Source organism: Sphingomonas sorbitolis, from assembly GCF_036663875.1.
Classification (GTDB): domain Bacteria; phylum Pseudomonadota; class Alphaproteobacteria; order Sphingomonadales; family Sphingomonadaceae; genus Sphingomonas.
Genome location: NZ_JAXOJS010000007.1, coordinates 1 through 57671, shown reverse-complemented (window position 1 = coordinate 57671; position 57671 = coordinate 1). Strand labels below are relative to the sequence as shown.

Sequence of the window (57671 nt, the reverse complement as noted above, 5' to 3'; positions counted from 1 at the left end):
CACCCAGGCCGAACGCCAAGGCAAAGGCCACTGCGATCGCACCGAGCAGCAACCCGAACGCCAGGTTGATGATGTCGTCGGCCAGCCCCATGAAGCGCAGGCCGATCGCCGTGCCGAGCACGATGATCGCGATCCGCACGACGGGGGCGGCAACGCGCGTGCCATGGTCGCCGTTACGCTCGATCGCGTGCGCCACGAAGCGGGCAATGACGACCGATGCGAAGATGATGATCGCCCCGAACACGACCTGCCCGAACAGCGTCAGCACCTCGGCCATGATCTGCGAGCCGTAGGCGAAGTTCAGCTGGCGGAACGCTTCCATCAGGCCGAAGATCAGGATCGCGACGAACGCGCCGGTGCCGACCGTCTTTGAGGGCACGAACGACGGGCTGGTGCTGCCGAGCTCGCGGTTTTCCGTGTTGCCGAAGATGCCGATCGAACCGATCGTCCGGTCGAATCCGGTCGTTGCCAGGAACTGCGTCAACAGACGCGACGCGAACTTGGCGATGACATAGGCAACGGCCAGGATCATGCCGGCGGCGATGACGTGCGGAATGGCGTCGAGGATGATGCGCAGCATGGCGGTTGCCGGCTGCGAGATCGCCGCGATGTTGAGCGTGTCGAGTGCCGCGATCGAGACCGGGATGATGATCAGCGCGAACACGATGCCACCGATGGTACGCGGCAGCATCGTCGGATCGGTCGGCGTGGTCGCGCCGACATGCGTCGAGAAGCGCTCGACATGGCTGGCTGTGATGACCGCCTCGACCGCCTTCTTGGCGACCTTGGCGAGCACGTAGCCGAGGAAGAATATCAGCGCAGCGCCGATGATCCGCGGAATGGCCGTGCCGAAGCCCTGCAGCATGTCGCCGAGCGGGCCGGTTGCGCCGGCCAGGCCGAGCGGCTGGGTCGCAAGGAACAGCGCGATGAGGAGGACCACCCAATAGGCGGCATCACCGACCTGTGCGCCGATCGTCGTCGGGTTGCGCGGGTTGGCATTCGGCTCGTTGGCATGGATCGCGAGCGGCGTCTTGTTGACGAGCTTGGCGACGCCCCATTTCACGGCGCGGGCGATCGCCCAGCCGATGACGAGGATGATCAGCGCCGCGACGATCCGTGGTGTCCAGATCTCGACATAGCTCCAGGCTTGCGCCCCGAAATCGCGAGTGTTCGATACCACCGTATCGCCCGCATAGGTTACGTCTTGCATGTGTGGAGTTCCTGAAAACGCCCATCCGGGACGTGTCTTGCATGACGCCGCCGCCCCGCCGTTTCGGGCGCGTGCAGCGGCGCGGTTGGCGTGATTAAAGTGGCGAGGCGGGGTCCCTCAGAATGCCGCACGCCGCAGCGGCCTTGCCGACTTCCAGCGGAACCTTCGGGTCCTTCACCTGCGCGGATACGCGAATGAAATCGCTGGCGGTCAGGCGCCCCGGTGTGGTGTCGCCCTGGCTCGATGCTTTGGCGGCGCGGCCGAGCTGCTGAAGCTGACCGAGCGATAGGTTAGCCTCGAGCCGATCGCCGACGCACTGCGACTGGGCAGGCTGGAAGCCATAGCCTTCGAGCGAGGTCGCGATCTTCGCCGACGGGTTGACGCACGCGGTGAGCGACATCGTCGTGATGCCGACGGCAACAAGCCCGACCCGTGAAAGACTACGATACTGTGTCATAAAAGCCCCTTTTGTTAGGGGTCACACAGTCAGGCCGGAGTGGCCGACAATCTGATGATCCCAAGCGCCAAACCAGCGAGGCGGGCCAAAGTTTCTAGTATAATCATCAACTTGTCCGGTGCAGAAGTACCAATAATATCAAAACTCGGACGACAACAAGGTGTTGGTATCGTCGGCCTCGATGCGCGCGATACAGTCGCGCAAATTTTTCGTGCAGGATGCTCGTCCTGCTATCAACCGTGACCGCGGCACGGTGGCTATGCCACTCGACCCGGGCAGCGTCGCAAGCACGGTAGCGCGGTCTGAACGACCGGTTGTGGGCCCCGTAACGTGTCCGAATGGCTGACCCGCTGCGGAGCTTGCGCATGACCCAGTCTACGCGAGCTAGTTTGATCGATCACGCGCCCGCGGAACGCCACTGGCCAACCGGGACTTCAGGGCACTGGGTACCGATCGACGCTGACCGTCGTGCGGGGCATGGTCAAGGAAGCAGCTTGCTATCCAAAAGAAATTGCGCAGGACTACGTGGCATGAAGCGCGTGCAACGTCTTGTAATCCTTGGCGGAGGAACCGCGGGGTGGATGACCGCCGCAGCCTTGAGCGCCACGTTCGGCGACCTAGTCACGATCAGCATCCTCGAATCCGACGCGATCGGTACCGTCGGTGTCGGCGAAGCGACTATCCCGACGATCCACTGGTTCAATCAGTTGATCGGACTGGACGAGGCGGCGTTCGTCGCGGCGACGAAAGCGAGTTTCAAGCTCGGCATCGAATTCGTCGATTGGGCGCGACCCGGCACGCGGTATTTCCACCCGTTCGGCCGCTACGGCGTCGATCTTGGACCAGTGCCGTTCCATCAGCACTGGCTGCGGGCCAGGGCGGATGGGCTCGATCGGCCGCTATCAGCCTATTCGCTGGCCGCGCAGCTTGCCGCTGCCGGCCGCTTCGCGAAGCCCGTGGACGACCCGCGGTCGATCCTGTCGACGCTCGGCTATGCCTATCATTTCGACGCCGGCCTTTATGCCCGCCACCTGCGCCAACTTGCCGAAAAACGCGGTGTCGTCCGGCACGAGGGCCTGTTGCGCGACATCGAGCGTGATCCCAACACGGGCTTCGTGACCGCTTTGACGAGCGACCGGGGTGAGCGATTGGAGGGCGATCTCTTCATCGACTGCTCAGGCTTCCGTGCCTTGCTTATCGGCGAGACGATGGGCGCGCAGTTCGAGGACTGGTCGCACTGGTTACCTTGCGACCGCGCAGTCGCGGTGCCGTGCGCGCGCATCGCCGCGACGACGCCGTTTACGCGGTCGACGCTGCGCCCCGCCGGCTGGCAGTGGCGGATCCCGCTCCAGCACCGCACCGGCAACGGCTATGTCTATGCGAGCAGCTTCGTGTCGGACGACGAGGCGGTGGCGACCCTGCTCTCCAACCTCGACGGCGAAGCGCTGGCGGATCCACGCATGCTTCGCTTCACCGCAGGGTTCCGGCGCGAGGCATGGCGCGGCAATGTCGTTGCGATCGGGTTGTCATCGGGGTTCCTCGAGCCGCTCGAATCAACCAGTATTCACTTGATCCAGAGCGGCATCGCCAAGCTTATCACACTGTTCCCGGATGCCGATTGCGACCTCGCGCTGGCGCGTCAGTTCAACACGCTGTTCGCACGTGACATGGACGGCATCCGCGACTTTCTGATCCTGCATTATCACGCCACGCAGGGCCATGACGCGCCGCTCTGGCGACACACGCGTCATATGACGCCGCCTCCCACGCTGGTCGACAAGATGGCGCAATATACGCGCGCCGGACGTCTGATGCTGAGTGCCGATGAACTGTTCCGCGAGGCAAGCTGGCTTGCGGTGCTGGAGGGGCAGGGGGTGGGCGCCTTGGGCCATGCGCCGTTGGCCGATACCCTCGATGCGGCGACAAACCGCCGCCAGCTCGACCAGATCGAGACGGTCATCGCGCGCGCGACGCCGACGCTGCCGTTGCATGACACGGCGATCGCAGCGCTCGTTGCCCCGCAGGTCGCCGCGCGATGACGGCACCCGACGTGCGGGCGCGCCGTATCGGTACGGAGGGGGAGCCGGTGGTCGTCATCGACCACTTCGTCCCCGATCCCCGCGCGCTGCGAGTTTTTGCCGCGACCCAGGATTATGGCCCGGCAGGACGACACTACCCCGGCATCGCCGCGTCGCTTCCCGATAGCTATATGCGCGATCAAGGGGCGCTCATCGCGACGATCGCGAAGCAGGTTTTTGGGATGTCGGCCGGGCTGTCGCTGCTGGAGGCGCGCTTCTCGATCGTGACGATGGCGCCGTCCGCGCTGTCGATCGAGCAACGCCTGCCGCACGTTGATGCGGTGGAGCCTGGACGGCTGGCGCTGATCCATTATCTCGTGCCCGACGAAACCGGCGGTACCGCGTTCTACCGGCATCGTTCGTCCGGGTTCGAGACGATCGATGCCAGTCGCCGCGATCCTTATTTCTCCGCGCTCAACCGGGATCTGGCGAAGCACGGCGCACCCGAGTCCTATATCGCCGGTGACACCCCGCTGTTCGAACGGATCGCGCGCATCGACGGCGTGTACAATCGGGCCCTGCTGTATCGCAGCAGCCTGCTGCATTCGGGTGAGATCGCGGACGGCGTGACGCTGGCGTCCGACCCGCAAACCGGACGCCTGACGATCACGGGCTTCTTCGCCGGTTAGCGAGTTCCGGGCGGCTGCACGGCCAGATAGACCGTGCTCCATAATTGCGCCGCGTTCGATTCGTCGACATCGGCCTTGCCTGCACCGAAGGCGACGATGCGGTAGCCGCCGTCCTTGTACGTCCACGACCAGAGTTCCGATCCGCGGATCGTTCTGCCTGCAGCGATCGCGCGCCACAAGGCCGCCTGTGCCGTCCTGAGACGAGTCCGGGTCGCCGCGGGCAGGTCAGTCCGGTGCAACTGGCGTTCAAGCCCCGCTGCCAGCAACGCCTGCTGCCACGACCAGACGACTGCGCCGTGATATGCCGCGGGCGTAAAGCCCGCCTGTGCCGCCCCATCGGCGAACGCTGGATTGGCTACCAGCAACCCGATGTCGGTCATCAGACCTGCCGGGAAGGGCCGCATGATCCCGCCGACAAAAGTGTCGAGATCAATAGAGGTCGGTCGCCCGAACAACAGCGTGAAGCCTTCGTCCGAATTGACGATCTTCACCGGCGCGCCATCGGCGCCCAAAGACAGCGCATGAAATACGACCGGGGCCTTGCCCAGTGCCGCCAGCGCCGGGGCTGCGGGCACGCCGAGGGTCGCTGCATAGCGCCGCACGTCCGCCGCGGCCGTTGCAGCAGGGATTTCGACACGGAACAGCGTGGGCGCCTTTGTCCGCCAGACGTCGGCCATCGTGCCGGCCCGCCCAAACGCCGCGCGATCGCGCGCCGACAGATATCTGTCGAGTAGTCCGGCGTGCATGAGGCGGTCTGCCGCTTCGATCGCCGCTGGGACTAGGGCAGCGTTCACGTCATAGGCATAGATGCCGCGTCCAAGACCTTCATTGCTGTCGCGCCACTCGCCGGTCATCCGGCCGGGCTTGATCGCGACCAGATTGCGGGCTGATGGCGCTGCCGCGAACGCGCTCGCCCGCGCCAGCACGAAGCGGAGATTGCGGACCAGTGCCGCACCGACCGGCTCCCGGCGCCCAGGCTGGCTCTCGCTCGCGAGGGGTGCGGCCAGATAGGCGGACGCACGTGCTTTGTCGGCCCCGAGCAGATAGTCAGCGGCGACCGGCCCGAGCATGTAATCGTCGTCGACCATGCCATAATCGAGATCGGCGGCGTCACCGCTGCGGCTCGTCTTGCGATTGGCGAGGATCGCGAATTCGCCAATCCCTTCTTCATGCGCGACTTCGCCACCAGCCGACAGTCGCGCGATGACGGCATTGAGGCCCGCTTCGATCGCGACGGGTTTTAGCGCGGGCATCAGCAGCCGCAACGACATCAGCGTGTCGCGCCCGAAATAGGTATCGAAGCGCCATGAACCCGCCAGGAACTTCTCCCGGTAGCTGAGAAACGCGAGTGCATTGCACGCGGTGGGATCGGCGGCCGCCGTCGCATTGAGCAACTCCACAGCCGGGATCGGGGTCAGCGGTGTGTCGCCGGTCAGCGCCGTGATCTCCAACCGAATTTGCCCGTTCGCGCCGGCAACGATCGCGCCCTGGTCGATCCGGCCCTCCATAACCCGTAGCGTCAGCTCATAGCCTGCCGCGCCGTCGAGGCGCTTGCGGCGCCACGTGATCGTGTCCCCGGCGATTACCGGCGTCGCGGTGAGCTCCTGGGGAAACGTACCGACCGCCTGATAGTCGCGCAGGAAGCGGATATTGGACAACACCGCCTGCTTTGGGATCAACCGCGGCGCATCGACGGTCGCGACCGCGACGATGCCGTGCAGGCTCCCGCGGTTCAGCGGTAGCGGCGCCTGATCCAGCCGCCAGGTCACGGGCTGCGCAGTGTTCGCGAACCACAGGCCGACACCGCTGTTACCCGCGGGAAACGCTACCAGGATGCGCGGATCGTCGCCGTTGCGCAGCAGGACGTGCGCGGCCACCGCCTTGTCGCGGACGAAGGCGTTGAGGTTCTTCCCCTCGGTCAACTGATACGCAAGTTCCGGTCGACCCGTGATCGGCGCCGCGGCGCAGGTGAGGAGTGCGAGGCCACCTGCCATCGCCATGCGCGCTATCGTCTTCATGATTGTCACTCCGCGAAAAGGGGCGGCAGAACAGTCGCCTGCTCGCCGCCCCGTTTGAACCCTCACATCGCCGGTCGATCAGAACTTCAGCGTCACCGATCCGCCATAGGTCGTACCGACAATGCCGCGGGCATAGAAATAGCCATCGGTTACCGCCTGAGTCTGGCCCTGGCGCGGATTGCCCTCGGTCAGGCCAACGACGTTGAAGATGTTGTCGGCGTTGAAATTCGCCTGGATCCGCTCGTTGACGTTGATCGTGATCCCCGCGCTGGTCACGCCGTAGCTGGGCAGCGCGACCCCGTTGCCGGCATCGGCGAAGATCCGCCCGACATATTTGTAGCGGCCGTACACTTCGCCCAACCCATTCGGCAGCTTGATCGCCGGCGTGATCGTGAACAGCTTGGCGGGCGTCCGTTCGGGGCGGTTGCCTTCGTACTGCGCACCTTGGCTGACGCCGTCGATCTCGAGGTTGAGCAGCTTGGGTTGCTGGAACACGCCCTGGAAATCGACCGAGAACCACGTGACCGGACGGACGTTCACATCCACTTCGACACCGCGCGTGCGCAGGTCGGCGTTGATGTTCTGCTGTTGCGACGGGTTGGTCGGGTTGGCGAAGTTGTAGTTCTGGTTCTTGAAGTTGGTCTGGAATACCGTCGCCGAGCCGCTGATGAAGCGCTGGTATTGATAGCGGACGCCAGCCTCGTACAGCTCGATCGTCGTGATCGGATCGGTGTTGTTGGTCTGGAAACCGTTCGCATAGCGCGCGTAGATCGCGAGGTTCGGCGTGAACTGATAGTTCGCGCCGGCGGTGTACGCTGCCTTCGACTGCGTCCGCTGCGTCCGTGCAAAGGTCCCGTCGAAGGTCGATCCGACCGTGCGGATGAGGCCGGGCACGTTCGGCTGCACCGGCTGGTTCACCGCTGCTGCCTGACCGTCCAGGAACGTCGCGGAGTCGCGCTCCCAGCGGATGCCGCCGTCGAGATGCAGGTCGCCGATCGACAGCTCGTCATTGGCATAAAACGAGACGGTGGAGTCCTTGCGCGTGCGGATGCCAGCGCCCCAGTCGCCATACGAAACTAGGCCGTTATCGGACAGCGTACCGACGACGCCATTAGCCGCGTTCAGCGCGACGATGTCGTAGATGTCGCTGTTCGACCGCACGTCGTTGACGACGCTTGCCGTCGCCGACTGGTCCTGCTCGCGTGTCACGTCGTAATACATCGCGCCGACGGTCAGCGAGTTCTTGAAGCCGCCGCTCTCATATTCCCACGTGCCGCCGCCGTTGAGACCGAAATCCTTGCCGTCGATGTAATCGTGGTTGAGTGTCGTGCGCTGGAGGAAGCCGTTGCCGTTCAGCGCATTGAGTTCCGCAGTCTGGTTGCTGCCCAGCACCGTGCCGGTCCGCAGGTTGCGGATGCCGAAGCGCGTCGCGGTCGGAAACGCCGTTCGCCCCGCGGTCAGCAGGTCGTTGATCGGCGAACCGGCGCCGGGCGTCAGATAGTTGACCGCGCTGGTCAGGCCGGCGTTCCCGGTGCCCGAGCCGGGGAACAGGCCGTTAAAGTCGTACGAATATTTCAGGTAGCGACTGTGCAGGAACAGGTTGACGCTGTCGCTGACCGGCGTCTCCATGTCGATGCGGAACTGCGCCGTCTTCGCCTTGATGCCATCCTGATAGCGGAATTCGCGGAAGCCGCTTGGATGCGCGAAGGTCGAGACCGGGACCTGGATGCTCTTGAACGCATCGCCGCCGACATTGCCGAACTGGGTGCTGAGGCTCGGGATACCGCTCGGCTCGCCATCAATGAAGCGGTACGGCTGATCCGCGTAAAAGGCATTCTCGATATCACCGCCCTTGGCCGAGATCCGGATATAGCCACCGGCCTCGGGGCGATATTCCAGCGCGCCCTTGATGCGCCAGCCGCGATAGTCGAACGGGTTGTCGCGCACGCCAGGGCTCGACTGGAAATAGCCGCCGATGTTGAACGCCAGCTTGTCGGTGATAGGCGACGACAGGTACATTTCGCCGCGCTTCTGGCCGTAATTATAGTAGCTGCCGCGCGCCATCGCTTCGGTACGCGTGAAGTTCGGCGACTTCGAGATGAAGTTGATCGTCGCGCCGGCACCGTTGACGGTCAGCACGCCCGACGAGCCGCCCTTCACCGCTTCGAGGCGATCGATGGTCAGGTCCTGGTCGAAGAAGAAATCGGCACCGCCGCCGCTGTACAGGATCGGCATGCCGTCCTCTTCCAGCTGGATGAAGCGCTGGCCGCCACCTTGCAGGCCGCGCACCGAATAATTGTTCGAGACGGCGCCCGCGGTCGACTCGACGAAGATGCCGGGGATCAGTTCGAGCATGTCCGCCGTCGACCGTGGAGCCTTGCGGTCGATATCGGCGCGCGAAGCGAGCGTGATGTCGGCGGAGGCGGTGATCAGCGGACGGTTGCGCGTGGTCTGGCCGGTGACGACGATATCGGGGGTGGTGGAGTCGTCGGCAGCGGTGGCAGCCTGGGCCGGGTCCTGCGGGATGGTCGCGGCCGTCGACGCGGTCGGTTCTGCGGTCTGCGCATAAGCCGGGAGCGACACGGTCGCGCAACCAGCCAAAAGGAACACGCGAAGCGCGCGTCGATCAGTCATCATAGCTCTCCCAACGGCCAGCTTTTCTAATGAAGCCAGTGGGATACCCTGTAATCCCCGCGCCGGTTCGCGCCAATCACCGAAGTGAGACTTGAGGTAGATTAAGTTGCAAGTGTGGCGAATCGGTCGCACTCGCCAGCGCATCGAGGCCAATCTGTAAACTCAGGAAGCATCTGCATCCGCTCCGGGCAGCGCTAGAACGGACCGTTCCTGGCAAAATACCGGTTGTGAATTGTGTAGTTCGTCTTTTTCGTCACGCGGTCGCTGCTTTGCACGCTACCGTTCATGCCGCTACCAAAGCGGCATCGGGAAAGGGGCATGCGGTGGCGAGCGTTGAAATCTGCGGACTTTCCAAGCGTTTCGGAGACACGACCGTGCTCCAGTCGACCGACCTGGCGATCGAGGAGGGCGAGTTCGTCGTGCTCGTCGGGCCATCTGGGTGTGGCAAGTCGACGCTGTTGCGGATGATCGCGGGCCTTGAGATCCCGAGCGCGGGGCAAGTCATGATCGGCGGACGCGACGTGACCGACGCAGCGCCGTCAGACCGCGGGCTGGCGATGGTGTTCCAGTCCTATGCGCTGTATCCGCATCTCACGGTTGCAGAGAACATCGCATTTCCGTTGAAGGTCGCAAAGGTCGCCAAGCGCGAGATTGCCGAGCGGGTTGCGGAGGTCGCGGCGATGCTCGATCTGTCGGAGTTGCTCGACCGGCGGCCGCGTGCCTTGTCGGGCGGACAGCGCCAGCGCGTCTCTATCGCCCGCGCGGTGGTACGGCGGCCGAAGGTGCTTTTGCTAGACGAGCCGTTGTCGAACCTCGACGCCAATCTGCGCGCGCGGATGCGTCACGAGTTTGCGCGGCTGCACCAGCAACTCGGCGCGACGATGATCTACGTCACGCACGACCAGCTCGAAGCAATGACGCTCGCCAACCGCATCGTCGTGATGAGCGAGGGGCGCGTCGAACAGGTCGGGCCGCCGATCGAGGTGTACCGGCGGCCGGCGAGCCTGGCCGTCGCGGCGGCGATCGGGTCGCCGGGCATGAACCTGCTCGCGGCGACGATCGCGTTGGTCGACGGGTCTGGCGGCACGGTGCGGTTGGCTGGGGGCGAGATAGTGAGGACCGGGGCGATCATGCCTCCGGCCTCGGTCGGCGCGGTGGTCACTCTCGGCGTCCGGCCCGAACATCTGCACGTCGATGATGCGGGGCCGTTCGTTGGCGCAGTCGAGCTGTTCGAGCGACTCGGGCCATTGTCGTTCGCGCATCTCGGCGCACGCGGCGCGGCGGATACGATCGTCGCGCAGTTGCCGGGGGATCGGTCGGTGACTCTCGGGGAAATTCTCCGCGTCGGGGTAGCCCCCGAGGACGCGCACGTGTTCGGCGCCGATGGTCGCGCCTATCCCTTCACGCTGCCGCCGAGCAGTCCGGTCAAATAGTAACGCTGCATCGCGAGGAAGAGCAGCAGCACCGGCATCGTTGTGACCACGGCCGCGGCCATCATCAGCTCGCCGTCCGCCGAATGCTCGCGCGCGATCGCGGCGACCGCGACCGGCAGCGTGTAGAGATGCTGGTCGGCCAGCACGATCAGCGGCCAGAGGAAGTCGTTCCACGAGCCGAGGAACATGAAGAGCGCCAGCGTGACCACGATCGGGGTGAGGAGGGGGAGGACGATGGTCACGAAGATCCGCGCCTCGCTCGCGCCGTCGATCCGCGCCGCGTCGATCATCTCGTCGGGAATCGCCAGCGTCGCCTGCCGCACGAACAGGATCGCGAAAATCCCCGCAAGGCTCGGCAGGATCACGCCGGCATAGGTGTTTACCAGCCCGAGTTGCTTGAAGATCAGGAACAGCGGCAGCATCGCGACCTGACCGGGCACGACCAGCGACGCGATCAGGATCTTCAACAGCCGCTCTCGCCCGCGGAACCGCAGCTTGGCGAACGCATACCCCGCCGGCACCGTCAGCAGCAGCCCGAGCAGCGTCGAGATCGCGGCGACCGCGATGCTGTTGAACAATGCGGGGACGATCCGGTAATCGAACCACGCCCCGTCGATCAGCCGCCGGACGAGCAGTTCGTGGTAATTCTCCAGCGACCAGTGCGACGGCCACACCGGCGTCGGCAGGTTGCTCGACTGGCCGCGCGGCATGAACGACACGATCACCATGTAGAGCAGAGGGGCGATCGTCAGCGCGGTCAGGGTCGCCACCGCGGCATTGGCGAGGATCGCCCGGGGTTTCAGAGCCATTCGTAGCGCCTCCCGATCCGCGTCTGGACCATCGTCAGCGCGAGGATCATCAGGAACAGCACGAACGCGACCGCGCTCGCCTGCCCCAGGTTCCACCATTTGAAGCCTTCGTCGAACATGAAATACAGGATCGTCGTGGTGCTCTGCGCCGGCCCGCCAAGCGTCATCACATAGGGTTCGGCGAAGATCTGGAGGAAGCCCGCGACGCTCATCACCGCGGCGAGCAACAGCGTCGGGCCGATCGCGGGGAGGGTGACGTGGCGGAAGCGGCCCCAGCGGCCGGCGCCGTCGAGCCGTGCGGCCTCCATCAGGTCCTGCGGCACCGCGGACAGCGCGGCGGTGAAGACGATCATGTTGTAGCCGAAGATCTTCCACGTCACGAAGATCAGGATTGCCGGGATCGAGGTGTGCGGGTTGCCCAGCCAGTCGACCGGCGCCGCCCCGATCGTCGCCAGCGCGCGGTTGATGAGCCCCGAGCGTTCGTTGAACAGGAACCTCCACACCACCGCGGTCGCGACGATGCTGGTGACGTAGGGCGCGAACAACAGCACGCGCCAGAGCGGCTTCCACCGGACCGTCGCGTCGTTGAGCAGCAGCGCGACGGCGAGCGATGTACCGATCGCCGTCGGTACGCCGAGCACCGCGAACAGCGCAGTATTGCCGACCGCGCGCCAGAACAGCGGTGTCGAGAACAGGTCGACGAAATTGCCGAGCCCGACGAAGCGCAGGTTCGCCCAGTCGGCGAGCGCGTAGATCGAGTAATCGGTGACCGACAACGCCATCGCCAGCGCGGTCGGCAGGACGAACACCAGCGCAATGATCGCGAGGACGGGGGCGGAGAATAGCCAGGCGGCACGTTCCTGACGGGTCATGCGAGCGTCCCCGCCTCTACCAGCGCGCGGCGCTTAGCGAGCAACTGGTCGACGCGCGTGTCGAGCCCGGTCAGCGCCTGCGGGATCGTCTGGACGCCCCGCACGGCGCGCTCGGCGGCGAACTGTATCTCGAGCTTGATCCGTTCCCACTCGATGACCTTCGGCGCGGCGGTGGGGAAGCGCATCTGCTCCTTGAACGGCGCGAGTATCGGTGCGCGCAGCTGCGGCGACGACCACGCGCTCAGGCGGGCCGGGAGATTGCCGATCAGGCGCTGGTAGCGGAGTTCGCTTGCCGGCGAACTGAGATGGCGGACCAGTGCCCACGCCTCGGCTGGGCGCGGCGTCGCCGCGGAAACGCAGAGGCTGGTACTCAGCCCAGACACCGCACCGACGCCGTGCGGACCCGCGAGCCGCGCCGTACCCCAACGCTCGGCGGGGATCTCCGCGGCACGCCGATGGAGGTCGAGCAACGTCGTCGGCCCGGTTGGCCAGATCGCGAAATAGCCTTGCGCAAAGGCCGCGACCGGGTCCTGAATCTCGGTGGAGAGCGCTTTTGGCGCGAGCCCTTCGGCGAAGAGCCGCACGTAGTAGGCGAACGCGGCCCGTGCTTCCGGGGTCTGGAAATTGCCGCGCGTATCGTGGTCGCGGAGCATCGTCGCGCCGGTCTGGCCAAGCATCGTGATGAGCGTGTCTGGCCAGTTGAGCAGCAGCATGAACACGAAGTCGTCGGGTCGCTGTCGCTTGATTGCATGGCCCATGCGGAGCCAGCCGTCCCAGTCTTCAGCAGGCGCGGAATAGCCTGCCCTCGTGAGAATATCCCGGCGGTAGAACTGCGCTTGAGGCGCGACCGACCAAGGCACCGCGAAGTCGCGTCCCTGCACACGCGTTGCATCGAGCACGCCGGGAAACATGTCGGCGACCAGAGCGGGCGACGGGACTGGCGCGATCGCGCCGATCGTCGCGAACTCCTGCACCCAGCCGTTATACAGCATCAGCACGTCGGGCATCGCGCCGCCGGCCTGCGCGGTCAGTAGCTTCTCGTGGCTGGCGGTCGCCGGCAAGGATTGAACGTCGACCGCGATCCCCGTCGCGGCGGTGAAGGCGGGCATCAGCATCGGCGAATAGTCGCCCTCGTAGCTCATCGCCCAGAACTTCAACGGTTCGGCGCCGCGCGTGCCGGCACAGGCCACCAGGCCGAGCGTCGGCAGGAGTCCCAATACGTCCCTCCGCGTCCAGTCCTGCGCCTGCTCCCCCATCGTCGGATCGTGGCGCATCGCAGCGTTCCGCGCCACCCCCTGCATAAGGCGATAACCGCCGAAATATTGCGCCAGGTTAATGCCTTGGCAGCGTTTGCAAAGTCGATGACCTTGCTCCGCAGCCGACGATGCGCCTAAGCCGAGTGCAACGAACGCCGGCGGGGGCCAACGCCGGCGAACAGGGAGAGAAGTCATGCGTATCCTTCGCCGCCGTCATCTGCTGTCTGGCGTCGCCCTGCTTGCCGCGACTTCTGCTCAAGCGCAGGTCATCCCTCAGACTACCAGTACGCCGACCTCCGATACGCCCGCGCCCGCCGCCGTCGATCCGGCCCCGGATCCGGCAAGTGAGATCGTCGTCACCGGGTCACGCATTGCGCGCCCGGACTACGAGGCGCCCAACCCGATCGTCTCCTTCAGCGCCGCCGACCTCCAGAAGTCGGGCAACACCAACGTCACCACCTTCCTCCAGCGCGTGCCGGCGCTCACCAACTCGCGCGACAGCACGCGGACAGCCGGCAATTCCCAGGCCGACGGCAGCTTCGGGCAGGTCGGGCTCAACCTGCTCGACCTGCGCGGTCTGGGGCCCAACCGGACGCTGGTGCTCGTCAATGGCCGCCGCCATGTCGCCGGCCAGCCCGACACCGCTGCCGTGGACATCAACGCGATCCCGACCGACCTGATCGAGCGCGTCGACGTGCTCACCGGCGCGGCGTCCGCGGTGTATGGTGCGGACGGCGTCTCTGGCGTCGTCAATTTCGTCCTGAAGCGCGATTTCGACGGCGTCGCAGCGCGAAGCCAGTTCGGCATCTCCGAGCGAGGCGACGCCGCCAACCGCTTCGCCTCGCTGATCGCAGGCCGCAACTTCGCCGACGGTCGCGGCAACCTGACGCTTGCCTATGAGTATAATGCCGACCAGCCGCTCGCGAACGACGACCGCCGGTATCTCGCCCAGGGCGACCGCCAGTATTTCGTCAACCTCGACAATTACGACCCGACGCGCGCCGGCAGCTACAAGATCGGACCGGTCGGCGACCTGCGCTATCCGTACAGCTCGAACCAGGGCATCGTGTATATCGGCGACCAGACATTCCGCGGCGACGGCGCGCTCTACACGCCCGGCCGATTCCTGCAGAACGACGGCTACTCGGTCGGCGGCGACGACACGCCGGTCGCGGGCTATATCGGCGATATCTTCCCGCGCACCCGCCGCCATGCGGTCAACGCGCTGACGCACTACGACGCGTCGGACGCGTTCAAGATCAGCCTGGAGGGCAAGTTCGTCCAGTCGACCGTGACAAGCTTCGGCGGTTATGGCGGCAATTATCCGGCGACCATCGCGCTCGACAACCCCTACATCCCGACCAGCATCCTCGCCGCGGCGACCGCCGCCGGACTTGGCTCGGTCGACGTCAACCGCAACAATTTCGACATCCCGCGGCGTGGCGAAGAAGACCGTCGGCGCACCTATCGCGGCGTCGTCGACGTCACCGGTCGCATCTCGGAGCATGCCAGCTACGACGTGTCCTACACCTACGGCCAGACCGACGTCCGCGCGACCAAGCTCAACGACCGCCTCAACGACCGCTTCCTGAACGCGCTCGATGCGGTACGCGGGCCGGGGGGAACGATCGTCTGTCGCTCGGCCGATGCCCGCGCCGCCGGTTGCGTCCCGGTCAACACGTTCGGCGGCAACACCGTGGACCCGGCCTCGTTCGGCTATTTCCTGAGCAACCCGGCGAGCAATGCGCGTCTGACGCAACACGTCGCCAACGCCTCGCTCAACGGCGATTTCGGGCAGTTCTTCGCGCTTCCCGGCGGCCCGATCGCGTTCGCGGTCGGTGGCGAATATCGTCGCGAGTCGAGCAGCTTCCGTCCGGCGCAGGCGATCACCGACAATCTGTTCTACCAATATGACGAATACATCCTGCCGACCCCGTCGCGCGGCCATTTCGATGTCTGGGAAGCGTTCGGCGAGCTCAACGCGCCGATCCTGAAAGACGTACCATTCGCCAGCTTGCTCTCGGTCGGCGCCGCCGGACGCTATTCGGATTATTCGACGGTCGGATCGACCCGCGCCTACCAGTTCAACGGCATCTACGCGCCGATCCGCGAGATCAGCTTCCGCGGCTCGTACGGGCGTTCCGTCCGCGCTCCCAACATCGGCGAGATCTTTCGGCCGCAGACCGGCAGCAGCAACTTCTTCTCCGACCCCTGCTACCTTAGCAACCGCACGCTCGGCACGCAGTTCCGCACCGCGAACTGCCAGACGCTGATCACCGGGGCAGGGGGCAATCCCGCCAATTTCACCGCGCAGAACAACCCGAACGCGACGATCTTCATTCCTGGCACGCAGCAGGGCAATCCGGACCTGCGCGCCGAAGTTGCCCGCACCTGGACCGCGGGCGTCGTGGTGCGACCGATCTCAGGGCTGTCGATCGGGCTCGACTGGTACGACATCCGGCTGCGCGACGCGATCAACACGCCCGATGCGAACACGATCGCGTCGCTGTGCGTCGACCAGCCGACGCTCGACAACGCCTATTGCAACGCGATCAGTCGCGAGCGCGGCACCGGGTTCATCAATGGCTATGTCGTCCAGCCACAGAACGTCGCGGCGTTCCGCACCGCCGGCGCCGAACTCAACATCGCCTATCGCTTCCGGACGGCGCGTATGGGGGCGTTCGATATACGGTTGGTCGGCGGCTATCTCGACAAGTTGGAACAGGTCGCGACGCCGGGTGCTATCACCGAGGACAATGTCGACCAGCCCTTCCGTCCGAAATATACCTTCACCTTCTCGCCGAGCTGGACTGCGGGGGCGCTGACCCTGAGCTACAATCTGCGCTGGCAGGACGGTGTCCGCCGTTTCGCGAAGGCCGACACCGACGCGAACCCGACCCTCGTCGATCCGCGCTATTTCCGGTACAAGGAGCTGTGGCAGCACGACGTGCAGGCCGAGGTCGCGGTCGACGAGCGGTTCTCGTTCTATGGCGGTGTCAACAACCTCGCCGACCAGAAGCCCGACATCGGGTTCGAGACCAACGTGCCGATCTCGCCGGTCGGTCGGTACTTCTACGCGGGGGCGAAGGTCCGGTACTGAGACGCTTGGGAGTTGACCGCGGGGGACGTCTCGACGACGGACGGCGGATTGCAGAACTGAGAAAAGACGCCCGTGCTGACCGAAGACATGCTGCGCCTCATCACGATGGAAGAAGGCGCGTTTATCGATCCGAGCTGTACGGTCATCGATCCGCATCGTCTGACGCTGCGCAAGGGTGCGTTCGTCGGCCCGGAAGGACTGATCGACGCCGGCGGTGGCGTCGAGATCGGCGAAGCGGTGCGAATCAGCTACCGGTGCACGATCATCTCGCTGACCCACCACATCACGCGCTCAGTCTGGCGGCGAGGCGTCGACGGAGATCGACTCCGACCCGTTCTCATCGAACGTGGCTGCTGGATAGGCGCCAACGTCACGCTTTATCCGGGCGTCATTGTACGAGAGGGGTGCGTGATAAATGCAGGATCGGTAGTTGCAAAATCTACCGAGGCGCACGGGCTGTACTGTCCGCCCTATGCTGCTCGGACCAAGGACCTTGAGTTCGACTGATTGTTGAAATCTAAGCCGCCGATCTGCTTTCCAGCACGCTTCAAGCTGTGAAGACATGTGATCCGGACCGCCGAGAAATGGCGATCAGCCGAATGATTTGCTGCCTGGAGTTGGGAAGCGTGAGAAGGGGCGTGAATGGCCGACTATGGGTCGGAGCGATTGCCTGTCGTTTCTACAATTGGTTCGGCTATCGCATTGCCGATATCAATCGCTTGCAGATATCAGCGCACCGATCGATGTTTTCGAATACGGCTTGGTCGCGACCGGGACTTGACGGTGCTCAATGGGGAAATCGATCGCGTCGCCATAACCGGACGCAAAAATGAAGGGGATGTCGAGTTGACGCAAGCGTTCGGCAATCGGCCAACTCGTCTCGGTGCCAAGGTTGATGTCGAGAAGCGCGAAGCCCGGGGTTTCCGATTCCAACAGGCGCAAAGCCTCCTCCACGGTGCTCGCCACCAGCACGCTCTGGGCGCCCAAGTCGATCAATAGCTGTTCCGCCTCAAGGGCGATGATGATGTTGTCCTCAACCAGCAGCGCGACGCCCGTGATCCAGGACTGCGCGACCTTCTCTCGCACGCTGATGGGTAGGGCAGGTGGCGTATCGTCGCCCTCCCGGATGAGAGTCGCAGGGACGACGAAACGCGCGCGCAGTCCGGGCGTCGCGTAGTCGAGGCTCGCTTCCCCGCCAAGTTCGTGCGGGATCGACCGCTCGATAATCGTCGATCCAAAACCGCGCCTCGTTGGCGCCGCGACATCGTTGCCGCCATTTTCGGTCCAACGGAGGACGAGATCGCCCTCTGGCAGGAGATTCCAGGCGATCGTGACATTGCCCTTGGCACAGGCAAGTGCGCCGTGCTTGGCAGCGTTGGTCATGAGTTCGTGAATGACGAGCGCGACGGTCGAGAAGGCTTGCGGCTGCAGCAGCGTCGGAGGTCCGTCGAATGATATTCGTGCGGCGTCGTCGCCGAGGAACGCGCCTGCCTCGGTCGCGATCAGCGCCGCTAGCGAGCCTGGCCCCCAGTTCTTGGCGGTAATCTGGTCATGGGCACGCGCCAACGCATGAATGCGGTCGCCCAGTACCGAGGCGAAGGTATCGACGTCCTGCGCACTGAGCCGGCTTTGCGCCACCAGGCCACGGATCAGCCCAAGGATGTTGCGAACGCGGTGGTTGAGTTCTGCTATAAGCAATTCCTGCTTCTGGGTCGTCGCCCGACCTTCCGTTGCCGACATGCCCGCATTTTGCAGGACGATCTCGAGCAGGGTAACGCGCATCATCTCCGCAGCCGCAAGTTCGGCCGTCGTCCAGATCATCGACTTGCCGCGGACGATCTCGCGCCATGCGGTAAAGCTCTTGCGGGGCGATATGCGCGGTCCGTCCGGACCGACTTCGTGCAGTTTGTCGGGGCGGCCGGCCCAGGTGACGGCATGCGCGGTCTCGTGCCGGAAGAAGACCAGATAGTCCTGTGTTAGGCGCGAGATGGGAAGGACGAGGAGCCCGGCCGCCCGGTCGACGAAATCTCGTGCCGGCGGATACATCCGTCCCAGCTCTGCGGTGGCGAATATCCGGTCGGCAGCGTGTTCGTCCAGGAAAGGGCGCAGTCTCTCGCATTCCGGGACGGTGGGCGTGTCGCCCTTCACGGTCACCACCCCGTCGCCGTAGATCGCGAACCCGTCACACGGGATGAGGTTAGCGACATCGGCTGCGAGATGCGCGACGGTACGCTTCGTTGCGCCGCGCTCGACCACTGCTGCGATCAACTGCCGGCGAAGATCTCGCGTGTGCACTTCATAAGATTCGATCTCGGCGCGCTCGCGCTTTTCGATCAGCAGCGACAGGACTTCGCCAAAGAGTTCGGCAGTAGTCCGCTGCTCGAACCCGACGTGGCGCCGGCCGCGATGGTGACACGAGATCAGTCCCCATAGCGCTCCGTCGCGCACCAGCGACACCGTCATCGTCGCGCCCACGCCCATGTTCTGGAGAAATTCGACGTGCATCGCGGAATGCGTGCGCAGCGTGCTCATGGACAGGTCGATCGGTCCCGTTGCAGCACCATCCAGGGCAACGATCGGACTGGGCTCGGCGTCGACCTCGACCAGGATCCGGACGGGATTGCGCACCAGCAACGCGCGCGCCTGTTTCGGAATATCGCTGGCCGGATAGCGCAGTCCCAGGAATGGCTCGAGCCCGCTGCGTGCGCGCTCTGCCACCACTTCGCCCGATCCGTCTGGATGGAACCGATAGATCATCACGCGATCAAAACCGGTCAGGGCCTGCATGAGCCGCGCCGCTTCGGGAAGAAAATCGGCCTTCGCCTTGATGCGCGCGAGCATCGAGCGGACCATTGCCCCGGCGTTCAGATCGATCGGTGTAGCGCTGGGCTCGGCCTCGACGATGATCAGGTCCTGCGATCGGTGGATCGCGAGATCATAGTATCGACCGTCGTCCACGAGCTGAACACCAAAGCTTCGCTCGACGCCGTCCGGGGATATCAAGATCGACAACCGGTTGCGGATAGCGTGGACCGCTTCGTGCCGGATGACGTCCTGCAATCGGGCACCGAGCACTGAATTTAGGGGCAGACCGAGAAAATGATCGACGTTCGCGGATACGTGCGAAATCGTCCAGTCGCCTGATATGCCCAGCAGAAATCCAAATGACTGGATCGAATTGATGTGCTGGATTTGCTCTCGATCGCAGCTGGTAAGATCAGCGGCATTTGCCGTAGGAGGTGCAAAATCGAGATTGGACACGTGAGCTCCCCAAACACCAATATTCGAGGAAAGCGCTGCATCGGCGAACAGCTCCAACGTACTGCACTACAAAGGTTAAGCACGCTATTTTAATCGACGGTATGATTTAAAATCGAGGGGCTACCCGAAGAATGAGCGGCTACCTGAAATGCGGTGCTATCGACAAATGTCGCTGACCGGAAAGCTGGCTGGACTTGGCTCTCAAGCTGGGAAAATTAGGCTCGTCTGCTCAAAGGTACTTCCAAGGTGAACCTGCCGATCGAGCGGCGGGAGCCTAAAGTCGCGCTGCTTCCGTTGGTGGGCCCAAAGCTGAACGCACGTCCGAAGTCTGGATGAGCTTCGCACCGTTTCGATGTCTGCTACTGGGTCGTTTTACGGGGGGCGAGCATACAGCCGCAGGGCATTAGCAGAGGGCTGCGTTCGAATGCCACGTTTCAATGACACTGTCCCCGTCGTGTAAGAATACCGGGCTAGGCGGCGCAGCATGGCTTTTGGAGCATGTGTTGAGCTGGCTGCGTGACATCGACCGCTGGTTTCTCGCCGAGGTGCTGCCGCATGCGCCGGCCTATCGTGCGAAGGCGGCGTATCTGTGCGGCCGCGACAACGCCGAGGATCTGGTTCAGGACGCCTATGCGCGGGTCCTGAAGACGCCGGATTATCGCACGATCGTCACGCCGCGCGGCTTCGTCCTGACGATCGTCCACAATCTTGCGCTCGAACGATTGCGACGGGCGAACGTGGTGCGGATCGACGCGTTCGCGTCGCTCGATCTCCTGGGTGTCGCGGACCCGGCGCCCGATGCGTTTGCGGTGGCGTCGGGGCGATCCGAGTTGGAACGCCTGCTCGACCTGATCGACACGCTGCCTGCGCAATGCTCGCGCGTCCTGCGCATGCGGAAGGTCGAGGGGATGCCGCCGGGCGCCATCGCCGAAGCGCTTTGCATATCGGTCTCGACCGTGGAAAAGCATATCGCTAAGGGGCTGGCGCTCATCACGAGAGCCCGGCGCGATAGCGAAGCGCAGGCGGAGGAAGCGTGCCAGGCCGTTCCGACATTCCGCAGCGTCATGCCGACCTGACCGACGAGGCTGCTGGCTGGCTGGCCGCGCTCGACGCGGGATCGGCGGATGTCGCGGCATTCGAGGCGTGGCGGGACTCCGATATCCGCCATGCCGTGGCCTTTGCCGAGGTCGCCGGGACTTGGCGCGATCTCGACGGACTGCGCGGCACACGGGGCGAGGCGAGGGCTTCGCCTGAAGCGCAGCCCGTGCCGAAAACCGTCGCGCGGCCGAACCGGCGCCAGCTCCTGCGTGCTGCCGGCTCGATCGTCGGTGTCGCGGCGGTTGGCGGGGGCATCGCCTACCGCGCTGCGGCGCGCGACATGGCGGAGACGCGGGTCGGTCAGCGGATGGCGGTCGCGGTGACGCCCGGCATCTCGCTCGACCTGAACACCGATAGCCGCGTCTACTGGCGCAACGGAACGCCTGCACGGCTCTGGCTCGACCGCGGCGAGATCGCGCTGCGGCTGGCGGCCGACCACCGCGTGCAGTTGCTGACGCCGGGTGGGCAGTTCCAGCTTGATCCCGGTGCGTACAACGTCCGGCTGCGCGGTGCGGGGTGCGAACTGGCGGTGCTGACGGGCGGTATCGCCGATGGATCGACAATGCGCATTGGTGCGGGCGAGGTCGCGCTCGTCACGGCGGGGCAGGTCAGTGTCCAGCCGCGCGACGATCTCGGCGGGATCACCGCGTGGCAGCACGACACTCTGGTGCTCAACGGCGAAAGCCTCGACTATGCGGTCGCGGAGATGAACCGGTATCTGCCGAACAAGATCGTGATCGGCGACCCCGCGCTGTCACGGGTCCGGGTGGGCGGCAGTTTCGCGACCACCAGGCCGGCGGAATTCCTGCGCGCGCTGCGCAGCTCGTTCGGCATCCGCGCGACCGCAGGCCGGGCCGGAGGGATCGTCCTGACCCGCGCGTAGCATTTATTTTCGCGGTCGATAGCGGTTTGTCCGCGCTCATCCATCCCTGCTCCGACACACGGTGCGATGCGGGGATTTCATGTTCAAGTTTTTGACGACGACGGCCATCATGGCGGTGGCGGCGATCCCCGTTGCCGCCAGTGCACAGGCGCAGGCGGCAAGCGTCGCGTTCGACATCAAGGCGTCCGACACGGCGACCGCACTCAACGCGTTCGCCCGGCAGGCGGGCGTGCATGTCAGCTTTCCCTACGATGCCGTCGCCAACCGGCGTGCGGCAGCGTTGCGCGGTCGGTTCACGCGCGGCGAGGCGCTCCGCCGTCTGATCGCGGGGCAGGGGCTGATGATTGCCGAGGAAACCCCCTCGATGATCGCGCTGAAAGTTGTCCCCGTCGAAACGCCGCAGGTCCCGCCCGAAACCGCGGCCACCAGCACTGCCGGGCAGGATATCGTCGTGCTAGGCCAGGGCCAGTCCCGCCAGGTTCAGACGGTGTCCGCCAAGGCGATGGCGAAGCTAACCGGCGGCTCGTCGCCGTTGCGCTCGCTCGGCAGGTTGCCCGGTGTGAACTTTGACTCCTCCGACGCGCACGGCACGTATGAGGCGGCGACGCAGCTCTCGATCCGCGGCTTCCTCACCGACCAGATGGGCTTCACGCTCGACGGCGTGCCGCTCGGCAACATGCAGTACCGCAACAATAACGGCCTTTCGATCAACCGTGCGCTGCTCAGCGAGAACAATGGCGCCGCGACGCTCTCGCAGGGCAGCGGCGCGCTCGGCACAGCCTCGACCAGCAACATCGGCGGCACGGTCGATTTCACCTCGATCGACCCCACCGACAGGTTCGGCGTTGATCTTGAGCAAAGCTACGGCAGCGCCAGTTCGTGGCGTTCGTTTGCTCGCGTCAACAGCGGCGAGCTGCCTTGGGGCGGGCGGCTGGCGGTGTCCTACGCGCATGACCGTCAGGGCAAGTGGCGTGGCTGGGGCAAGCAGGTGCAGGACCAGATCAACGCGAAATACGTCCAGCCGCTCGGCGACGCGGTCAAGTCGACCACGTTCCTCAACCTGATCGATCGGCGCGAGGACGATTACAACGACGTCTCGCTCGCCCGCCTCAAGACCTATGGCTACAGGTTCGATAACATCCGCGATTTCGCGCTGGCAGAGCAACTCGCGACGATCGTCCAGAACGGCGGCACCCCGCCGGCACCGTTCGCCGCCGCCGACGACACGATCTACCAGGGCGGCGGCGTGCGGCGCGATCTGCTGGCGTACGAGAAGCTCGACTATGCGCTCGGGGCCCGGCTGAGCGGTTTCACGACCGGCTACATCCATCTCGACAAGGGTATCGGCACCTATGCGAGCCCCTACGACCCGACGCCCGCCGCGTTTGGCGGATCGCCCGTCTCGGTGTCCGCGCTCCGCTACGCGATCAATCGGAAAGGCGTGATCTCGCGGCTCAAGTTCGCCGCCGGCGATCACAAGATCGAAGGGGGCATCTGGTACGAACGCAATGCCTTCGATCAGGGTTCGTATCTCTACGGCCTGCAAAAGGGCGTCGCGCCGAGCGAGTTCCAGCAATTCTACACCAACCCGTTCAAGACCAATTTCTACAACGAATACGTCACGAACACCGTCCAGCTCGACCTCAGCGACACTTGGCAGGCGACCGACGCGCTGCGGCTCAACGCGGGCGTGAAGGGCGTGGTCTCGACCAACCGCGCGCACAGCGTCGTCAGCACCAAGCCGATCGACGGCTCGATCCAGGCGAAGAACTGGTTCCTGCCGACCGTCGGCGCGCTCTACACGCTGGACGGCAACAACGAGGTGTTCGCGGATTATACGCGCAATATGGCGGCGTTCGTCGCGTCCACCTCCAGCGGCCCGTTCTCGAGCAGTTCGCAGGCCGGGTTCGATTTCATCCGAAGCGACCTGAAGCCCGAGATGACCAACACGTTCGAGGCCGGTTATCGCTTCCACGATCGTAATCTTCAGCTCTCGCTGACCGGCTATTACGTGAAGTTCTCCAACCGCCTGCTCGCCTCGTCGATCAGCGCGACCATCGTCGGCAACCAGAACGTGCTCCAGAACGTCGGCGGCGTCTCGTCGCGCGGCGCCGAAGCGGCGGCGAACTGGAAGTTCGCGCGCGGCTGGTCGCTCTACGGCAGCTATGCCTATAACGACGCGACCTATGACGACGATGTCCAGCCGCTCGGCGGCGCGCTCGTCGCCACCAAGGGCAAGCAGGTTGTCGCGTCGCCCATGAATGTCGGCACTGCCGAGCTCAACTATGACGACGGGACGATCTGGGGCGGGATCAACGCGCATTACCGCAGCGCCCGCTATTACAGCTATCTCAACGACGCGAAGCTGCCCGGCGCGGTCAACGTCAACCTGTCGGCAGGCTATCGGTTCAGCCGGATGTTCGACGTCCAGTTCAACCTGACGAACGTGTTCGACAAGAAATACATCGCGTCGACCGGGACCGCCGGGTTCGTCACCTCCGATCCGAACGGCACGTACACGACGCTCCAAACCGCCGCACCGCGCGAAGTGTTCGGCACCGTCCGCGTCCACTTTTGATCGTCGCCGCGTGTCGGGAATGCCCCCTCTTCCTTCTGTCGACAGGTGCCCCATGGAACGCCGCAATCTTCTGAAGCTCGCGCTTGGCGCGCCGCTCGTTCCCTTGGCAGCCCGGGCTGCGGCGACCGGGCCGGTAGGCGGCGGCGACAGCTTCAGCTTCGCGTTCGTGGGCGATTGCCATATCCGGCCGGAACTGGGCGCGGATCGCGCCTGCGCGCGGTGCTTCGAACAGATCTCCGCGTCACCCGTCGATTTCGTGATCCAGGGCGGCGACCATGTCGAGGATGCACTCGAAACGGGGCGGGACCGCGCGACGCTGCTGATGGATCTCTATCAGCGCACCGAACGCGCGCATCTGCGCAAGCCGATCCACCACGTCATCGGCAATCACGACTGCCTGGGCGTCTTCCCCAAGAGCGGTATCGATCCGTCGGCGCCCGATTATGGAAAGCAATTCTACATCGATCGGTTCGGGCCGCGCTATTACGCCTTCGATCACAAGGGCGTGCATTTCGTCGTGCTGGACTCGATCGGCCTGACCGCCGACCGCAATTACGAAGGCCGCGTTGACGCCCCTCAGCTGGCATGGCTGCGCGCCGATCTCGCGGCACAGCCAAAGGGCACGCGGATGGTCGTGGTAACGCACATCCCGCTCGTCACCGCGATGCGATGCTACGAACCCGAATCCTGGCTCGACACCCCGCACAACTGGACGTTCGTCGTCAACGGCCGAGACGTGCTGCGCATCCTGCGCGACTATGATGTGCTCGCCGTGCTCCAGGCGCATAGCCACGTCTATGAGCGGATCGAGCTCGACGGGATCTCGTTCATCACGACCGGCGCGGTTGCCGGGGCCGACTGGCACGGCTCGTTCCTCGGCACACCGGAGGGCTATACCGACATCACGATTGCCGGCCGCAAGGTGGAGAGCCGGTACAGGACCTATGGCTTCACCAGTGTCGATCGACAGGATGTCCTGATCTGAGCGCAACTTGCGAGAGCTACACGGGCTTTCTCAATTTTTACCTCGCCGTTCGGGACCCTCGCTTGGAGTCCCTTCGCGGCGAGCGATCGCGGCGATCCGTAGCTTTTCACGATTTTCGAGCGTGCGACTGACGCTGGAGAACATGCGCACTAATTTCTTCAGCTCGTTTGCTGTCCTATGTCCTCTGCCGTCGAAGATGAATGGGCGTCCGGTTTCGGTAAGCAGCTGGCAGCTGCTGAGTTTCCGTTTGTGGGTCGTCGCAGTCTTAGCTCATCAAGCTTCCCCTCGATCGAGCTCGTCCCCGGATGTCATATCCTCCGACGCCCGCCATCCGCCGAACCGTGCGTAAAGCGTCGGAAGGACGAAGAGCGTCAGCAGCGTCGCCGAGATCAGGCCGCCGATGACGACGGTCGCCAGCGGCTTCTTCACTTCGGCACCAGCGCCGTGGCCGAGCGCCATTGGAACGAAGCCTAGGCTGGCGACGAGCGCGGTCATCGCCACAGGGCGCAGTCGGGCGAGCGCGCCGTCATGCGCGGCCCGGACCCGGTCCATGCCGCGGGCCATCAGGTCGTGGATCGACGACACCATCACCAGGCCATTGAGCACCGCGATCCCCGATAGCGCGATGAAGCCGACCGCGGCCGAGACCGAGAACGGCATGCCGCGCAGCACGAGCGCTAGCACGCCGCCGACCAGCGCGAGCGGTACGCCGGTGAACACGATCACTGCATCACGGACGGAAGCGAGCGCGCCGTACAGCAACAGCATGATGACCGCGAAGCACACCGGGACGACGAGGAGCAGCCGATCGCGCGCGGAGGCGAGGTTCTCGAACTGGCCACCCCATTCGACATAGGTGCCGGGCGGCATCTTCACCTGCGCGTCGATCGCGGCGCGCGCGTCGGCCACGACGCTCGCGACATCGCGGTCGCGGACGTTGGCCTGGACGACCACGCGGCGCTTGCCGTTTTCGCGGCTGATCTGATTGGGGCCGTCGACGACCGCAATGTCGGCAACGGTCGACAGCGGAACGAACCCGCCGCCCGACGTCGGCACCGGGACCTGCGCCACTTGGGTCAGGTCAGAGCGCAAGGCCTCGGACAGGCGGATCACGACGGGGAAGCGGCGGTCGCCTTCGAAGATCATACCGGCCTCTCGCCCGCCGATCGCGGCGGCCACCGTGTCCTGAACGTCGCCGGCCGTGACGCCGATCCGCGACATCGCCATGCGGTTCGGGCGAATGTCGAGCATCGGCAGGCCCTCGGTCTGTTCGACGCGCACGTCGACCGCGCCGCGTGTCTTGCGCAGAGTTTTGGCGATCCGGTCGGCCGCAGCGTTCATGCCTCCGAAGTCGTCGCCGAACACTTTGACCGCGATGTCGCCGCGCACGCCGGCGATCAGCTCGTTGAAGCGCATCTGGATCGGCTGGGTGATTTCGTACGCGTTGCCGGGAAGCGTCGAGAGCCGCTTTTCGATCCGTTCGACCAGCGCTTCCTTGGCGAGGCTCGGGTCGGGCCATTCGGCTCTGGGTTTCAGGATCACGAAGGTGTCGGTGGCGTTCGGCGGCATCGGATCGCTCGCGATCTCGGACGTGCCGGTGCGCGAGAAGGCGAAGCGGACCTCGGGCTGGCGCGCGAGCATCTTCTCGACCTGGAACTGCATCGCCTGACTCTGGTCGACCGAGGTGCCGGGGATGCGCACCGCCTGGACGAGGATGTTGCCCTCGTCGAGCTGCGGCAGGAACTCCTGGCCGAGCGTGGTGAAGGCGACGCCTGCGATCGCGAGCGCGCCGACCGCGATTCCGAGCGTCATGCTCGGTCGGCCCATCGCCTTTCCAAGCCCTGGCTCGTAGCGGCGACGCAGCCAGCCGATTATGCGGCTCTCCGTCTCGTCGACCGGCCTGCTCAGCGCTATCGCGATCGCGGCCGGCACGAACGTCATCGACAGGACGAAGGCGAAGACCAGTGCGATGATGACGGTCAATGCCATCGGTTCGAACATCTTGCCCTCGACGCCGGTGAACGTCAGCAGCGGGGCGTAGACGAGGATGATGATCGCCTGGCCATAGACCGAGGGGCGGATCATCTCGCGCGCCGATGCGGCGACCAGATCCAGCCTGTCCCGCAGCGGCAGCGGTCCGTCCCCGTACGGGAACTTTCTAGCTCGGCCTGCGTCCGGGCGTCGAGCATTATCTTCCGGATGGACCCTCAGCATGGGCTGAGCAGCCTGTCGTCGATGCCAAACTGAACTCGCATCGTTACCTCATGTCGGCACGGGGGCGTGGACTTTATAGCGTCTTTTACGTCGAACGCTCATGGGCGCCGCTAGGCTGTGCGCCAGCGACTGAGAACCAGCAAGTTAAGGTGGCTGCATGTCCCCGCAACCATCTTCTACAATAGCCCCGCCCACAAAGCGGGGCTTTGTTGTGTCTGCGCTACACGCACCGTTCGCAAAATCCAGTATGCGTACAGATCGCCGCGCAGCTAGCGTTTCCGGCGTTCGCCGCCCCCTCAGCGACGGCACTCTCTCAGGTGGGCAAACAAACTTCACTTCCCTGAACGGAGTCTGCGCTCAGACCTTGATTGGACCGGTCGAGGTGGTCGATGCTCATTCCGCAGCGTGGCTGAATGCATGGCTTCTGCCGATCGCGATGGGCGAACTTGGTTCGTGGCTTTTCCGAGGATCTATACTGACAGTCGGGGCCACGCGACGTCTCGAATTGGACGGGCGGCCGGAGACGATCACGTCGGCGTAGAAATCCTGACGATGGTTCGAGGATCGATGTGATGGCCTCGCCGCAAATCATCCTGGATTAACCGAACCGTATCATTCTGGTCGTTATTCAAACCGTTATGGCAATGTCCGTGACTTTTCAGCGACCCTCGCTGTGGCGATTCGGGTTCGCATGCGTGGCGATTGTCAGCCTTCTTTGCTGGACGCTTCGTGCCGGTCTCGCTCCGGTGGGTGTGATTCTCGGTGGTGCCGCAATCCTTGTGCTGGATCGCCTCCTTGTGCATCGGCTCTGGTCTGCGCGGCTGGCGCAACGGCTCGGTGACCTGGCGGAAACGAGCGATGAGGGCTCGCTAGATGCGCGCGTCACCCGAAGCCTCGCGACGATTGCCGATAAGCTGCACGCAGTCGGGCATCGGACCGAGCACCGGCATGGCGTGACCGGATTGCCCACGCGCGAGCCCTTGATCAGCCGGATGAACGCGGACGGGCACGGCGTACTCGGTGTCGTCGGGCTCATGGATTTCGATCGACTATGTGCGTTCGACCCGGCGCTCGGCGAACGCGTCTTGCTCGCGGTCGTCGATCGCCTGACCCGCATGTTGCCCGCCGACCGGCTGGTTGCGCATGTCGATCGCGCTAGCCTGGCAATCTGGTTCGGGGCGGAAGTGGCCGAGGAGGCCGCACGGACCGAACTCGACGTACTCGGTTACGCGTTGAGCGGCGTAGTGATCGATGGTGATCGCGAGATTCTACCCGAGGTTCGTATCCGGCAGGCGACGATGCCAGCAAACGGTCAATCGCAAGCGTTGTTATCGCGAACGCTGGCGTCGCTGGCATTGCAACCGGGTACGACCGCCGCGGTCGTCGAGCCTGCCGTCGATCCGGTCTCGGTAGCGCGAGAGCGCTATGCGCTCGAACAGGATCTGCGTCAGGCGGTGACGCGCGGCGAGTTCGAGATGCGCTATCAGCCGCTGATCGACGCGGGCGAGGGACGCGTCGCAGGCGCAGAATCGTTGATCCGCTGGTTTCATCCAACCCGCGGCCAGATACCACCATCGCGCTTTGTCCCGGTGATGGAGGCGATGGGTCTAGCCCATGAGATTGGCATGTGGACGCTCAACGCCGCCGCACGCGAAGCGCGGGCATGGCAGGCACAGGCGCTAAGCTCGCTGCGCGTCGCGGTAAACGTGTCGGGCCACCAGCTCGATCGTGACGACATGGCCGCGCTCGTCGCGCGGACATTGGCGCGACATTCGCTGGGTGCGGAGGCGCTCGAAATCGAGCTGACCGAAAGCGTCGCGATGAGTGACGGGACCCGTGCGGCGCGGCTGTTCGATGCGCTGCGGAAGACCGGCGTGCGGATCGCGATCGACGATTTCGGTACGGGCTATTCGAGCTTCAGTACGTTGCGGACGCTTGCGTTCGACAAGATCAAGATCGACCGCGAATTCGTGACGAACGTCGACACGCGTCGCGACAGCCAGGCGATCTGCCAGAGCATCGTCGCGCTGGGCCGGGGGCTCGGTATCCGCGTCCTTGCCGAAGGAGTCGAGCGGCGTGCCGAGTATGAATGGCTGTTGCGGCACGGGTGCAGCCATTTCCAGGGCTATTATTTCTCGCCACCGCTAACCGGCGCGGATTTCGTCGCGTTTGCGCGCGACACCACCGGTCTCGCCAAGTTGCTGGCCATCCAACCGCGTATCCGAAGTCGGATCACCGAAAGGCTTACCGCATGACTCCCTCCTTCCGCACCACGACACGCGTTGGAGCGCTGGTGCTGACACTGGCGATAACGGCCTGTTCGCATGGACCCAAGGCCGGGCCACAGCTCGCGCCGATCGCGGCACCCACACCGGCGAACGAGATCGACACGATCCTGTCTCTGCTCGATCTGGGCGAGGTCGGCGCTGCGAAGAAGCGCATTGCCGCAATATTGAATAGCGATCCGATGAACCCGTCGGCCCAAGTGCTGCGCGGTTCGATTGATGAGGACCCTAAGGCGCTGCTTGGGCCGACGAGCTTTGCCTATGTCACGCAGCCAGGCGACACGATGTCGGGGCTGGCGCAGCGTTTCCTGGGCAACCGCCTGAAGTCGTATCAGCTCGCGCGCTACAATGGGATCGCCAAGCCCGCCGACCTTACCGCCGGACAGACGTTGCGCATTCCGGGCGTGCTGCCACGCGCCCAATTGCCCAAGCGGATCGAACCACGGTCCGCGACGCCTGCTGCATTGAAAGCCAGGTCCGCCGCACCGAAGCCTGTATCGGTCGCCAAACCGTCCCCCGTGGTGGTTAATCCGGGCGCGGCAAGGCAGGCGCGTGTGGCGGGGCTCGCGGCGCTCAATGCAGGCAATGTCGCCCGTGCGGTAGGTCTGCTGCACCGCGCCGCCGCGCTCGATCCGCGGAACCCGGTGATCGCCCGCGACCTCGCGCGCGCCGAGCGGATCGCTGCTACCGTCAAGGCCGTCAAGGCGCGCAAATGATGACCGAGATGCTAGGACGCTACCGGATTGACGGACGGCTGGGCGAGGGCGCGATGGCGGACGTCTATCGTGCCTTTGACCCGGGGATCGGCCGGACCGTCGCGATCAAGGTGCTGAAACCCGACTATGGCCGCGATCCTGAACTCGGCGAACGCTTTCTGCGCGAGGCGCGTGCGGCAGGCGCCCTGAACCATCCGAACATCGCCACGATCTACGATGTCGGCGAAGCGCAGGGCGTCGCCTATATCGCCATGGAGTTGATCGAGGGACAACCGCTAGACACGCTTCTCCAAGAGCAGGGTCGTCTGCCCTATGAACGGGTACTGGCATTGGGGCAGCAACTCGCCTCGGCACTCGATTATGCGCATGAGGCAGGGGTCGTTCACCGCGACGTCAAGCCATCGAACATCCTGTTGTCGGCGGACGGCCGCACCGCAAAGCTGCTCGATTTCGGTGTCGCGCGGATCGGCGAGATCGATGTGTCGGGAGCGGAGGGGCGGCTCGCGCGGACGCAGGTCGGGCAGATGATCGGTACGCCGCGGTATATGAGTCCCGAGCAGGCGCTTGGCATCCCGGTCGATCGACGCTCCGACCTCTTCTCGCTCGGTGTGGTGCTGTACGAGATGGTGACGGGCAAAGTCGCTTTCCCGGGCATGGGGCTGGCGACGCTTGCCATTCAAATCTCGCAGGAACGCGTCGAGCCGATCGCACGCTCGGTTGCCGATTGCCCACCTGGCCTGCGGTTCGTCATCGACAAGTTGCTCGCGAAGAAACCCGATCAGCGTTTCGCCGATGGCGACGCGGTGTATCAGGCACTGACCCGCGAGATTGCGGCAACCGGCGAAGCGTCGACGGGGCGGCGTGGCCTGCCGCTGAAGATCAAGCTGCCTCTGGCGCTCGTCACCGTTACCGCGATCGCACTGGTCGCGAGCGTGTCGTCGATTCTCGCGCGCGAACAGCGAACGCTTGAACATATGGCGATTGTTTCGGGCGGCTCGATTGCCGCCTTCGTTACCAGCAACACCGCGGTGTTGGCGGCCGACAATGCAGGCCTGGCACCCGAGCAGCAGGACTGGACCGCGCTGCAGGCGTTCGTCGCATCGGCGTCGCGCGATCAGGAGATCCGCGACCTGGTGGTCGCGGATACTGGCGGGATCGTGCGCGCCGCCGAGAACGTCAAGCTGATCGGTACACGCTATCGCGCGCCCGCGGGCGAGGCCGCGATCAGCGGGGATGCGGGCGTCACGGCCGCACCGGATCGTGGGACGGGTGCCGGGCTGCGTTTCGTCCGACCGATCCGCTATGCCGGAGCCCGGTTCGGCACGGTCGATCTGGTGCTACGCCGGGCCGCGCTCGACGCCGCGATCGACAATGCGAGAACGCTGCTGATGGTGCTGTCGCTTGTCATCATGGGCGTTGTGCTGGTGATCGGCTATCTCAGCGGCGCGATGGTCGCGCGGCCATTGGCACGATTGCGGAAAGCGCTCGACGAAGCGGCAAAGTCCGATTTCGGCCTGCGCATCTCGCATCGCCGCCGCGACGAATTCGGCGCGGCGTTCGATGCCTTCAACCGTGCCGCCGCCGCGGTCGAACCGCATCTGGCTGGCACGGGCGCGCAGGCCGACAGCGCCATGCGTGCCACGCGTGTTGCGCCGTCTCCCCGTCTGGCTGCCTGAGGATCGTCTCTATGTACATGTTGCAGCTTTTCGACACCGACGACGTGATCCAGCCCCTCGACGTGCGGCTGATCAGGGAGGGCCTGCTGACGATAGGGCGGGATGCCGATGCCGACTGGCCGATTGCCGACCCCGATTGTGCCTTGTCGCGCGCGCACTGCGAATTGAGCGTCGATCGCGATGGCCTGACGCTGCGCGCGCTGGGGGCGAACGGGGTGTTCGACGCCGATACGGGCGAACGTTTTCCGCAGGCGATCGACGTGCTGCTGCCGGTGCCGAGCGCGCTCCGGCTTGGGCGGTTCAAGATGGTCGCTACGCATGCACCGCACGGCGACATCGAGGTCGATGGAGCGCTGACCATGGTGCTGACGCCGCCGCTCGGCTCTTCCGTCGATGTGCCGAGCGACTGGGTCGATGCCAGCACGCCGCACGTTGCCGGCGAGGGATCGCTGCTCGAGGCGTTCTGCGAGGGCGCCGGGCTCGATTGTTCGCTGTTGTCTGCCGAGGAGCCGACCGAGATCATGCGACGAGCGGGGGCGGTGTATCGACAGATGGTGCTGGGCATTGGTGATCTGATGGCCGAGCGCGACCATGCGCGCGGGCGCTATCAGCTGACCCGTACGACCATCAGCGGCGCGGACAATAATCCGTTCAAATGGGCACCGACGCAGCGACTGGCGATCGACCTGCTGCTCGCGGAGTCGACGGGGTTCTTGTCGGGACCCGCTGCGCTCAAGGCCTCGTTTCGCGATGTGAAGCGGCATCTCGTCGCAACCTTCGCGGGCTTGCAGGGCAGCCTCCGCGCGGCGATCGGAAGCTTTGCGCCCGCCGTGCTCGACGCAGCAGTGGCAGACCGCGTTACGATGCTGAAGAGCCGTACGGGCTTGCAGATGGCGGAAGTGGCCGAGCGTCACGCCGATTTGACGCGACAGATCGCGGAGTCCGCGCCGGGGTCGCTCGATCGCGCCTTCGCGGTGGCCTACGACGCCACCGACTCTGCGATGGCGCGCGACAGCGTATGAATCTCGGCGGTCTGCTGCGCCGCAAGGTGCGTATGGTTCCGGCCAGGGTCTGTTCCGCCGATTATCGATCGGAGGGGCGGACGCACGTTGGGCGCGTGCGGGCGGTTAACGAGGATCGGCTCCTCGACCGTGCCGACCGGGGCCTCTGGGCGGTTGCCGACGGTATGGGCGGACATAGCGGAGGAGCAGCGGCAGCGACCACCGTCGTGCAGGTGCTCGATGCGCTGGCGGACGATCCTCGACCGATCGACGATGCCCGTTTGCGCGACGCGCTCGCACGCGCCAACCGCGCGATTCATCAAGACGGCAGCGCCGACGCGACCAGCGGTGCGACGGTGGTGGTCGCGCTGACCATGGGACCGACCGCGGTGATCTGCTGGGCTGGCGACAGTCGCGCCTATCGCATTCGCGGCGGACGCGCCGAGCAACTGACGCGGGACCATAGCGTCGTGCAGGAGATGATCGATGCGGGCGTATTGAGCGCGGCCGCGGCGGAGCGGCATCCGCAGGCGAATGTCGTGACGCGCGCGCTCGGTGTTGCGCCGACGGTCATCGTCGACAGCGTGCGGGTCGCGCTGGAGCCGGGCGATCGCTTGTTGCTGTGCTCCGACGGCGTGTCCCGGTCGGTCGATCCCCGTGATTTCGTCACCATGCCGGAATCGATAAGCGACAGTGCCGACCGGTTCCTCGCAAACGCACTGCAACGCGATGGAAGTGACAATGCAACCTTGGTCGTGGTCGCTGTTTCGTGACCTCAAATACCGGACTAGGTGTGCTCCGCTGCGGCATCGATAGCGATCCTCGACTGCGGGAGGTTCGCTCGCTCGCGACCTGATCGCTTCGGGGCGTGCGGCGTCGGAGGTAGCTCTGCATCGTATGAAAGGTCGCGAACCGCGCTAGAAACCCATCCCGTTCTCGCAGGAAAGGGGAGCGCGTTGCGTCCGTCCTGACTTTGCCAGAGACGCGGTAAAAACCTTGTATGGCGCAATCACCGAGATGGGTGAAGCTCAGATCCGCGGTGCAAGACGACGACTACGTCGCGAGGCTATCGAACGAATTTCCGCGCGGGCGGTGAATAACTTACCGCTGTCGCCGGGCTATGGAAAAATGGTGGACGCACTTGGGCTCGAACCAAGGACCCGCTGATTAAGAGTCAGCTGCTCTACCAACTGAGCTATGCGTCCATTCCGGGGCGGTTTTGAGTGGCGCCCTGGTGTGGCGCCCCGCTGCTGGAGGCGCGCTGTTAGCAGACTCATCGGGACCCGCAACCCCCTTTTCTTCGATCCGAGTCCGTTTTCGTCAAATACGCCGTCTTTTTGCGGATTAGGCCGCTTTTCGACCTACCAGCCGACCGTCTTGCGGTTCTGGCGGTCGATCGACATGAGGATGCCGAGGCACAACAGCACGGTCATCTGCGCCGAGCTGCCGAAGCTCACCAGCGGCAACGGGATGCCGACCACAGGCGCCAGACCCATCACCATCATCAGGTTGATCGCGACGTAGAAGAAGATCGTCGTCGACAGCCCGGCAGCAGTGAGGCGGCCGAAGCGGGTCTGCGCGCGCTGGCCGACCTCAATCCCCCAGCGGATCACCAGCAGGAAGGCCAGGATCAGCAGGCAGCCGCCGACCAGCCCCCATTCCTCCGCCATCGTCGCGAAGACGAAGTCGGTATGGCCCTCGGGGAGGTAGTCGAGATGGCTCTGCGTGCCCTGGAGGAAGCCCTTGCCCCAGATCCCGCCCGAGCCGATCGCGATCTTCGACTGGCTGATGTGATAGCCGGTGCCGAGCGGATCGCTCTCGGGATCGAGAAAGATCAGGATGCGGTTGCGCTGGTAATCGTGGAGCAGGAAGTTGATCGAGAGCGGGATCGCCACCGCCGCCGCGATCGCGCCGCCGACGAACAGCCGCAGCGGGATGCCGGCGAGGAACATCACCGTCGCGCCGCCCGCGCAGATCATCAGCGCGGTGCCGAGATCTGGCTGGAGCATCACCAGCGCCGCAGGCACGCCGATCAGCATCGCCGCGGGCCAGATCGCGCCGAACCGTCGCGTCTCGTTGGGGGGGAGCATGTCGTAGAATTTGGCGCAGGCGAGCACGATGCCGGGTTTCATGAACTCGGACGGCTGCAGGCGGATGAAGCCGAGGTCGAGCCAGCGTTGCGAGCCGCCCGACACTTTCCCCAGCACCTCGACCGCGATCAGCGAAACGACGAGGATCGCGTAGGTCGGCAGCGATCCCGCCTTCCAGACGCTCTCGGGGACGTAGGAGAGCCCGATCGCGCCAGCCAGCAGCACGAAGAAGCGGATGCCCTGCGACAGCGCCCAGGGGTGCAGCGAGCCGCCCGCTGCCGAATAGAGCACGACCTGGCCGAAACAGCCGATCGCGACGACCAGCAGGATGACCATCCACGGCAGCTTGGCGAGCGGTTCGGGGACGATGCGGTTCACGGCTGACGGTCCCTTGAGTCATCTTCGGCGACGGTATTGCCGGGCGTGGTGAGGGCTTCCTGCGTCGCATTGGCCATATCGGTGGCGTTCTCGACCGCGGGGGCGTCGCTGGGCACGATCGCGTCGGTCTTGGTGGCGATCGCCGCTGGCGGCGCGGATTGTGCCTTGCGATAGGTCTCCGCGGTCGCCGCCATGCGCGTGCGGATGTCGCCGCCCCAAGTCGGTTCGACCTCGGCGAGCGATTTCAGCGCACGCTCGCGGTCGAGCATATAGGTCATGATGTCTCGGCCGATCATCGGCGTGTCGAGATTGCGCACGGTATGGCCGTTATGCTCGAGCACGACCGCGAGCGCATAGCGTGGATTGTCGGCGGGCGCGAAGCCGATGAAGAGCGCGTGGTCGCGCATCTTGAACGGCAGCTGCCCGTTCTTGAGCACGCCCGAACGCCGTTCCGCCATCGTGATGCGGCGGACCTGCGCGGTGCCGGTCTTGCCCGCGATCGCGACGCCGGGGATCAGCAGTTTCGCCGCGCCGCCGGTACCGCCCTGGTTGATCACGCCGAACATCGCATCGCGGACGCGCGCGAGATGCTCGGAATCGATCGCGAGGGCAGGGGAGTCGCGGTGCACCTGGCTGGCGAGGATACTCGGCTGCAACGCGCGGCCTGAGGCGAGGCGAGCGGCCATCACCGCAAGCTGCAGCGGGTTGGCGAGCACATAGCCCTGGCCGATCGACGCGTTGAGCGAGTCCGCAACGGTCCAGTCGTGCTTGTACTTCTTCAGCTTCCAAGTGGGATCGGGCACCGTGCCGTAACGCTGCGTCGAGAAGGGCAGCTCGAACTTCTGGCCGAGCCCCAGCGTCCGCGCGACCGGGGCGATCGCGTTGTAGCCGACCCGCCGCGCCATCTCGTAGAAATAGATGTCGCAGCTCTGCATGATCGCGTTCTTGAGATCGAGCGGACCGTGGCCGCTCTTCTTGTGGCAATGGAACACGCTGGTCCCGAGCCGCATCGCGCCCGAACAATTGACGCGGGTCAGCGGATCGACGCCGGCGTTCATCAGCGCAAGGCCGTTCATCGGCTTGACGGTCGAGCCCGGCGGATACAGCCCCTGAGTGACCTTGTTCATCAGCGGCACGTGATCATCGTCGCTCAGCATCTGCCATTCGAGATGGCTGATCCCGTCCGAAAAACTGTTCGGATCATAGGCCGGCATCGACACCATCGCGAGCATCTCGCCGGTACGGGTGTCGAGCACGACGACCGAGCCGGAGTTGGTGCCGAGCCGCCGCGCTGCATATTCCTGAAGCCCCACGTCGATCGTCAGTCGCGCGGTCTTTCCGGGGACGTCGGGCTTGGTCGCGAGTTCGGCGACCAGCTTGCCGCGTGCGGTGACCTCGACGCGCTTGGCGCCCGCGACGCCGCGGAGTTCGGCCTCCAGCATCTTCTCGAGCCCGTCCTTGCCGAGCTTGAAACCGGGCGTGACGAGGAGCGGGTCGTGCGTCTTCTTGTACTGCTCGGCGTTGGGCACGCCGACATAGCCGGTCAGGTGTGCGACCGCGGCCCCGGCCGGATAGCTGCGCGCGAACCCGCGGGTAGGGGCGACGCCGGGCAGTTCGGGCAGCCGCACGCTGACTGCGGCGAACCGCTCCCAATCGAGATTCTCCGCGACCTGGACCGGCTGGAAGCCGGCGGCGTGTTCGAGGTCGATCGCGATCCGCTCGACTTCCTCGGGCGGCAATTGGAGGATGCGGCCGAGCAGCGGCAGCACGCGCTCCTTGTCGCGGAGGCGGTCGGGGATGATGTCGACGCGGAAATCGGTGCGGTTGTTCGCGATCGGGACGCCGTGGCGATCGACGATCCAGCCACGCCGCGGGGGCAACAGCGTCATGTTGACACGGTTGCTCTCCGACATCGCCGTGTAGCGCTCGTTCTGCGCGACCGACAGCCACGCCATCCGCCCGGCGAGCAGCAAGCCAACACCGCCTTGCGCCGCGCCCAGCATCCACGCGCGCCGCGAGAAGCTGTACGCCTGCGACATCTCGGTGACGATGCGCGGGGTATTCCTCATTCGGCGCCGCGCTTGTTCTGGATCGCTGCGACGATGCGGGCCGCCAGCGGGAAGGTGAGGATGGTGACCGCGATCTGCGCGATCAGGATCGTATCGACATGCGCGCCGACGGGCACCGCGATGAAGCGGCCGACGATGATGCACAGCGCGATCAGACCGCCGGCGATCAGCCAGTCCTGCCAATGGTCGCGAAAGGCGAGCCGCTGTTCGATCATGTCGATCGCGACGAACGCCAGCGACCACAGCAGCACCGCGCTGCCGAGCGGCTGGCCGCTGACGAGGTCGTCGAAGAAGCCGAGCGGCGCGGCCGCCCAGGGCTTGAACGCGAACCGTGCGAGCAGCCGCCAGGCGAGCAGCATGACCAGCCCGATCGGCGGCAACAGCGGGATCGTGGCGACCACCGGGATGATCGTGATCAGCGACCCCGCCATCACCGTCAGCCACGGGATCGCACGCGACCGGCCCGCGGGGATCTTGGTCTCGAACGGCTTGTAGTCGACGCTGTCGACGACGCGCGGCCGGCTCATTGCTGCGCCACCGGACGGGGCGGGGGCACGGGCATGAACATCCGCTCGACCAGCGCGAAGTCGAGCGTGTCGGGATCGGCGAAGGCGCGGGCCATCACCGAATCCGAGCCCGCCTTGGTCACGCGCGCGACGGGCACGCCGGGCGCGTAGATGCCACCGGTGCCGGTCGTGACGAACAGGTCGCCTGCGTTGAAGCGGACGTTGGTGGCGTTGACCGAGCGGATGTCGATCATCCCGTCGCCGCGCCCCGCCGCGATCGCGGGCATTCCGTCGCGCGTGCGACGCACGGGCACGATGCTGTCCCCGTCGCTCAACAACAGGACGCGCGCCGCGTTAGGCCCGGTCTCGACCACGCGCCCGATCAGCCCGTCGGGCCCGCGCACCGGCATGCCGGGCAGCACGCCGCTCCAGCGGCCGGCGTTGAGCAGTGCGAAGCGCCGCCCGCTCGACGCGCTCGAACTTACCAGCCGTGCGGTCACGACGGGATCGGGCGAGCGATCGCGGATCGCCAGCAACGAGCGCAACCGGCGATTGTCATAGGCGATCGTCCGCGCGCGCATCAGCAACGCCCGCGTCCGCTCGCGATCGGCGCGCAACGCGACGTTCTCCTGCTTCACGAAGAAGTAGTTGCCGATCGCATCGGGAATGCCCGAGACCGACGAGCCAACCGTCGCGAGCCCGGTCGACACCGGCGTCGTCACCCCCGCGACGCCCATCCGCAGCGCGGAAAACGCGGGCGGATTGAAGATCGACGCGACAAGCAGCACCAGGCCCACCACCGCACCGGCGACGGCGAGCACATAGCCCATGAACACACCATATTGCCGACGCCGGGAAAACCCCGTGCGCCGGTCGCGGGCTGGCGCCATGCGCCTGTCCCCCTGTCTCGGGCGCCGCCGAACCGCGAGGGCCAGATCCCTCGCGACTCGGACGGCGCGATTTCGTGTCCGCGTGTCTTAAAGCAAAAACAAACTCTTAGCCGCTCATCAGCACGCCGCGGAACAACGGATCCTCGAGCGCGCGACCGGTGCCGAGCGCAACGCAGGTCAGCGGATCCTCGGCAACCGTCACCGGCAGGCCGGTCTCGTCGCGCAACACTTCGTCGAGCCCCTGCAGCAACGCACCGCCGCCGGTCAGCACGATACCCTGGTCGACGATGTCCGCAGCCAACTCGGGCGCGGTGTTCTCGAGCGCGACACGGACGCCCTCGACGATCGTTGCGACCGGTTCGCTCAGCGCTTCGGCGATCTGGCCTTGGTTGATCTGGATCTCCTTCGGCACGCCGTTGACGAGATCGCGGCCCTTGATCTGGATGATCATGCCGATGCCGTCGACCGGCGGCTTGGCGATGCCGACCTCCTTCTTGATCCGCTCTGCGGTCGCTTCGCCGATCAGCAGGTTATGGTTGCGGCGGACGTACGAGACGATCGCCTCGTCCATCTTGTCGCCGCCGACACGCACCGACGTCGTGTAGGCGAGACCACGCAGCGACAGCACCGCGACTTCGGTCGTGCCGCCGCCGATATCGACGACCATCGAGCCGATCGGCTCGGTCACCGGCATGTCCGCGCCGATCGCGGCCGCCATCGGCTCTTCGATCAGCCACACCTGCGATGCACCCGCGTTCGACGCGGCATCGCGGATCGCGCGGCGCTCGACCTTGGTCGAACCCGACGGCACGCAGATCACGATCTCGGGCCAACGCGCGAACTTGCGGGGGCCGTGGACCTTCTGGATGAAATACTTGATCATCTGCTCGGCGACGTCGATGTCCGCGATCACGCCGTCGCGAAGCGGGCGGATCGCCTCGATGTTGCCCGGCGTCTTGCCCATCATCATCTTGGCATCGTCGCCGACCGCCTTGACGCGCTTGATCCCGTTGATCGTCTCGACCGCGACCACCGACGGCTCGTTCAGGACGATGCCGCGGCCACGGACGTAGACGACGGTGTTCGCGGTGCCGAGGTCGATCGCCATGTCGTGCGACATGAACTTGAAGAAACGCGAGTAGAAGGCCATTCAATCAGGGTCCCGTATCCAGTCCGCCGGACGGGCGAACCGCCAGCAAAAACATGCGCACACACATCATCTCGCGGAGCCCGCCGGTGGTTTCGAGCACCGGGTGCCTATACTATTTAAGTGGCGTTTGCGGGTCGCGGGATGCCGTCGCTTGGTCTAGACGCAAACCCATGTCAATACGGCGTCTCCCCGAGCATCTGGTCAATCGCATCGCCGCCGGTGAAGTGGTGGAAAGACCCGCCAGCGCGTTGAAGGAGTTAGTCGAAAACGCGATCGACGCAGGGGCGCGACGCATCGCGATTCTCCTTGTTGAGGGCGGGACTTCGCGGATTGAGGTCGCCGACGACGGCTGCGGGATGACCCCCGCGGACATGGTCCTGGCGCTCGAACGCCACGCGACCTCGAAGCTGCCCGACGAGTTTATCGAATCGGTCGTGACGCTCGGTTTTCGCGGCGAGGCGTTGCCCTCGATCGCGAGCGTGGCGCGCCTCACGATCGAAAGCCGGATCCGCGGCGCCGAAGGCTGGGCGCGGACCGTCGACAATGGCCGGGTCGAGCGCGAAGGCCCGGCCGCGCTTCCGCCCGGCACGCGCGTGGTGGTCGAGGACCTGTTCGCGCGCGTCCCCGCGCGCCGCAAGTTCCTCCGCTCCCCGCGCGCCGAATACGCCGCGTGTCTCGACGTCGTACGCCGGCTCGCGATGGCGCGGCCGGACATCGGCTTCACGCTGGAGCATGACGGCCGCCGCGCGCTGTCGGCGATGCAGATCGAGGACCGGCCTGGCAGGGTTGCGACGCTCACCGACCGCGCGCTCGCCGACAATTCGGTCGCAATCGACCTCGAACGCGAAGGGCTCGTGCTCGGCGGCGTCGCCAGCCTGCCGACCTACAATCGCGGCATCGCCGACCACCAGTATCTCTTCGTCAACGGCCGCCCGGTAAAGGACCGCCTGCTGATGGGCGCGATCCGCGGCGCCTATGCCGAGATGCTCCCGCGCGACCGCCACGCCGTCGTCGCACTGTTCCTCGACATTCCGACCGACCAGGTCGACGTCAACGTCCACCCCGCCAAGACCGAAGTCCGCTTCCGCGATCCCGCAATGGTAAGAGGCCTCATAGTCTCGGGCCTCCGCCGCGCCCTCGACGCCGCCGGCCATCGCAGCCAACGTGCCAGCGAGTCCGCCTTGTCGATGTGGCAACCGGAAAACATCTCCTCTCCCTCCGGGGGAGAGGAAGGGGCCCGTCCGCAAGGCGGATGGGAAGGTGAGGGCACGCCTCTAAGGCTCCCGCTGGAAAGCCGAAGCTACAGCACCGTCAACGAAGCCCGCCCCACGTTCTTCGCAGCGCCCCCGCAGGCAAGAGCCGAACCCGCCTGGACACCCCCACCGCAAACCGCGGCCTTCCCTATGGGCGTAGCCCGCGGTCAAGTCGCAAAAACCTACATAGTCGCCGAAGCCGAAGACGGCTTGGTCCTCGTCGACCAGCACGCCGCCCACGAACGCCTGGTCCTCGAACGCATGCGCGCGGCGCTGATCGGCGGCGCCATAGCGAGCCAAGCGCTCCTGATTCCCGAAGTCGTAGAACTCGACGAATCCGCCTGCGACCGCCTCGAATCCCGCGCCGAGGAACTGTCTGAGTTCGGCCTCGACCTCGAACGCTTCGGCCCCCACGCGATGCTCGTCCGCGCCACCCCAGCCTTGCTCGGCCAAAGCGACCCCAAAGGCCTCGTCACCGATCTGGCCGACGAACTCGCCGCCTTCGACGAAGCTCTCTCGCTAAAGGAGCGCCTTGACGCGGTAGCCGGGACGATGGCCTGCCACGGCTCCGTCCGCGCCGGCCGTATCCTGTCGGTCCCCGAAATGAACGCGCTCCTCCGCGAAATGGAAATCACCCCCCATTCCGGCCAATGCAACCACGGCCGCCCCACCTGGGTAAAGCTCGCGCACGGCGATATCGAGAAGCTGTTCGGGCGGAAGTAATGGAGGTGTTTCGCCGGCGCATCTGTAGCTAAGTCGAGTGAGCGTCGTGGAACTTGTAACGGATCGCTGTGTCCCATAGGTTATATCGGCGCGGTCGGAGTAGCGATATGAAGCTGATCCTTGCTTTACTGACGGTTGCGGTCCCGCACCTCGCTCATGCCCAGGTTACGAACCGATTTGCACCGGAGGCGCAGCCCTTCAGCGGCGTATCGCCCATCTACACGCCGTCGATCGGCCTTATGGATATTGCAGGCAGCGGCGATACGCCGACGATGCGTGAGCAGAGGCTGAAACGTATCGCGGCGTTCAAGAATAAGGTCGCTCGCCTGGCCAATGAAAATGGCGGGTCATTGACGGCCAATGATCAGGCGTATCTCGCAGGTGAGGCGCGTAAACTGGCGTATCGCAACCGCTGACCCCGTCGAGTGGCTGCCTAACTGCGCGATTTAACGTCTTCGATACGCAGACGTCGCCGGTCCCAGGCCGTCGACGAAGACAAGCCCAAGTCGCGGTAGCGCTTGTCGGCCGTTGACGGCATAGGGTTGAGCATGGACTCCCTCTCCCTATTTGGCCTAGCCGCAGTATCCTTCACCCTGCTATGCTACGCCAAGGAAGCCGGCTCGCACTGGTGGACGCTCGGTTTCGCATTCGGCTGCGTGCTCGGTTCGATCTACGGCTTCCTCCAGGGTGCTTGGCCGTTCGGGGTGGTCGAGCTGATCTGGACGGTCGTCTCGTTCCGCCGCTGGCTCAAGATGCGCCAGGCTGCACCGTCCGCCGTGGAACCGCTCGCTTGACAGCGCGTTGGCGCGCGCCTAGTTGAACTCTCCCCGACACGACGGTTCCGGCGGCGCTTGTTTGCGTTCGTCGCTATCGTGCGTTCGGATCATCGCTAAGAGATGGGCTTTGTGCAGCCATGCCGAAGCCCGTGGAGCAGGAGAACCAAGTTCATGGCACGTATCGCGGGTGTTAATATCCCGACCAACAAGCGCGTGGTGATCGCGCTGACCTATATTCACGGCATCGGTTCGACCAAGGCCAAGGAAATCGTCGCGAAGCTCGGCATCGCCGATACCGCCCGCGTTCAGGACCTGACCGACCAGGAAGTCCTGCACATCCGCGAGACGATCGACGCCGATCACACCGTCGAGGGCGATCTGCGCCGCCAGACCTCGATGAACATCAAGCGCCTGATGGATCTCGCCTGCTATCGCGGCCTGCGTCATCGCAAGGGCCTCCCGGTCCGCGGCCAGCGCACGCATACCAATGCGCGCACCCGCAAGGGCAAGGCCAAGCCGATCGCCGGCAAGAAGAAGTAATCCACTTTTTCAATGGATTACTCCGCCGGCGCTGGTCCCAACGGGCCGCCCGGCGTCACGCAGATACAGGTCAGGAAATACACCATGGCACGCGAACCTCAGCGCATTAAGCGGCGCGAGCGCAAGAACATCACCTCTGGCGTCGCTCACGTGAATGCCAGCTTCAACAACACCATGATCACGATCACCGATGCCCAGGGCAACGCGATCTCGTGGTCGTCGGCCGGCGCAATGGGCTTCAAGGGCTCGCGCAAGTCGACTCCGTACGCGGCCCAGGTCGCAGCGGAAGACGCCGGCAAGAAGGCCGCCGAGCACGGCGTCCGCACGATCGAAGTCGAGGTCAAGGGCCCCGGCTCGGGTCGCGAATCGGCACTGCGCGCGCTTCAGGCAGTCGGTTTCCAGATCACGTCGATCCGCGACGTGACCTCGATCCCGCACAACGGCGTGCGCCCTTCGAAGCGTCGTCGCGTCTGATTCTCCGCCTCCCGTGCGCGGTTGATCGCGCCGCACGGGTGTATTTTATTGGTCGGCGAACACACCCGTTCGCCGGCCCCCAAATTAGGGGAAGCATGTGTCTGTCAACGCAAAGAACTGGCAGGAACTCAAGAAGCCCAGCGGCCTGGAGAAAAAGGCCGGTGGCGACACCAAGCGCAAGGCGACCTTCATCGCCGAGCCGCTCGAGCGTGGCTTCGGCCTGACGCTCGGCAACGCGCTGCGTCGCGTGTTGCTCTCGTCGCTGCAGGGCGCGGCCGTCACCTCGATCAAGATCGAGAACGTGCTGCATGAGTTCTCGTCTCTGGCCGGCGTCCGCGAGGACGTGACCGACATCGTCCTCAACGTGAAGCAGATCGCGATCCGCATGCAGGGCGAGGGGCCCAAGCGCCTCCAGCTCTCGGCAACGGGTCCGGGTGAAGTCAAGGCCGGCGACATCGCCGTCTCGGGCGACATCGAGATCATGAACAAGGATCTCGTGATCTGCCACCTCGATGAGGGTGCGACGCTCAACATGGAGCTGACCGCCGACATCGGTAAGGGTTACGTGCCCGCGACCGCAAACCGCCCGGCCGATGCGCCGATCGGTCTGATCCCGGTCGATGCGCTGTACTCGCCGGTACGACAGGTGTCGTACAAGGTCGACCCGACCCGCGTCGGTCAGGACCTGGATTACGACAAGCTGACGCTGACGATCGAAACCGACGGCACGATCACCCCGGAAGACGCAGTCGGCTATGCCGGTCGCATCCTCCAGGACCAGCTCGCGCTGTTCGTCCACTTCGACGATTCGTCGGTGACGCGCTCGTCGGCTCCGATCGGCCAGGCAGCACCCGCTGCCGGTGGTGCGGAGCCCGCAGGCGACACGCAGCAGATCAACCGTTACCTTCTCAAGAAGGTCGACGAGTTGGAACTGTCGGTGCGTTCGGCGAACTGCCTCAAGAACGACAACATCATCTACATCGGCGATCTGGTCGGCAAGACCGAAGCCGAGATGCTGCGTACGCCTAACTTCGGCCGCAAGTCCTTGAACGAGATCAAGGAAGTGCTGTCGTCGATGGGTCTTCGCCTGGGTATGGAAATCCCCGGCTGGCCACCTGAGAACATCGAAGAGATGGCCAAGAAGCTCGAGCAGGAGATTATGGGCTGATTTGGCACCGGTGCAGCGCTGCTGCACCGGAGACCAAACAGCCCGGCCGGTGGGTCGGTTTCGACCGACCCGTTCGACGACACGGCTTTGCCGAGTCGCCACCCGGCTGGAGACGAAGGGAAGGCCCAAGGAAGCGTCTTAGGCGTAACCTTATCCTAACCTTTGAACGAAAGGCGATCGGTCGCGGCCTTAACGGCGACCAGCTCCCGGGTACCTCACACGGCCCCTGAACGAACGAAAAGGTATTAAACATGCGCCATCGCGTAGGCGGCCGTAAGCTTCAGCGGACCTCGGCCCACCGTCTTGCCCTCTTCCGCAACATGAGCGCCGCGCTCATCAAGCACGAGCAGATCACCACCACCGTCGCCAAGGCGAAGGAACTGCGTCCGTACGTCGAGAAGCTGATCACGCTCGCGAAGAAGGGTGGCCTGTCCAACCGTCGTCTCGCGCACGGCAAGTTGCTCGACGATGCGCAGCTGATCAAGTTGTTCGACACGCTCGCGACCCGTTATGCGGATCGCAACGGTGGTTACACCCGCGTCATCAAGGCCGGTATCCGCATGTCGGACGCCTCGCCGATGGCCGTCATCGAGTTCGTCGACCGCGACGTCTCGGCAAAGGGCCAGGATTCGGGTCCGGTGATGTCCGACGAGGATTACAACGAAGCGGCATAAGACTGTTCCGCCGAAGCGCTGATCTCCCAATCCTCCCCCGCAAGGGGGAGGTGGCAGGCACAGCCTGACGGAGGGGGAGGCGGCGACAACCTCGGTTGCGCGTCCTCCCCCTCCGTCACCTTCGGCGCCACCTCCCCCTGTCGGGGGAGGATCACATTTTACCGCCGATCGCAGGCCGCGTTTCCCATCCGGGAGGCGCGGCCTCTTTCGTTACGGGCCCCATCCGGCTATGCGCCCGACATGGAGCACCCAGACAGCATTCTCATCGTCGATTTCGGCAGCCAGGTAACCCAGCTGATCGCCCGCCGCGTGCGCGAGGCCGGCGTCTACAGCGAGATCGCCCCCTTCCAGTCCGCCGAGGCGGCGTTCGACCGGATGCAGCCCAAGGGCATCATCCTCTCCGGCGGCCCCGCCTCGGTCACCGCCGAGAACTCCCCGCGCGTGCCGCAGCGCTTCTTCGAGGCGGGCATCCCGATGCTCGGCATCTGCTACGGCCAGCAGGTCATGTCCGCACAGCTCGGCGGCAACGTGATCGTTTCGGGCGACGGCGGCGAGTTCGGCAGCGCGTTCATCGAGGTCAAGTCCAACTGCGCACTGTTCGACGGCCTTTGGGCCGAGGGCGAGCGCCACCAAGTCTGGATGAGCCACGGCGACAAGGTCGACGCGATCCCGCCCGGCTTCACCCCCGTCGCCACCTCGACCGGCGCGCCCTATGCGATCGTCGCCGACGAGGCGCGTAAGTTCTACGGCGTGCAGTTCCACCCCGAGGTCGTCCACACCCCCGATGGCGGCAAGCTGATCGCCAACTTCGCACGCCACGTCTGCGGGCTCAGCGGCGACTGGACGATGGCCGAGTTCCGCGAGACCAAGATCGCCGAGATCCGGGCGCAGGTTGGCAAGGGTCGCGTCATCTGCGGCCTGTCGGGCGGCGTCGACTCGGCGGTCGCCGCCGTGCTGATCCACGAGGCGATCGGCGAGCAGCTCACCTGCGTCTATGTCGATCACGGCCTGATGCGCGCCGGCGAGAGCGAGCAGGTCGTCAGCCTGTTCCGCGGCGCGTACAACATCCCGCTCATCCACGTGAACGTCGAGGAGCTGTTCCTCAGCGGCCTCGCCGGGATCACCGACCCCGAGCTGAAGCGCAAGTTCATCGGCAAGACCTTCATCGACGTGTTCGATACCGAGGCGAAGAAGCTCGGCGGTGCGGAGTTCCTTGCGCAGGGCACGCTGTACCCGGACGTGATCGAGAGCGTCAGCTTCACCGGCGGACCGTCGGTGACGATCAAGAGCCATCACAATGTCGGTGGCCTGCCGGAGCGCATGAACATGAAGCTCGTCGAGCCGTTGCGCGAGCTGTTCAAGGACGAGGTCCGCGTGTTGGGGCGCGAGCTCGGGCTCCCCGAAATCTTCGTCGGCCGTCACCCGTTCCCCGGACCCGGCCTCGCGATCCGCATCCCTGGCGAAGTGACCAAGGAACGCTGCGACATCCTGCGGAAAGCGGATGCGATCTACCTCGAGGAGATCCGCGCGGCGGGGCTCTACGACACGATCTGGCAGGCGTTCGCGGTACTGCTCCCGGTCCGCAGCGTCGGCGTGATGGGCGACGGTCGCACCTACGACAACGTGCTGGCCCTGCGCGCGGTAACCTCGACCGACGGCATGACGGCGCAGGCGTTCCAGTTCCCCGGCGACTTCCTGCCGCGCGTTGCGACCCGGATCATCAACGAGGTCAAGGGTATCAATCGAGTGACCTACGACTACACCTCGAAGCCGCCCGGCACGATCGAGTGGGAATAAGTTAGACACGCACTAGGCGATCCTCCCCCGCAAGGGGGAGGTGGCTGGCTCTTGCCAGACGGAGGGGGAGGATACGAAACAGATGGCATCGCATTCCGCCCCCTCCGTCAGGCTACGCCTGCCACCTCCCCCTGGCGGGGGAGAATCGTTAGGTCGTCGCACCAAATCGCTGGTTGTCGCGATGGCGATCGCTGCCAGCGCACCGTTGCTCCTCGGCGCGGCCGATCCGCCTGCCTGGACGCGCCCCCAAGCGCCTTTCCCGATCGCCGGCCCGATCACCTATGTCGGCAGCGAAGGTATCGCCGCCTACCTCATCAAGACCAGCGCCGGCGCGATCCTGATCGACGGTACGCTCGCAGAGAATGCGGGCATGATCGAACGCAACATCGCCAACGCCGGAGTCCGTCCCCGCGACGTAAAGCTTATCCTCGTCACGCACGCACACTTCGATCACGCCGCCGGCGTTGCCGCGCTGAAGCGTGCGACCGGCGCTCGCGTAGTCGCCGGCGCTCGCGATGTTTGCGCGCTTGAAACCGGCGTGCCACCGGGCGAGACCAGCTACGGCGTCATCCGTTTCCCGCCCGTCCATGTCGACCGCGGCGTACGTGACGGCGACAAGGTCACGCTCGGCAATGTCACGCTGACCGCCCGCGCGACACCAGGCCACACGCCCGGTTGCACGACCTGGACGATGCGCATCCCCGCCAAGCCGCGCCCGCTCGACGTCGTGTTCCCGTGCAGCGTCAGCGTCGCCGGCAATCGCCTGATCGGCAACCGTGCCTATCCCGGCATCGTCGCCGACTACCGCCGCAGCATCGCCATGCTCGGCACGCTGCATGCCGACATCGTCCTGCCGTCGCATCCCGAACTCGCCGACGTCATCGCCAAGGGCAAACGACGCCAAGCCGGCGACACGACCGCGTTCGTCGACCCCACGCTGCTCCCGAAGATCGTTGCGAAGGCCAAGATCGCGTTCGACGCCGATCTCGCCAAGCAGGCACGCTAGACGGCATGCTGGTCCTCTGCGGCATCGCGGTGATCGTCGCGGGCTTCCTGCTTCGGTTCAACCCGCTTCTCGTCGTCGCCGTCTCCGCGCTCGTCACCGGCCTTGCCGCTGGACTCGCCCCGCTCGCGATCCTCGCCGCGTTCGGCAAGGCATTCAACGAGAACCGCTACGTCACGGTGATCTACATCGTCCTCCCGGTGATCGGGATGCTCGAGCGCCATGGCCTCCAGGAACGCGCCCGGCTCGCGATCGGCAAGCTCCGCGGCGCCACGGTAGGGCGGCTGCTGATTGGCTACCTCCTGTTCCGCCAACTCACCGCGGCACTCGGCCTGACCTCGATCGCCGGCCCCGCACAAAGCGTCCGCCCGCTGGTCGCGCCGATGGCCGAAGCCGCCGCCGAAGGGCAGGGCGTCGTGCCCGGCGGCGACCGCATCCCCGCTATGGCAGCGGCGACCGATAACATCGGGCTCTTTTTCGGCGAGGACATCTTCATCGCGATCGGCTCGATCCTGCTGATGAAGGGCGTGCTGGAGGGCTACGGCATCGTCATCCAGCCGCTCCATCTGTCGATGTGGGCGATCCCGACCGCGATCGCCGCGTTCGTGATCCATGGCTTCCGCCTCTGGCTGCTCGACTGCAGACTGGCGCGCGCCCGGAGATCCGCCAAGTGATCGGCACCGGCTTCATCTACGGCGTCGCCGGTCTGATGTTCGCAGCGTTCGCGATCCTGAGCGCGACCGATCGCGCCAACCCGAAGCGTTTCGGCAACGCGGCGTTCTACGCGGTGCTGGCGATCAGCTTCCTGCTTGGTGGCAAGCTCGGCGATATCGGCAACGGCGTTCTCGTCCTAGCCCTCGTCGCGATCGCCGGATCGGGCGCGATGGGGCGGGGCGGGCGTGCCACCACCACGCCCGACGAACGCCGCGCCGAAGCCACGCGGCTCGGCAACCGGATATTCCTGCCCGCGCTGATCATCCCCGCCGCGGCACTCGGCGGGACCGTCCTCTTCCGCGCCGTCCCGAGCCTCGTCGATCCCAAACAGGCAACGCTCGTCGCGCTCACCTGCGGCGTCCTGATCGCGCTGCTCGCCATGCAGCTCTGGTTCCGCCCCCGCATCGCGACACCGCTCGCCGAAGGCGTCCGGCTGATGGACGCGATCGGCTGGGCCGCAGTCCTCCCCCAGATGCTGGCCAGCCTGGGAGCGGTCTTCGCACTCGCCGGTGTCGGCGACGTCGTTGGCAAACTCGCCGGCCATGCGATCCCCGAGGGCAGCCTGATCGGCGCGGTGCTCGCCTATACGCTCGGCATGGCGCTGTTCACGATGATCATGGGCAACGCGTTCGCCGCATTCCCGGTGATGGCCGCGGCGATAGGTATCCCGCTGCTCGTCCGCCACTATGGCGGCGATCCCGCGGTGGTCGCGGCGATCGGCATGCTCAGCGGGTTCTGCGGCACGCTGATGACGCCGATGGCGGCCAACTTCAATCTGGTCCCGGCTGCACTGCTGGAACTGAAGGACAAGAACGCCGTCATCCGCGCGCAGATACCGACCGCCTTGCCGCTGCTCGCGGTCAACATCGGTCTGCTCTACTGGCTCGGGTTCCGCTAAGCCTCTAGCCGAGCTTCCAGTCCCAGCCGAGCGGATCGCCGTCCATGACCTCGACGCCCGCCGCCGCCAGTTCGTCGCGGATCGCATCGGACCGCGGGAAATCCTTCGCCACGCGCGCCGCGCGCCGCTCCTCCAGCCGTGCGTCGATCGTCGCCTCGTCCAGCTTCGCGTCGACCGGGCGGATACGCAGATCCTCGCGGCGGATCGTCGCCAGGTCGAGCCCCAGCACCGCGTCGAAATCGATCAGCGCGTCCAGCCGATCCGCCGGCGCGACTCGCTTGTCGCCAAGCATCTCGTCAAGGATCGGCAACGCGCGCGGCGTCGAGAGATCGTCCGACACCGCAGCATCGAGTCGATCGCGATAGGCGAGGGCGCTCCCCGAGGGTCCACCCGGCGGTCGCTGGCGCAAGGCATCGACGGTAATCGCCAGCCGCTTCAGCCGCGTCTGCGCTGCGGCGAGGTTCTCCCACGAGAACTCAAGCTCGCTGCGATACTGCGCCTGAAGGCACATCAGACGGTAGGCGAGCGGGTGGAAACCGCGATCGATCAGCGTCTGCAGCGTGGTGAACTCACCCCCCGATTTGGACATCTTGCCCGATCGCTCAACGAGGAAGTTGTTGTGCATCCAGAGCGTCGCGCCGGTATCGCCGCACTCGCAATGCGCCTGGTTCTGCGCGATCTCGTTAGGGTGGTGGATCTCGCGGTGATCGATCCCGCCGGTGTGAATGTCGAACGTCGCGCCGAGATATTTCTTGCTCATCACCGAGCATTCGAGATGCCAGCCCGGTGCGCCGCGACCCCAGGGAGAGTCCCACTCCATCTGACGGTTCTCGCCCGGTGCCGATGTCCGCCAGATCGCGAAGTCCTGCGGGTTACGCTTGCCCTCGACCGGATCGATCCGGCTCTCGCCTGCGTCGTCCTGCGACCGCGCGAGGCGGCCATAATCGGGCACCGTCGTCGTATCGAAGTACAGCCCGTCGGGCAGGACGTAGCAGTGGCGCTCGGCGATCGCCTCGGCGAACGCGATCATCTCGGCGATGTGATCGGTCGCGAGCGGGAATTTGCTCGGCTCGCGGATGTTGAGGTCGACGAGGTTCTGCTTGAACGCATCGGTATAGTGCTTTGCGATCGCCCAGATATCCTGGCCACTCGCACGCGCTGCCGCCTCCATCTTGTCGTCGCCGGCGTCGGCATCCGACGTCAGATGCCCGACATCGGTGATGTTGATGATGTGCGTGAGCGGATAGCCCTTCCACGTCAGCACGCGGCTCAGCGTGTCGGTGAAGACATAAGCGCGCAAATTGCCGATATGTGCGTAGTTGTAGACCGTCGGCCCGCATGAATAGATGCCGACATTGGTCGGATCGATCGGCCGGAACGTCTCGATCGCGCGCGAGAGACTGTTATAGAGCGTAAGGGGAATTCGGGTCATGCGCCGCTCCTAGCGCCACGGTACGGGTCTCGCAAACGACGCGATTCAACGGGGGGCGGGTGCACAGGCTTGAAACCTCGGGCAGGCGCTGGTAGGGGCCACGGTTCATGCGGCGCGGACCTGTTCGCGACGGCTAAATCTATTCGACCGGAGCTAAACGGGTTTATGCAGATCATCGTACGCGACAACAACGTCGACCAGGCCCTTCGCGCGCTTAAGAAGAAGCTGCAGCGCGAAGGCGTTTATCGCGAGATGAAGTTGCGCCGTCACTACGAGAAGCCGTCCGAGAAGCGCGCGCGCGAGCGTGCAGCAGCGATCCGTCGCTCGCGCAAGCTCGACCGCAAGCGCGCCGAGCGTGACGGCGCACGGTAAGCGTTGACCGGTCCCGCGGATCGATCGTCATCGTGCGATCGGGTACGGGATCACGATGTTCGGGGTTGTGATCGTCGCAACCCCGTGATGATTCAGTCGCAAGACTTTACAACGGCACGCGCGGCGCTCCGGCGTGACCAGATGACCGGGGCCAGATCCGATGTCGACCGTCACCGCCGTGCCGCTGCAGCCGACCAAGCGCAGCTATCTTGTCTATCTTTGGGTTGGGATTGCGCTCGCGTTGATCGCGGCTGTCGCGCTTGCGCGGCAGGGTGATGATCCGCTGGCGCGCAACGCCCGCGCCCGCGGCGTCGTGGTGACGGCATCGGGTCTTCAGTACAAGGTGCTGGCGCCGGGTAAGACTGGCGCTGCGAAGCCAACCGATGCGGACGTTGCGCTCGTCAATTACGAGGGCAAGCTGCTCAACGGCACGACCTTCGACAAGTCGCAGCAGCCGACGCCGATGCCCGTCACCGGCGTGGTCCCCGGCTTTTCGGAAGCGCTCAAGCTGATGCCGAAGGGCGCGAAGTATCGCTTCTGGATGAAGCCGTCGCTTGGCTATGGCGACAAGGCGACCGGGCCGATCCCGGCGAACTCGACGCTCGTATTCGACGTCGAACTGCTCGACTTCCTGCCGCAGAGCGTCGTCCAGCAGATGCAGGCGCAGGCCCAGATGCAGCAGCGCGGCATGCCGGGCGGCGCCCCGGGTGCTCCCGGTGCGGTCCCCGTCCAGCCCTGATTTTGGCTAGGCCGGCATGGAGTCGCTGCGCCGTTCGGTCGGCGCGCGACCCGTCGGCCTTGAAATCGCCTGATGTAGAGCTTGTCGGGTTTCATCCTCGGTGAGGTCTTGATGAAGATCAGTACGGGTCCCGATCTGTTCTTCTAGGTTCGACCACGGTACGAGGTCGCGCGAAGAGGGGACTTGGATGATCTCGGGTAAATTTCTGTTGGGTCGTGGTCGGCACGAACTGAGCGACGAAGAAAAGCGGGTGCTGGAGGACAGCATCGGGTCGGTGCGGCAGGTTGCCGCCCGGAAGCAGATCGTACGCGCAGGCGCGATCATCGAGACCAGCACGTTGCTGCTCGAAGGGTTCGTATGTCGTTATATGGACGATCGTGAGGGGCAGCGACAGTTGGTCGCAGTGCATGTCCCGGGCGATTTCGTCGACCTCCATGCCTTCCCGATGAAGCGGCTCGATCACGACATCGCAACGCTGGGGCCGGTCAAAATCGCCTGCTACGATCATAGCACGCTGCAGACGATCACCGAACGCTACCCGCACCTCACCCAAAAGCTTTGGTTCAGTACGTTGCTCGACGCCGCGATGCACCGCGAGTGGATTTTCAGACTGGGTCGCCTGGGTGCCGAGGGTCGGGTCGCGCATTTGTTCTGCGAACTTAACGAACGGCTCGAGATGGTCGGCCTTGCGGCCGATGGCCGGTTCATGTTGCCGATGACCCAGCCGGACATCGCCGAGGCCAGCGGGCTGACGGGGGTGCACGTCAACCGCGTGTTGAGAGCATTGCGCGAAAAAAATATGCTGACATTTAAGGCAAATGAGGTCCGTATTCTGGATCGGAAGGCGCTCGCAGCCGTTGCGGAGTTCGAACCACAATATCTGTACGGCTCCAAAGGCGACTGACTGTAACTAAGCAGCTTGTCGAGGGGACCGCTGCCGGGAGCGCGATCATGTTGGAGCCTGAAACCATCCCCGGCGTCGCCGCGGCGGAAAATGGCGTGGTCACGCTAGATGGACCCGATGGACTGGCGATCGCGATGACCCCCGAGGCGGCTGCGGAAACGGGGCGGCGGCTGATCGCAGCGGCCGAAATCGCGGCGACTCAGGCGACCGACGAACTGCCGCTGGACTGAGCGTCAAGCATGCTAGGCTAGCCCGGCGGGGGCTAATTGCCCCGCACGGCTTCCTCTGTGTGACTTTATCACTATGCTACCCGGTACATCGACCGGGAGATCCATGTGCAGTTTCTATACCTCGCCGCCAGTGCCGTTGCGCTGATGGCGTCTACCGCCGTCGTCGCGCAGACTGGTGCGGCCACGACGACACCCGCCGCAAATCCTCTGCTCGCCGATTGGACCGGCCCGATGGGCGGGGTGCCGCCCTGGGACAAGGTTCGCCCCGAGCTGTTCCCGCAAGCGTTCGAGACGACGCTGGCCGAGCGCACCGCGGACTACCGCAAGATTGCCGACAATCCGGCCAAGCCGACCTTCGCCAACACGATCGTGCCGATGCAGCTTGCCGGCAAGCGCTATGGGCAGGTGATGACGCTGTTCGGCGTGATGACCGGCAACATGAACACGCCCGCGTATCAGAAGCTCGACCGCGAATGGTCGCCGAAATTCTCCGCGGCATCGGATGCGATCACGTTCGACAAGCCGCTGTTCGCGCGGATCCAGGGGATCTACGACACACGCAATTCGAGCGGCCTGAACGCGCAGCAGATCCGCCTCGTGACTCGGATCTACGACAGCTATGTGCGGCAAGGCGCCAAGCTGAACGATGCGCAGAAGGCGCAGCTCTCGCAGTATAACCAGCAGCTCGCGACCGCGTTCTCGACGTTCGGCGAGAAGCTGCTCGCCGACGAGAGCAAAGCCATCTCGGTTACCGACGAGGCGCAACTCGCTGGGCTTCCCGACAGCGTGAAGGCGGTGGCCAAGGCTGCTGCGACCGAGCGGAAGTTGCCGGGCTTCGCGATCGTCAACACGCGGTCGGCGGTCGATCCGGTGATGACCTACGCCACCGATCGTGCCCTGCGCGAGAAGGTATGGCGCGCGTTCGTCAACCGCGGCGATAACGGCGATGCGAACGACACGAACGCGACGATCGCGCAGATCGTGAAACTGCGTGCCGACCGCGCGCACCTGCTCGGGTTCAAGACGCATGCCGACTGGCGGATGCAGGACACGATGGCGAAGACGCCCGCCGCGGCGATGGACCTGATGATGCGCGTCTGGCCTGCCGCCAAGGCGCGCGTGGCCGAGGAAGTCGCGGACATGCAGAAGGTCGCCGGCACTTCGCTGACGATCGAGCCGTGGGATTACCGGTTCTACCAGGAGAAGGTGCGTAAAGTCCGGTACGATCTCGATCAGGCGCAGCTGAAGCCGTATTTCGAGCTCGGCAACATCATCCAGGGTTCGCTGTACGCCGCCAACCGGCTGTACGGGCTGACCTTCAAGGAGATCACCGGCACCGTTCCCGTGTTCGAGCCGAACATGCGGGTGTGGAGCGTCACCGACAAGACCGGCAAGGACGTCGGGCTGTTCTACCGCGACGATTTCGCGCGGACCGGCAAGCGGTCGGGCGCTTGGGCGAACACGTATCGTGGGCAGCGGGGCCTCGCGCCGGCGCAGCTCGTGCTGTCGTCGAACAACAACAATTTCGCACGAGGCGCGCCCGGCGAGCCGATCCTGATCAGCCTCGACGATGCGCAGACGCTGTTCCACGAGTTCGGCCACGCGATCCACGCGATGCTCCAGAACGTCTATTATCCGGGGCTTGCGGGCACGCCGCGCGACTTCGTGGAATATCCGAGTCAGGTGAACGAGCATTGGCTGCTGACGCGCGACGTGCTCGACAAATACGCGCGGCATTACCAGACCAAGGCGGCGATGCCGCAGGCGTTGCTCGACAAGATCGAGCAGTCGAGCAAGTTCAACGAAGGCTTCAAGACCGCGGAATATCTGTCGTCGGCAATCGTCGACATGAAGATCCATACCGTGCCCGACGGCGTGATCGACCCAGACAAGTTCGAGGCCGCGACGCTCGCCGAGATCGGCATGCCGAAGCAGCTGGTGATGCGTCACCGCGTGCCACAGTTCCAGCATCTGTTCGCGTCGGACAGCTATTCGGCGGGTTATTACAGCTACCTCTGGTCCGAGACGATGGACGCCGACACGTTCGCGGCGTTCGAGGAAGCCGGCAGTCCGTGGGACAAGCCGACCGCGGATCGGTTCGCGAAACTGCTGTTGTCGACCGGTAACGAGACCGATCGCGCCGAGGCGTATCGTGCGTTCCGCGGGCGTGATCCCGACGTGAATGCGCTGCTCAAGAAGCGCGGCTTTCCGACACAAGCTCCGCAGGGGACGAAGTAATGGCTAGCAGCACACTCCCGGCGGAAAAGAACCACCGGCTGAAGTCGATCCTCGGCGGGTCGGCGGGCAACCTCGTCGAATGGTTCGACTGGTACGTCTATTCGGCGTTCGGGCTGTATTTCGCACCGGTGTTCTTCCCGAAGGGTAATGCGACCGCGCAGCTGATGAGCGTCGCCGCGGTGTTCGCGGTCGGCTTCCTGATGCGGCCGATCGGCGCGTGGGTGATGGGCATCTACGCCGATCGCCACGGGCGCAAATCGGGGCTGACGCTGTCGGTGACGCTGATGTGCGCGGGCTCGTTCCTGATCGCGATCACGCCCGGGTTTGCGAAGATCGGCTGGATCGCGCCGGCGCTGCTGATCCTCGCGCGCCTGATGCAGGGCCTCAGTGTCGGCGGGGAATATGGTGCGAGCGCGGTGTATCTATCGGAAATGGCGGGCAAGTCGCGGCGCGGCTTCTTCTCCAGCTTCCAGTACGTCACGCTGATCGCGGGCCAGTTGCTTGCGCTTGGCGTGCTGCTGCTGCTGCAGTCGACGCTCGACACGGCGCAGCTCGACGCGTGGGGCTGGCGGATTCCGTTCGCGATCGGCGGCGTGCTCGCGCTGGTGGTGTTCCGCATCCGTCGCGGGCTGCTCGAGACCGAGAGCTATCAGAACGCCAAGGCTGACGGCACGCCCAAATCGAGCGGCTGGCTGCTGTTCAGCAAATATCCGCGCGAGGCGTTCACCGTGCTGCTGCTCACCGCCGGCGGGACGCTCGCCTTCTATGCGTACACCACGTACATGCAGAAGTTCCTGGTCAACACGAGCGGGTTCAGCCGCGAGTCCGCGACGCTGATCATGACCGCGGCGCTGGCGCTGTATGCTGCGTTCCAGCCGGCGGCGGGCGCGCTGTCGGACCGGATCGGGCGGAAACCGCTGATGGTCGGGTTCGGGATCGCCGGCGTGCTGTGCACGGTGCCGATCTTCACCGTATTGGAGACGGCGACCAATCCGTATCTTGCGTTCGGCTTGGTCGTGGCCTCGCTGTTCATCGTGACGGGCTACACCGCGATCAACGCGGTGGTGAAGGCAGAACTGTTCCCCGCGCACGTCCGCGCGCTGGGTGTGGCGTTGCCGTACGCGCTGGCGAACACGATGTTCGGCGGCACGGCCGAGTACGTCGCGCTGTGGCTCAAGAACGAAGGCATGGAGCGCGGCTTCTACTGGTACGTGACCGCGATGATCGGCGTGTCGCTTATCGTGTACCTCCGCATGAAGGACACGCGCACGCACAGCCAGATCGTCGAGGATTGAGACTGACCTGACTCCCTCTCCCCTGCGGGGAGAGGGCTGGGGTGAGGGGCTGTTCCAGGCGGACCACTGTTTGGCGGGGGGGGGCCCCCCCCCCCGCCCCCCGCGCGCGGGGGGGGCGGCGAGGGGGTAGGGGGGCGGGGGGGTTGTGGGGGGGGGGCCGGCCCC

The 57671-nt window shown here is 65.1% G+C and carries 45 protein-coding genes, 1 tRNA gene and 1 pseudogene (1 of these 47 running past the window's edge); 31 read left to right on the top strand and 16 right to left on the bottom strand.

Going from position 1 to position 57671, the window contains the following annotated elements:
* On the bottom strand, positions 1–1210 hold the 5' portion of the coding sequence (locus tag U1763_RS18580) for a mechanosensitive ion channel (RefSeq protein ID WP_332756413.1). It extends 203 nt beyond the left edge of the window; the window shows 1210 of its 1413 coding nt (coding positions 1–1210); the start codon lies at positions 1208–1210; its stop codon lies beyond the left edge, outside the window.
* 94 nt (positions 1211–1304) lie between these two features.
* Positions 1305–1667: a hypothetical protein gene (locus U1763_RS18575; RefSeq protein WP_332756412.1), complete on the bottom strand. Its 363-nt coding sequence runs from the start codon at positions 1665–1667 to the stop codon at positions 1305–1307.
* A 530-nt stretch (positions 1668–2197) separates the two neighbouring features.
* Between U1763_RS18575 and U1763_RS18570 the strand changes: the two genes are divergently transcribed.
* A complete protein-coding gene (locus tag U1763_RS18570) occupies positions 2198–3706 on the top strand; it encodes a tryptophan halogenase family protein (RefSeq protein WP_332756411.1) in 1509 nt (502 codons plus the stop codon).
* Positions 3703–4374: a DUF6445 family protein gene (locus U1763_RS18565; protein WP_332756410.1), complete on the top strand. Its 672-nt coding sequence runs from the start codon at positions 3703–3705 to the stop codon at positions 4372–4374. Before U1763_RS18570 ends, U1763_RS18565 begins: the two co-directional genes overlap by 4 nt.
* Here U1763_RS18565 and U1763_RS18560 read toward each other — a convergent pair.
* Both U1763_RS18560 and U1763_RS18555 read right to left on the bottom strand, forming a co-directional pair.
* Positions 4371–6392, bottom strand: coding sequence for a hypothetical protein (locus U1763_RS18560; RefSeq protein WP_332756409.1), 2022 nt, complete (start codon positions 6390–6392; stop codon positions 4371–4373). The two genes, U1763_RS18565 and U1763_RS18560, sit on opposite strands and share 4 nt — an antisense overlap.
* 78 nt (positions 6393–6470) lie before the next feature.
* On the bottom strand, positions 6471–9026 hold the full coding sequence (locus tag U1763_RS18555; RefSeq protein ID WP_132896589.1) for a TonB-dependent receptor domain-containing protein: 2556 nt from the start codon (positions 9024–9026) through the stop codon (positions 6471–6473).
* A gap of 323 nt (positions 9027–9349) precedes the next feature.
* Between U1763_RS18555 and U1763_RS18550 the strand changes: the two genes are divergently transcribed.
* Positions 9350–10459 (top strand): ABC transporter ATP-binding protein, encoded by a 1110-nt coding sequence (locus tag U1763_RS18550; RefSeq protein WP_332756408.1) that lies wholly within the window; start codon positions 9350–9352, stop codon positions 10457–10459.
* Here the strand turns inward: U1763_RS18550 and U1763_RS18545 are convergent.
* The 3 genes from U1763_RS18545 to U1763_RS18535 are packed head-to-tail and all read right to left on the bottom strand — an operon-like array spanning position 10420 to position 13414.
* A complete protein-coding gene (locus U1763_RS18545) occupies positions 10420–11268 on the bottom strand; it encodes a carbohydrate ABC transporter permease (protein ID WP_332756407.1) in 849 nt (282 codons plus the stop codon). The two genes, U1763_RS18550 and U1763_RS18545, sit on opposite strands and share 40 nt — an antisense overlap.
* The gene (locus tag U1763_RS18540; RefSeq protein ID WP_332756406.1) at positions 11259–12140 is read right to left on the bottom strand and encodes a carbohydrate ABC transporter permease; all 882 of its coding nucleotides are present in this window, start codon (positions 12138–12140) and stop codon (positions 11259–11261) included. The genes U1763_RS18545 and U1763_RS18540 overlap by 10 nt, the downstream gene beginning before the upstream one ends.
* Positions 12137–13414 (bottom strand): extracellular solute-binding protein, encoded by a 1278-nt coding sequence (locus U1763_RS18535; protein WP_332756405.1) that lies wholly within the window; start codon positions 13412–13414, stop codon positions 12137–12139. The genes U1763_RS18540 and U1763_RS18535 overlap by 4 nt, the downstream gene beginning before the upstream one ends.
* 175 nt (positions 13415–13589) lie before the next feature.
* On the opposite strand from U1763_RS18535, the gene U1763_RS18530 reads away from it, so the two are divergent.
* Together U1763_RS18530 and U1763_RS18525 are read left to right on the top strand one after the other, a co-directional pair.
* Complete coding sequence (locus U1763_RS18530; RefSeq protein ID WP_332756404.1) at positions 13590–16496, top strand: TonB-dependent receptor plug domain-containing protein; 2907 nt, start codon at positions 13590–13592, stop codon at positions 16494–16496.
* Between the two features lie 72 nt (positions 16497–16568).
* Positions 16569–17003: an acyltransferase gene (locus U1763_RS18525; protein ID WP_207901168.1), complete on the top strand. Its 435-nt coding sequence runs from the start codon at positions 16569–16571 to the stop codon at positions 17001–17003.
* Between the two features lie 204 nt (positions 17004–17207).
* On the opposite strand, the gene U1763_RS18520 is transcribed toward U1763_RS18525, so the two are convergent.
* On the bottom strand, positions 17208–19814 hold the full coding sequence (locus tag U1763_RS18520; RefSeq protein ID WP_332756403.1) for an HWE histidine kinase domain-containing protein: 2607 nt from the start codon (positions 19812–19814) through the stop codon (positions 17208–17210).
* A 446-nt stretch (positions 19815–20260) separates the two neighbouring features.
* On the opposite strand from U1763_RS18520, the gene U1763_RS18515 reads away from it, so the two are divergent.
* The 4 genes from U1763_RS18515 to U1763_RS18500 all read left to right on the top strand — a co-directional run bounded on the left by U1763_RS18515 (position 20261) and on the right by U1763_RS18500 (position 25301).
* On the top strand, positions 20261–20833 hold the full coding sequence (locus U1763_RS18515; RefSeq protein ID WP_332756402.1) for an RNA polymerase sigma factor: 573 nt from the start codon (positions 20261–20263) through the stop codon (positions 20831–20833).
* The gene (locus U1763_RS18510) at positions 20791–21738 is read left to right on the top strand and encodes a FecR family protein (RefSeq protein WP_332756401.1); all 948 of its coding nucleotides are present in this window, start codon (positions 20791–20793) and stop codon (positions 21736–21738) included. Before U1763_RS18515 ends, U1763_RS18510 begins: the two co-directional genes overlap by 43 nt.
* Positions 21739–21817: 79 nt before the next feature.
* Positions 21818–24316 (top strand): TonB-dependent receptor, encoded by a 2499-nt coding sequence (locus tag U1763_RS18505; protein ID WP_332756400.1) that lies wholly within the window; start codon positions 21818–21820, stop codon positions 24314–24316.
* Between the two features lie 52 nt (positions 24317–24368).
* The gene (locus tag U1763_RS18500) at positions 24369–25301 is read left to right on the top strand and encodes a metallophosphoesterase family protein (RefSeq protein WP_332756399.1); all 933 of its coding nucleotides are present in this window, start codon (positions 24369–24371) and stop codon (positions 25299–25301) included.
* 273 nt (positions 25302–25574) lie between these two features.
* Here U1763_RS18500 and U1763_RS18495 read toward each other — a convergent pair.
* Positions 25575–27434, bottom strand: a pseudogene (locus U1763_RS18495) (efflux RND transporter permease subunit); the annotation flags it as partial.
* An 878-nt stretch (positions 27435–28312) separates the two neighbouring features.
* Here U1763_RS18495 and U1763_RS18490 point away from each other — a divergent pair.
* The 5 genes from U1763_RS18490 (at position 28313) to U1763_RS18470 (ending at position 33966) form a co-directional block, all read left to right on the top strand.
* Positions 28313–29770, top strand: a complete 1458-nt coding sequence (locus tag U1763_RS18490; RefSeq protein ID WP_332756398.1) for a putative bifunctional diguanylate cyclase/phosphodiesterase — start codon at positions 28313–28315, stop codon at positions 29768–29770.
* Entirely contained in the window at positions 29767–30516 is a 750-nt protein-coding gene (locus U1763_RS18485) for a LysM peptidoglycan-binding domain-containing protein (RefSeq protein WP_332756397.1), read from the top strand. The genes U1763_RS18490 and U1763_RS18485 overlap by 4 nt, the downstream gene beginning before the upstream one ends.
* Entirely contained in the window at positions 30516–32192 is a 1677-nt protein-coding gene (locus U1763_RS18480; RefSeq protein ID WP_332756396.1) for a serine/threonine-protein kinase, read from the top strand. Before U1763_RS18485 ends, U1763_RS18480 begins: the two co-directional genes overlap by 1 nt.
* Positions 32193–32209: 17 nt before the next feature.
* Positions 32210–33214: a type VI secretion system-associated FHA domain protein gene (locus U1763_RS18475; protein WP_332756395.1), complete on the top strand. Its 1005-nt coding sequence runs from the start codon at positions 32210–32212 to the stop codon at positions 33212–33214.
* A gap of 95 nt (positions 33215–33309) precedes the next feature.
* Positions 33310–33966 (top strand): PP2C family protein-serine/threonine phosphatase, encoded by a 657-nt coding sequence (locus tag U1763_RS18470; RefSeq protein WP_332756394.1) that lies wholly within the window; start codon positions 33310–33312, stop codon positions 33964–33966.
* A 356-nt stretch (positions 33967–34322) separates the two neighbouring features.
* Here the strand turns inward: U1763_RS18470 and U1763_RS18465 are convergent.
* The 6 genes from U1763_RS18465 to U1763_RS18440 all read right to left on the bottom strand — a co-directional run bounded on the left by U1763_RS18465 (position 34323) and on the right by U1763_RS18440 (position 40276).
* Positions 34323–34398: transfer RNA gene (locus U1763_RS18465), tRNA-Lys, on the bottom strand.
* Between the two features lie 156 nt (positions 34399–34554).
* The gene (gene rodA / locus U1763_RS18460; protein ID WP_132897016.1) at positions 34555–35619 is read right to left on the bottom strand and encodes a rod shape-determining protein RodA; all 1065 of its coding nucleotides are present in this window, start codon (positions 35617–35619) and stop codon (positions 34555–34557) included.
* A 38-nt stretch (positions 35620–35657) separates the two neighbouring features.
* Complete coding sequence (gene mrdA / locus U1763_RS18455; protein WP_332756393.1) at positions 35658–37730, bottom strand: penicillin-binding protein 2; 2073 nt, start codon at positions 37728–37730, stop codon at positions 35658–35660.
* Entirely contained in the window at positions 37727–38257 is a 531-nt protein-coding gene (locus U1763_RS18450; protein WP_332756392.1) for a rod shape-determining protein MreD, read from the bottom strand. Before U1763_RS18450 ends, mrdA begins: the two co-directional genes overlap by 4 nt.
* A complete protein-coding gene (locus tag U1763_RS18445; protein WP_332756391.1) occupies positions 38254–39126 on the bottom strand; it encodes a rod shape-determining protein MreC in 873 nt (290 codons plus the stop codon). The genes U1763_RS18450 and U1763_RS18445 overlap by 4 nt, the downstream gene beginning before the upstream one ends.
* A 106-nt stretch (positions 39127–39232) precedes the next feature.
* Complete coding sequence (locus tag U1763_RS18440) at positions 39233–40276, bottom strand: rod shape-determining protein (protein WP_055878614.1); 1044 nt, start codon at positions 40274–40276, stop codon at positions 39233–39235.
* 170 nt (positions 40277–40446) lie between these two features.
* Here U1763_RS18440 and mutL point away from each other — a divergent pair, with 170 nt between their 5' ends.
* The 11 genes from mutL (at position 40447) to U1763_RS18385 (ending at position 50296) form a co-directional block, all read left to right on the top strand.
* Positions 40447–42252, top strand: coding sequence for a DNA mismatch repair endonuclease MutL (gene mutL, locus U1763_RS18435; protein ID WP_332756390.1), 1806 nt, complete (start codon positions 40447–40449; stop codon positions 42250–42252).
* Between the two features lie 107 nt (positions 42253–42359).
* The gene (locus U1763_RS18430) at positions 42360–42668 is read left to right on the top strand and encodes a hypothetical protein (RefSeq protein WP_332756389.1); all 309 of its coding nucleotides are present in this window, start codon (positions 42360–42362) and stop codon (positions 42666–42668) included.
* A gap of 132 nt (positions 42669–42800) precedes the next feature.
* Positions 42801–43046, top strand: a complete 246-nt coding sequence (locus U1763_RS18425; protein WP_332756388.1) for a hypothetical protein — start codon at positions 42801–42803, stop codon at positions 43044–43046.
* Positions 43047–43199: 153 nt separating this feature from the next.
* Complete coding sequence (gene rpsM, locus U1763_RS18420) at positions 43200–43568, top strand: 30S ribosomal protein S13 (protein WP_056015521.1); 369 nt, start codon at positions 43200–43202, stop codon at positions 43566–43568.
* An 84-nt stretch (positions 43569–43652) separates the two neighbouring features.
* Positions 43653–44042, top strand: coding sequence for a 30S ribosomal protein S11 (gene rpsK / locus U1763_RS18415; RefSeq protein ID WP_031395237.1), 390 nt, complete (start codon positions 43653–43655; stop codon positions 44040–44042).
* Positions 44043–44139: 97 nt separating this feature from the next.
* The gene (locus tag U1763_RS18410) at positions 44140–45210 is read left to right on the top strand and encodes a DNA-directed RNA polymerase subunit alpha (RefSeq protein WP_031395236.1); all 1071 of its coding nucleotides are present in this window, start codon (positions 44140–44142) and stop codon (positions 45208–45210) included.
* Positions 45211–45461: 251 nt separating this feature from the next.
* Positions 45462–45884 carry a 50S ribosomal protein L17 gene (gene rplQ / locus U1763_RS18405; protein ID WP_056047937.1) on the top strand — a complete coding sequence of 141 codons (423 nt, stop codon included), beginning with the start codon at positions 45462–45464 and terminating at the stop codon, positions 45882–45884.
* 240 nt (positions 45885–46124) lie between these two features.
* Positions 46125–47681 carry a glutamine-hydrolyzing GMP synthase gene (gene guaA / locus U1763_RS18400; protein ID WP_332756387.1) on the top strand — a complete coding sequence of 519 codons (1557 nt, stop codon included), beginning with the start codon at positions 46125–46127 and terminating at the stop codon, positions 47679–47681.
* Between the two features lie 181 nt (positions 47682–47862).
* Positions 47863–48687 carry a subclass B3 metallo-beta-lactamase gene (gene bla / locus U1763_RS18395; RefSeq protein WP_332756386.1) on the top strand — a complete coding sequence of 275 codons (825 nt, stop codon included), beginning with the start codon at positions 47863–47865 and terminating at the stop codon, positions 48685–48687.
* Positions 48688–48692: 5 nt separating this feature from the next.
* Complete coding sequence (locus U1763_RS18390; protein ID WP_332756385.1) at positions 48693–49358, top strand: DUF969 domain-containing protein; 666 nt, start codon at positions 48693–48695, stop codon at positions 49356–49358.
* A complete protein-coding gene (locus U1763_RS18385; RefSeq protein ID WP_332756384.1) occupies positions 49355–50296 on the top strand; it encodes a DUF979 domain-containing protein in 942 nt (313 codons plus the stop codon). Before U1763_RS18390 ends, U1763_RS18385 begins: the two co-directional genes overlap by 4 nt.
* 4 nt (positions 50297–50300) lie before the next feature.
* On the opposite strand, the gene cysS is transcribed toward U1763_RS18385, so the two are convergent.
* Positions 50301–51728, bottom strand: a complete 1428-nt coding sequence (cysS, locus tag U1763_RS18380) for a cysteine--tRNA ligase (RefSeq protein WP_332756383.1) — start codon at positions 51726–51728, stop codon at positions 50301–50303.
* Positions 51729–51893: 165 nt separating this feature from the next.
* Here cysS and rpsU point away from each other — a divergent pair, with 165 nt between their 5' ends.
* From rpsU to U1763_RS18350, 6 genes are all read left to right on the top strand, one after another.
* The gene (rpsU, locus tag U1763_RS18375) at positions 51894–52100 is read left to right on the top strand and encodes a 30S ribosomal protein S21 (RefSeq protein WP_055878578.1); all 207 of its coding nucleotides are present in this window, start codon (positions 51894–51896) and stop codon (positions 52098–52100) included.
* 160 nt (positions 52101–52260) lie between these two features.
* The gene (locus tag U1763_RS18370; protein ID WP_132740541.1) at positions 52261–52839 is read left to right on the top strand and encodes an FKBP-type peptidyl-prolyl cis-trans isomerase; all 579 of its coding nucleotides are present in this window, start codon (positions 52261–52263) and stop codon (positions 52837–52839) included.
* A 187-nt stretch (positions 52840–53026) separates the two neighbouring features.
* On the top strand, positions 53027–53743 hold the full coding sequence (locus U1763_RS18365) for a Crp/Fnr family transcriptional regulator (RefSeq protein WP_132740538.1): 717 nt from the start codon (positions 53027–53029) through the stop codon (positions 53741–53743).
* A 47-nt stretch (positions 53744–53790) separates the two neighbouring features.
* Positions 53791–53973: a hypothetical protein gene (locus tag U1763_RS18360; protein WP_132740535.1), complete on the top strand. Its 183-nt coding sequence runs from the start codon at positions 53791–53793 to the stop codon at positions 53971–53973.
* Positions 53974–54078: 105 nt separating this feature from the next.
* Positions 54079–56211 carry a M3 family metallopeptidase gene (locus U1763_RS18355; RefSeq protein ID WP_332756382.1) on the top strand — a complete coding sequence of 711 codons (2133 nt, stop codon included), beginning with the start codon at positions 54079–54081 and terminating at the stop codon, positions 56209–56211.
* The gene (locus U1763_RS18350) at positions 56211–57506 is read left to right on the top strand and encodes an MFS transporter (RefSeq protein ID WP_332756381.1); all 1296 of its coding nucleotides are present in this window, start codon (positions 56211–56213) and stop codon (positions 57504–57506) included. The genes U1763_RS18355 and U1763_RS18350 overlap by 1 nt, the downstream gene beginning before the upstream one ends.
* The last annotated feature ends 165 nt before the right edge of the window (positions 57507–57671 follow it).

Coding starts and splice junctions, on each gene's coding strand:
- mutL (WP_332756390.1), top strand. CDS start 40,447: ATGTCAATACGGCGTCTCCCCGAGCATCTGGTCAATCGCATCGCCGCC.
- U1763_RS18570 (WP_332756411.1), top strand. CDS start 2,198: ATGAAGCGCGTGCAACGTCTTGTAATCCTTGGCGGAGGAACCGCGGGG.
- U1763_RS18485 (WP_332756397.1), top strand. CDS start 29,767: ATGACTCCCTCCTTCCGCACCACGACACGCGTTGGAGCGCTGGTGCTG.
- U1763_RS18565 (WP_332756410.1), top strand. CDS start 3,703: ATGACGGCACCCGACGTGCGGGCGCGCCGTATCGGTACGGAGGGGGAG.
- rpsK (WP_031395237.1), top strand. CDS start 43,653: ATGGCACGCGAACCTCAGCGCATTAAGCGGCGCGAGCGCAAGAACATC.
- rpsM (WP_056015521.1), top strand. CDS start 43,200: ATGGCACGTATCGCGGGTGTTAATATCCCGACCAACAAGCGCGTGGTG.
- U1763_RS18540 (WP_332756406.1), bottom strand. CDS start 12,140: ATGACCCGTCAGGAACGTGCCGCCTGGCTATTCTCCGCCCCCGTCCTC.
- U1763_RS18500 (WP_332756399.1), top strand. CDS start 24,369: ATGGAACGCCGCAATCTTCTGAAGCTCGCGCTTGGCGCGCCGCTCGTT.
- U1763_RS18390 (WP_332756385.1), top strand. CDS start 48,693: ATGCTGGTCCTCTGCGGCATCGCGGTGATCGTCGCGGGCTTCCTGCTT.
- rodA (WP_132897016.1), bottom strand. CDS start 35,619: ATGGTCATCCTGCTGGTCGTCGCGATCGGCTGTTTCGGCCAGGTCGTG.
- U1763_RS18445 (WP_332756391.1), bottom strand. CDS start 39,126: ATGGCGCCAGCCCGCGACCGGCGCACGGGGTTTTCCCGGCGTCGGCAA.
- U1763_RS18425 (WP_332756388.1), top strand. CDS start 42,801: ATGGACTCCCTCTCCCTATTTGGCCTAGCCGCAGTATCCTTCACCCTG.
- U1763_RS18350 (WP_332756381.1), top strand. CDS start 56,211: ATGGCTAGCAGCACACTCCCGGCGGAAAAGAACCACCGGCTGAAGTCG.
- U1763_RS18365 (WP_132740538.1), top strand. CDS start 53,027: ATGATCTCGGGTAAATTTCTGTTGGGTCGTGGTCGGCACGAACTGAGC.
- U1763_RS18440 (WP_055878614.1), bottom strand. CDS start 40,276: ATGGCCTTCTACTCGCGTTTCTTCAAGTTCATGTCGCACGACATGGCG.
- U1763_RS18360 (WP_132740535.1), top strand. CDS start 53,791: ATGTTGGAGCCTGAAACCATCCCCGGCGTCGCCGCGGCGGAAAATGGC.
- rpsU (WP_055878578.1), top strand. CDS start 51,894: ATGCAGATCATCGTACGCGACAACAACGTCGACCAGGCCCTTCGCGCG.
- U1763_RS18530 (WP_332756404.1), top strand. CDS start 13,590: ATGCGTATCCTTCGCCGCCGTCATCTGCTGTCTGGCGTCGCCCTGCTT.
- U1763_RS18475 (WP_332756395.1), top strand. CDS start 32,210: ATGTTGCAGCTTTTCGACACCGACGACGTGATCCAGCCCCTCGACGTG.
- U1763_RS18430 (WP_332756389.1), top strand. CDS start 42,360: ATGAAGCTGATCCTTGCTTTACTGACGGTTGCGGTCCCGCACCTCGCT.
- U1763_RS18370 (WP_132740541.1), top strand. CDS start 52,261: ATGTCGACCGTCACCGCCGTGCCGCTGCAGCCGACCAAGCGCAGCTAT.
- U1763_RS18450 (WP_332756392.1), bottom strand. CDS start 38,257: ATGAGCCGGCCGCGCGTCGTCGACAGCGTCGACTACAAGCCGTTCGAG.
- U1763_RS18505 (WP_332756400.1), top strand. CDS start 21,818: ATGTTCAAGTTTTTGACGACGACGGCCATCATGGCGGTGGCGGCGATC.
- U1763_RS18575 (WP_332756412.1), bottom strand. CDS start 1,667: ATGACACAGTATCGTAGTCTTTCACGGGTCGGGCTTGTTGCCGTCGGC.
- guaA (WP_332756387.1), top strand. CDS start 46,125: ATGGAGCACCCAGACAGCATTCTCATCGTCGATTTCGGCAGCCAGGTA.
- U1763_RS18560 (WP_332756409.1), bottom strand. CDS start 6,392: ATGAAGACGATAGCGCGCATGGCGATGGCAGGTGGCCTCGCACTCCTC.
- cysS (WP_332756383.1), bottom strand. CDS start 51,728: ATGACCCGAATTCCCCTTACGCTCTATAACAGTCTCTCGCGCGCGATC.
- mrdA (WP_332756393.1), bottom strand. CDS start 37,730: ATGAGGAATACCCCGCGCATCGTCACCGAGATGTCGCAGGCGTACAGC.
- U1763_RS18545 (WP_332756407.1), bottom strand. CDS start 11,268: ATGGCTCTGAAACCCCGGGCGATCCTCGCCAATGCCGCGGTGGCGACC.
- rplQ (WP_056047937.1), top strand. CDS start 45,462: ATGCGCCATCGCGTAGGCGGCCGTAAGCTTCAGCGGACCTCGGCCCAC.
- U1763_RS18555 (WP_132896589.1), bottom strand. CDS start 9,026: ATGACTGATCGACGCGCGCTTCGCGTGTTCCTTTTGGCTGGTTGCGCG.
- U1763_RS18535 (WP_332756405.1), bottom strand. CDS start 13,414: ATGCGCCACGATCCGACGATGGGGGAGCAGGCGCAGGACTGGACGCGG.
- U1763_RS18480 (WP_332756396.1), top strand. CDS start 30,516: ATGACCGAGATGCTAGGACGCTACCGGATTGACGGACGGCTGGGCGAG.
- bla (WP_332756386.1), top strand. CDS start 47,863: ATGGCGATCGCTGCCAGCGCACCGTTGCTCCTCGGCGCGGCCGATCCG.